Source organism: Lacticaseibacillus huelsenbergensis (assembly GCF_029726355.1).
In the GTDB taxonomy this organism is placed as follows: domain Bacteria; phylum Bacillota; class Bacilli; order Lactobacillales; family Lactobacillaceae; genus Lacticaseibacillus; species Lacticaseibacillus casei.
Window position 1 is genome coordinate 1,038,086 of sequence record NZ_CP120687.1, and the last position, 57,671, is coordinate 1,095,756.

The window sequence follows — 57,671 nt, forward strand, 5'->3', positions numbered from 1 at the left end:
GCTGATTTTTGACTTTCAACGCCTGATTATCCGGTAGCCGGTAATAAGTCGTGAAAAGATAAATCAGGTAACCGCCTGCGACCAGCACGACGGCGCCAACGACAATGGCAATCCATTTCAATAAGCGTTTCACCAATATTCCCCCATTAAGTTTGGTTTCAATCATTATAACAGTTGTCTTTTCACCAGAGACCGGTACGATTAAGTATGTGTACATGCCTGCCATTTTCGCAAGCAGGATACACAACTTTACATAACCTAGCATTGAAAGGAACCTGTTATGTCAGCCGAAATCGAGCGCATTTTAGCCGCTTTTGATCAATTCGATACCATTATTATTCATCGTCATATCAATCCCGATCCAGACGCCATCGGTTCACAAACCGGACTAGCGTTGCTGTTGCGGGCAGCTTATCCGCAAAAGACAGTCTACACTGCCGGCCCGGCCGCGCCCGACTTAGCTTGGATCGGGCCGCAGCAAGATGTGCCAGCAGCTGCTTATAAGGACGCACTGGTGGTGGTGATTGATACCGCCAATCGCTCGCGCATCGCCGGGACGCATTTTGACCAAGGCGCCATGCTGATTAAAATCGATCACCATCTGAATGAAGATCAACTCGGCGCCATCAGTTGGGTCGACACCAACGCGTCAAGTGCTTCGGAAATGGTTTGGGAGTTGGTGCAACACAGCAAGCGCCTGACGCTCAATCAACCGGCTGCGGCGGCGCTTTACGCGGGGATGATCGGTGACACCGGTCGCTTTCTCTACGACTTAACCACGGCCCGCACGCATCTGGCAGCTGCCGACTTGCTTGCGACCGGCATTGACGCACCGGCGATCGGCCGCCGCGAAGACCAGTTTCCGGAAAAAGTCGGGCGACTCATCGGCTGGGCGCTGGAACATGTTAAAATTACGGCAAACGGTGCCGGATCACTGCTCATCACGCAAAAAGTGTTGCAGCAATTCGGTTTAGCTTACGGCGAAGAGCAGCGCGCAGTCGGCAATATTGGCAAACTCGCCAGCATCGACCGCTGGGTAGTATTCACGGAACGTCAAGACGGCAAATATCGCGTCGAACTGCGGGGCAAAACCAAGGAAATCAACACCTTAGCCGTACGCCATGGCGGCGGTGGCCATCCCTTAGCAAGCGGCGCCGTGGCAGATGACCTTGCTGAAGTGCAGGCAATTACGCAAGAGTTAGCGCAACAATGACTTTCATGGGAGACGAGAAAACTCTAAAAGTACTCGTTAACAAAAAGAATAAGGCATTTCTCATCGAGTTGATGAAGCAACCGGTTGTTGAAGCAAATGTCTTAAAAATGTTTCAGCTCGTGTTTGAGGCTAACCCACTTGATAAATAAAGAAGGCTTTAAAATCCGAAACTAGATCGGATTTTAAAGCCTTCTTCACTTATTACTTGCATACTGCGACTGGTGCTAATCGCAAGTCGCCGTTTCTACCTCAGTCTTCATCTTTCTTAGCCACAATGATAAAGCGATCTTCAAAAGTTGTAATGTCACCGACACTTGCAATAATATCCTGTAATTGGTGAAGCTTCGGCATGGCTCGGTTAACGTCAAAGTTAGGAAACTCCCAAGGAATGACCGTCGCATAGTACACAATGGCACCAACATCCGTAAAGCGCATTTTAACAAAAGAAGCATCTGCCTTTAGAATCTGGAAGCCGCTGTTCTGTAATTGCGTTATAACCTGTAACAGATTGTTGTCAGGGAACGCGGGAGCGTACTTCTCATTCAAGAATCGCGATAACGAGTAATTATTAGTTGCCCCCACTTGTTGTGAAATGAAAATACCGCCAGGACGTAAGACACGCGCAATTGCAGCAATTGGCAATCCACCATGACTATTTGTCACCACTTCGAAATGATCACTCGGAACCTGTGCCATTTGGCCTTTCGGATCGGCATACAGCGTTATCCCTTGTGGCACCAGTGCACGCTTCAACAAATCAATATTCGGCTGCCAGCCTTCTGTGACCGAAGTCTTTTCAACGGGATGCTCAAACGAACTCATCAGTTCCCCGCCGCCGGTGTCCATGTCTAGCCATTCATCATCCGGTTTTAGATACTGCCTCACCAAATCACGATAGTTCCACGGCAAAGCGCCAGTCTCACAGCGGTTCTTTAAGTGGCTAAAATCCCATCCATGCATCGCTTGGCGACTTTCTTCAAGCCAGGACTCTTCATTTTGATTCATTACCTTTTTACACCATCGCTTTCAACCAATTCGATTGTATTACCAAACTTTTCCGCAAATGCGTTATATGTCGCAATTAACAACGGCTTGCCACCCCAACCGCTGCTTTCAGCATATCTCAGACAAGAGCCGTACAAGACCTTCGCACGATGCGATTCGGTAACATCTGCACATCACCGCCTTTAATGTGACTTAAGTTTATCATTTCATAAGGTTCATTTGGTGACTAATCGCCACTCGTCACTTTAATACCGACAATTCCGATGACCAACAACGCGATGAAAAGCCAAGTTGCTGGCTGCAGTTGATCCTTAAACAAAACCACACCAACAATGATCGAACCAACCGCACCGATCCCGGTCCAGACCGGATATGCCAGACTTAACGGAAGATGCTTGACCGCCAACGCAAGAAAGCCAAAGCTTAAAATCATCCCTGCCAACGTAGCTAAGGTAAAACCTAATCGGGAAAAACCGTGAGACAACTTCATAAACGTTGCCCAAACGACTTCAAAACCGCCCGCTAAAACTAAATAAAACCACTGCATGTTCTTTTCCTCCTGTGATTAAATGCCAGTCATCAACCATCACAGCCAAACAAAAAGGGTGACAGTACCCGCAACCGCTACATTGACCTAATGCGGTTGCGATACTGTCACCCGGTAGTGACTAGTTATTTAAATTGCTGTTGTTAGTTATCTTTTCACATATTTACGGTGATGTCAAATTAGACAAGTAAAAGATATGTGTCAATTTGGGCAACTGCTGATTAACGCTTTTTACGACGCTTTTTACTTTTTCGCTTGCCCCGTTTATAGTCAGATAGCGAGACAGCTCTGCCTTTTGGTTTTGGCTTGGGTAAAATTGTGCCCCGCGCGCAAACATCGCAAGCAGTTCATCACCATGCTCTTTTTCGATCTTGTCATTGAAAATTAAATACAAAAGTAGATGCATCCAACTGGCAACGAGTGCCTGAGATTTTTCTAATGACTGTGTATGAATGGTGTTGGTGATGTAGTCAAGAAAGTGTTCCGGTCCCCATGTCTGTAAGGTTTCTAAATGTTGGGCATAAAGCGCATCACCCATCTGAACAACCGCATCAATGACCACTGATTGAGGATAAGCATCACGCAGATCCTGACTGTCTTCGGCTGCCCATGCCAATCTTATGTACTTAAGCAATTGATCGTGAACACTTGTTGCCGTGGCCAATTGCCATTGCTGATCACCAATTTTGTCCACATGTTCCTGGTTGAGATAAGACTCATCAGGTTGATAAGCCTCGTCTGGTGGCTGATCGCCTATATCGTCTTCCTCTATGAACGCAGCATCTGCGTCCCGCTCATCGTCTGACACATTAGGTTCGTCAATTCCAAGGAAAGCATCAGCACGATCGGTAAGACCAGTCTTGACGGAATTCATCACTTGCCAAATGTCAAATTCCCGTAAGTGAAGCGCATTAATTGCCGACAGCCAATCCAAAAAAGTTTCGATAATCCGCAAAGTATTTAGTAGCGTCATTATCTCATCAAAGTCATCTGTTTTCTCGTTAGCAAAACGCTCTAGGGATCAACGAATGTCTCCGATGGTCCACTCAGCCGGTTTTAAGCCAGAAATTTCAGCCATATCACTAAGGTACATCTGGACGACACTTGGTGCATTATCATCGAAACCCAGTGCTGAATCTGAATCCCGATACAATTTGCTGTTTTCGAATCTTGGCCAGTACTGTTTAAACTTGGCCACAACTTGAGGTGAAATCGGCTGATCAGACATGATATTTTCCCCTTTCAATGACACTACATAAACTCTGGCATTCCCGGCGCTTGCGCATCATATAGTTCTAACACCAGATTAACATTTCCCGATCATTAATTCTGTCCATCCAAGTACAAATCCTGCCCGAATCGCGACATTCATTGACTGAACATGTGAAAACTGTGTGCCATAGACGGGCAAAATATCCGGCCGCCGACTCTGAATAGTAGCGGTCAGCTGTTTAACCAATTGGACGGCAATGCCGCGATGTCGATATTGCGGATCAAGAATTTCGACGCTGATCTCCCAGCAGGCATCCCCATTCTGGCTCGCACCGGCTATGGCTTTTAATTCACCATCAACTTGATAAGCAACGCCCAATCGATCTGGGTAATGGCGATCATAGCCGAACGCCATTGTGATTGCCTTGTTTGCTCGATAAGCGGGAATTTCATCCGCTTCAATCAGATGTATCTCCGGCATGAGATTTGACACAAACCGCTGACTCGGCACGAAAAAGGGGGCTATATTGCTCACCCTCAGACCAAAACTGCTTAATATCGTTGCTAATTTAGTTAAATTAGCCATCGACAAAAACCACGCGCCATCCTCTTCGCCAAACGCCCGCCTCAAAGCTATTAAGGCTTCTGGATTTGTCACACGCACCAACAAACGATTGCCCCGAATCACTATGTCGCCTTCATCGCGTGCCCAAAAACGTGCCATAGCTTGAGGAGATTTTGCCACAAAAACGTTTTGCGAACCTTCCAACTCTGCTGCTGACAATTGAAAATCGAGTCCTAACTGGGTGTTGATCAATGACATGCTGTTGTCCTCACTAATTGATTCTACCCTTCCCGAATCATCATCAATTCGCGAATCGTGCCAAACCTGGTCACATCTTCTAGCACTGTGTCCGTCTTCTTAAAACCAAACTCCAGGTAAAACTTTTGAGCCGCAAGATTGTTGTTCAGCACCCGCACATAATTGTTCGCATAGGTCTGGTTAAGTTGTTTCAGCGCTTGCTCAATCAGCTGACTCCCGACGTGCTGGCGCTGGAATTGCGGCAAAACATACAACGAATATAATTCACCCCAACCTGCATAATCCGCCATGCGTGCACGACCAAAGCTACAAACCCCGACAATCTCTTCGGATCCAGTGATTGCCAAAAACGTGTTCTGCCACCGTTTTTCGGGATGCCACGATGCTGGCGTGAGCTGTTTTAAAAAACCTGCTGGAATCAGATGACGATAAGCCGACTGCCAAGTGTCGTAATAAACCCGGCTGACGGCAGCAAAATCGGTCTTCAGCGTTGCTTTAACAATACGAATATTCGCCATGTTTAGCTACCTTTTTTCTTCTGCTAACAAAAACATTAACCCTGCAGGTACAACTCCTGAAACTTCTCAATATCATTCGCTGTCAACTGCAAGCCCTGCCGCAAATACTGATCAAAACTGCCAAACTTCGTATCAATCACCTGAAAATAATGCTCCAGATACGCAGCATCCACCCTCAGCGCCAACGCAATGGTCTGCAGTTGCGAGGCCGGAACGCCTTGCTTTTTCAAATCTGCTAGAATCACCTGATTCGCGGTCTTGCGCTCTTGATTGGTCAACAAATAATCCGCCATGATCGTTTCGCCGGGTACTGCCAACAACTTCAGGATGATCGCGGCGCCAACGCCGGTGCGGTCCTTTCCCGCAAAACAGTGAAAAACAGTGGGCTCTGGTGCTGCCAACAAATCGTGGATAAACGCGTGGTAGCCCGCCTGCGCCGAGTCACTCATCGCCAACTGTTCATAAGTCGCCAGCATGTTTTCGCGCACATCGCCTTGTTCGGTTATCATATGACCCAAGCTTGCGTCGTTGGTGGTGGCGTCTTTCAAAATATCCAACACCGTGTACGCCGCACCTGGCAGGGTCGTGTCGGGAAACTGCGCGCGTTCGTCTGCACTACGCATGTCAATGATGTGCTGGATGCCCACCGTCTCGGTCAGATAACGTTTCTGAGCATCATCCAGTTCAAAAAGCTGCCCAGAGAGATACAACAACCCCTTTTTGACCATCTGCTTATTCTTGTTGCGATAACCGCCAAGTTCGCGAAAATTTGTGATTTTTTCCAAGTCCACATCCCCTTGTGCCAAAAACGTCACTGCCTTGAATCAGGATTTCTTGCTGCATTGCGATCGCCTTTTTCAAAATAAGATGACCGGCATCACGCCTGATCCTGCTGCTGTTCAGTCGATGACCCAACCGCTGGCAAGTTCAAGTTGCGCCAATTCACTTGCTCATAATCTTCCATAAATTGTGCTATATACTGACCGGCATGTAAGTCCAAAAGCCGCCGACCGCCTTCAGAAAGATAAACCAGCAGCGATTGCTGATTAGAGAAGCTGCCGATCAAATCCGACGCATAAAGCTTAGCAAGCGCATAATTCAGATCCTCCGGCAGGGCGTTCATCATCACCTGCTGCCGCCTGCCTAAATGGATAAGCTGGTAAAAAATCATAGCCTGCGATTCTTCGGAAAAGGTCGCGTAACTATCATCAATTTGAAACGTTGTCCCATGATGGTGCCCGTATTTAATCAGTGACAGCACAAAGAAATCCTGATAATCAAACGTTAGCCAAGTCGCCGTTTTTAAAAATTCTGTCAGCTCTTCAGTCAGCTGTGCTTGTGAACGCAAGAAAAATGTCGGCACTTTTTGAAACCCACTGAAAGCACGGTGGTTACTGATTCGGATGGCCAAATACTGGCTCATAGGACGACCAAGAATCACATAGATTGACTGACTTTTCCGCGCACAATAGAAGCTGATGATACAGTCTTCAGCGTCTAAAGCGCCAGCGATGGCCGCTTTGACTTGCAATTCGCGTTTTTCATTCATCCGATTCACCTCGATCCGCCTTCAACATCAGGGTTTGCTACTAATTTAACACAATGAAGGCCGTGTTATACCGCATTTTACTTGCTACCACCAAAAAATTGGTGTCTATTGGCACAAGATAAGCAGCCAGCCACGGGCACCGAAAATGGCGATTCAAAAATTCTGTGTTAAAGTCTAGAAAGATGAAAATATCAAGGGAAGGTGATCAGTGTGGCCGATACAACCGTAACTTTTTTGCAGTTTAAAGACGACCAATACAAAAAAATCAAAGAGTTGGCTGATTCCCATGGCGTCTCCGTCACGCGGTATATGCGCGAAGCTATCCTTGAACGTGTGGAAGATGAAGAAGACTATAATGCCGCAACGGCTAACTTAAACGCGAGTCATGGTGAAACTGTTTCCCGTACCGAAATCCGTAAGCGTCTCGAGTTAAGTTAAGGGCATCGACGCTGAATTCAGCCACATCCGTTTAGTTGTGCGCCACTGTTTCCTTGTAGATGCTCAACGATTTGCCATACAGTTCCTTTTGTTGTACTTTAATCGCGGGAGTACTTTTATGGATTTTGTTCGCTCTAAAACCGAATCCATAGAAGTGCTCTTTGTTGTCTCGGGCCAAAACAAACGCGGCGACAGTAAAAACTGCTCGATGCAACGACTCGACCACATTCAATTTTTAAGAATGGAGCGATTATTTTGGAAAAAGATCTAGCGCCGATCACCCTTATCTCTGCCGGCCAGTCCAACATGGATGGGCGGGTGCCCGTGGCGGAACTGCCTGCCGACATTCAGCTGCCGCTGGCGGATTGCCACTATTGCAGCAACTACACCCCTGATCACGATAAAGGCGTCTTTCAACCCAGTTTAAAAACCAGCGATTTATCTCAGGATCGCTGGGGCTTCGACTTGGTGACCTACCACAACATTTTGCAACGGACACCTTATCAAGGTCTGTACGTCATCAAATGTTCCGAAGGCGGGACATCGATTGACCCAACCGGTGACGGTGATCGCCACTGGACCACCCATTTTGACGAACTCGCTTCGCCTGATGACTCCTTGCTGCTGGCATTCACCCACCTCATCAAACAGTGTCTTGCGGCGAGCCAGCAACACCTCGACATCAAGGCGAAGCCGACCGCGGATCCTATTCGCAAGCTGCCGCCGATCATTACTACGACAATCTCAAGGCTGTCTTCACCTACTGCCGCCAGTTAGTCGGCAACGCTACCTTGCCCATCATCTGCGGCACCGTTAGCCATCACTCCGAGCAGTACGACCCGCAAGTCGAAAAGAGCATGATCCAACTAGCTTCGGAAGACCCCAACATCCACATGATCGACATGCAAAATGGTACCTTGCTGGACGCCTATCATTTTGACGCCAAAAGCGCCGAGTTCTTTGGTAACCAAGTCTTCAACTGCTTAATTGACCAGAAGATCATCGAGGGCAAAAAGTTAGATCTGCCCGCAGTTAAGATTTATTGACTTCCGAATATTTACTTACAGAAAAAGCCTCCAATATCGGAGACTTTTTTGATGATGTCAAAATGTTGTTGCGTACTAATCGTCAAACCGGATACACAACATGAAACGATTCGAGAACGATCCGCGCTTTCGCTGGATCAAACTGTTTACCCTCTTCCGCATACTCGGCTTTAAAAAATGCTTCATGAACCTGTCGCCAATAGGCTAAACTGCGATCTCCCTCACCTTCACGAAACGCATGGTCGGCCGTCACCGCTAAAAATGGCTGGACTTCGACAGCATCCGTGTAAGTCACACAAACAGGTTCGTTGGATGAATTTAAAATCACATCATACGCGCCTGCTTGTGGCAATGGTTCATCGACAGCATATAGATCTCGTGCACTTGCTGTTGCCGTCTTTTTGCCAGCAAGCACGAGCGCTGCCAATTTATCTGCTTCAGCGCCAAATTGATACGCGCTTTGTAACTGTGTGGATCCCGGCAGACCCAACGCCTGCTTTACCTGGGTGAAATAGGTTTCTGGTGTCATTATCTTGCTCCTTGCTTAGATGGTTCAATCGAACGAATACCTGCCTATTTTGGCCAATATATCTCGAAGATTTGAAGAAACAGCCGCCTTTAAAAATATATCTCTTAGAAATAGCCAAAATGAAGAGATATATTTTTAAGTGGGGTAAGCATTGTGATTCTTTTCACTTTCAATGCCCACGCTCACTTGTGATACGGGCTACCAATATTAATCATAAAAGCGCGGTAGATCTGCTCCATCAACACCAAGCGCATCAGCTGGTGCGGCATGGTCAATTTACCGAAGCTCAAGGTGTCGTTGGCGCGCTTCATGACGGCCGGCGACAGACCAAGCGAGCCGCCGATCACAAAGGTAATATCCGAGTGGCCATATGTACCAAGATCGGCAATCTCCTTCGCAAAGACTTCGGAGGGGCGCTGCTTGCCTTCAATCGCTAGGGCAATGACCCATTCCTTGTCCTTGATTTTGGCCAAAATGCGCTTACCTTCCTTGTCCTTGACTTCCGCCATTTCGGCTTCGGACAGATTCTCCGGTGCTTTTTCATCCGCCACCTCGACAATCTTGACTTTGGCGAACTTGTCCATTCGTTTTAAGTACTCCGCAATGCCTTCGCGAAAGTACTTTTCTTTCAACTTACCGACACCAATGATTTTAATATTCACGCTATTTGCTGCCCCCGTCATCATGCTCATGCCACAATCTTGTCTTAATTCAAGTATACCAGACGTTCTGTCGGGTTTAGCTATTGTCATTGTTCGGTTTTTAGCGCAAAATGTACAGGTTGAGTTTTTTTCAAATGAGGTAAATTGATGATTGTTATTCGGCGTCTGATCAGAGATCGGGTCCTGCAGATCACCGGCTTGTTGGTCGTCATAAGCCTATTCATAGGCCGGCCTAAAATAAGCGACATAAGTTTTGCCACATTATGGTCCATTCTTGCCATGATGACGGTGATTCAAATCTTCGAACACCTACATATTCTTGATTACTGGGCATATCGGTTAACGTCCCGGGCGAACAACACGCGCCAGTTAACGTGGTGGTTTATTTTCCTTGCCATTTTTGCCAGCATGTTTCTTTCCAACGATGTCACGGTTTTAACGCTGATACCGTTATATCTGCGCGTGGCCAAGAAATATCAACTGCCAGAAATTCTCCCAGTAACCTTGATCGGAATGGCTGCCAACTTTGGTAGCGCCTTCACCCCATTCGGTAACACCCACAATATTTTCCTGATGCATCAATTCCAGATTAATCTAAAAGAGTTTTTCAGCTGGTCAATCCCGTTGCTGGCTTGCAGTTTCCTGGTGTTGGTGCTGCTAAGTCTATTTTTGCGCAACGTCCCCGTACCCAACGTGCCCACTGAACATATTCATATCCAAATCCGGCCGACGATTTTTGCCGTCATTGTTGCGTGCGTCGTTTTCGCCGGAGTCATTGGCATTGTGCCTGCTTGGGTCGGCGCGGTATTAGCGATTCTCCTTTCAGTCGCCCTCGATCCAAAAGACATGAAAGATGTGGATTATGCGGTTGTTTTGACTTTCGCCGGTTTTTTCGTGATTGTCAGCGTGGTCGGACAGATTCCATGGGTCACCCATTTTATTGCCAGTCTTGAAAATTCAGAGGATTCGGTTTACTTAAGTGGGGTTCTGACCAGTCAGGTTATTTCCAACGTTCCGTCCACCGTTCTGTTGGCCCGATTTACCGGCTATGTTGAAGCGCTGTTTTATGGTTCCAATATCGGCGGTGTGGGTACGTTGGTCGGATCGATGGCTAACTTATTGGTTTTCAAGCAGTATTTGGTTTACGGCAGTCGCCCACACGCACGCTTTTTTGTCGGGTTCACCGTGTTCAACTTAGTGGCGCTGATCATTTTGGGGTGCGCCGGTTACTGGTTAACCGTCCGCTAATCGTCGTACAATAAAAAGCAAACGGAGGTGGCGCGATTGAAACTCACCATTACAGATGTGGCGCAGAAAGCCGGCGTATCTAAAGCGACGATTTCCCGCTATTTGAATGGGCGTTTTGAACATATGTCGGACGCCACCAAGGCACACATTGCTGCGGTGATTGCGGAGCTCAACTATACCCCCAGCCGCCAAGCCAGCTCGCTGAAAACCCACCGCAGCCACTTAATCGGTGTGGTGGTAGCCGATATCTCCAACATTTATTCGACTTTACTCATCAGCGGCATCAATAAAGTCACGCAGCATTCGATGGATCAGATTCTGATCAATGACGCGGCCAATGACCTGAAACGCGAAGAAAAAGCGTTGAAAATGTTACTGAGTATGAATGTTGACGGGATTATCATGCAGCCGTTAAGCGCCGTGGCCCATCACTACGACCTGATTCGTGATAGTCAGACGCCTATGGTTCTGGTTGACCGATTAACTCGACCGCTCGCTTGGCCAACTGTCACTGCCGACGACTACCGCTCGACCACTAAACTGGCACAAGCGATTCTTAAAAGTCATTACCGGGATATCCTGATCCTCATCAATCCGGTCGCCCAGATTTCCACGCGCCAATCCCGTTACCAAGCGTTTTTGGACACGTTTAAAAATACGACGACCACAGTAACCTTATTGGAAACCGAAAACGATAGTGTCGCACCGCTGGCTACCTGGCTCGAAGCACATCCCCAGACACACCCACTGGTCTTTGCCGCAAATGGCCGATTGTTAATGGCAACGCTGCGTTGGATGCATGCAAAAGGCCTGCGCATCCCTCAAGATATTGCCATCAGCGGCTATGATGACTGGGATTGGGCCGAGTTGGTCACGCCGGGCATCTCCGCGATATCACAACATCCCGACGTCATCGGCACAACGGCAGCTCAATTACTGGCACAACAAATTGCCGGTGAACCGGTTGCGGTCCAGCGTCTGGAAATTCCCGCGGATGTGCGCATTCGCTCATCATTTTGATTCTGAAAATGAACACCAAAGTAAATCGCTTCTAGAGATGAATGGAATCTCTAGAGGCGATTTTTGCGTTCCTAGGCTGTGCTACCTCGGCCGCACATTTTAATCAAAACAAAACGGGCGTTTTACTTGACCGTGATTGTAAGCGCTTGTATAGTAACGATGTGCTCTTTAAGGAAACCGGTTTCCCATTTGGATCAAGTTAACTTTTTGTTCGACGTAACACGCTTCCCCTTAGCGCAGAGGGGCGGCTCGCGCTCACTTTTAGGAGGTTGTAATCATGCCAGCACCAATCGTTGCCAATCTGTTATTGCTCGCTTCCGAATGGCAGGCGGGCAAATCACAAGCTGACCTCGTGTCAGAGTTGGTCAACTTGGGTTTTTCGACCATTGAAGTCAGACGGGAATATTTTCGTGATATTGCCAAGGAACTGCCGCAAGTGGCTGAACTTGCCAAGGATCACCAGCTGACGCTTTTCTACAGTGTTCCTGACGAAGTTTTCGTTGCTGAGGGTCAGGTCAATCCAAAGCTTCAAGGTTACTTGGATGAAGCAAAAGCCATGGGCGTGACCAAGATCAAGTGGAACATCGGCGCTTTTGCCGAGTTTTCCGGTGATCTAGCCAGCGCCTTGCTTTCGCTGACCCAACAAGGGATCGAAATCAATATTGAAAATGATCAAACCACTACGAGCGGTCGCTTACAGCCGGTTTTGACATTTCTTCAGGCCGTTACGGCGGCGAATATTCCGATCGGCTATGTTTACGATTTAGGTAATTGGCCGTTCGTTGGCGAAGATCCGCTGAAGGCAGCGACTGCGCTGCGTCAGTATACGCGGTACATCCACGTGAAAGACGACCTGACCGGCGGCGAAAAGCCAGTCACCGTTCCGTTAGATCAAGGCGATCTGCCGTGGCGTGATATTTTGGCGATCTTGCCAGACACAGTGCCCATCGCCTTGGAATATCCGACCGCACATCACGGCATTATCTTGGAAGGCAAAAAACTGCTGCAAGATGAGCAAGCTAGGGGGTCACGTACATGAATAACCAACGTTTGCAAATTGATCCGGAACAATTCGCCCTGAATTTTATCAAGTCTTTGAATATTCAGGTGTCACCGGAAAAAGTGGATATTGAGGCAGCCAGTAAAGAAGCTTTAGCTGCGTATTTGTCGGCATTTTATCTCGCTGAGCGGTTTAACTCGACTGAGAACAAGTTCTTTGAGGATCCTGATCAAAGCGGCATCCGTTCTAGTTACCAACGCATTTTAAGCGAGTTGAACAAGTATTAAGGGGGCGCTTCAGATGGGGAGTCTAATAACCGGTATTTTACTTGTTTTGACTTTCGTTTTATTCATTACGTTTGCGATGCGCGGTGGCAACTTAACGGTCGGGTTCTTCGTCATGGCGATTGTGTGGACCATCATCGGATTGGTGCCAATTAATGTCGCGATTAAAGAGATTTTCACTGATCCTGTGCTGAATTACGGCAAAACCGCTTTGTATATCATTCTCGGTTCCTGGTTTGGCCGCGTGCTAGTGGACACCGGCATTGCCGGGTCAATCAGCCGGCGCACCCAAAGCGTCGGCAGCAAGGCACCGGTGATTGCCACCATTTTAATTGCCATTATCACCGCCTTGATCTTCTCAAGTGCCTATGGCGTGGGCTCGGCGATCGCGGTCGGGGTCATTCTTTTCCCGATTATGTTTTCAATGGGTGTCCCAAAAAATATTGCGGTCTCGATTTTCACGTTGTCGATCGGCGCCGCCATGTATATTAATCCGGTTTTGTTTAACCAATTCACCGTCTTCTTCAAAGGCGTTGTCTGGGGTGATCATTATCTGCGGTTCGGCTTTGTCGCCATGGCTATTCAGATGCTGGTCGTCATCGCTATGATCCTTTTTTATGCCAGGAAAATTAGAAACGGCAAACCATTCGTTGTCGAGTCAGAGACGCCAGAAACAAGCGTGCCACCTGATGTGAATCCGATCACGTACCTGCTGCCGGTGTTGCCCGTGGCCATGAGCATTTTCTTCAAATGGGATGCGATTCCGGCATTGTTGCTGGCCACGCTCCTGGCATTTGCGATGACCGGCAATATGAAATCTTACGTGCATTTTGTCCAGATGATGAACACGACAACCAAAACGGCCATTGGCGATATTGCCGGCTTGCTGATCATGTTGCTGGTCTTGACCATGTTTCAAAGCGCGGCAGTCCACACCATGGGCCAATTCACCGCGGTTTTCAAACGCATCATCCCTGATAGCCGCTTATTGATGGTGTTCATCATGATCGTCATCGCACCACTGTCCTACTTCCGCGGCCCGTTGATGCTTTATGGAGCAGGCGCAGCAACGGCGGCGATTTTTACCGCCACCGGCTTATTCCCGCCTTACTTCTTATACGGGTTGCTCGTTGTCCCGACCATGATGGCGGTGTCGGCCGACATCACCCAGTCCTGGAATCTCTGGTCGGTTGAATATGCCAAGCTTGATACCAAAACATTTCTGTTAACCGGATTGCCTTGGGCTTGGATTGCGACGATCTTGAATTTGTTGGCGGCTTATGTGTTGTTGTAATATCTGCGTTCATTTAAAGAAGGGGAACATACCATGTCAGAATTTCTTACCATCGGAGAACCAATTGCGCTTTTTGCTTCACAGGATACAGATCAATCACTTAAGGATGCCTTGAACTTCCGGAAGTATCTGGCTGGAGCCGAGGTTAATGTGGCTGTCGGGGTTTCGCGTTTAGGCCACTCGGCGCAATATATCACGCGGCTAGGCGAAGATCCGTTTGGCGATTTCATCAAGGACCAGTTGCGTGAAAATCATGTCCAAACCGATTATATTGATAGTACGTCAGATTATTGGACCGCGTTCCAGCTTAAAAATAAGGTTTCAACCGGCGATCCGGATATTTTCTATTTCCGGCGGGGTTCTGCGGCCGCCCACTTCGATGCCAAAACGCTTGATCGCATTGACTTTTCGGAGGTGAAATTCGCCCACCTTTCCGGCATTTTCCCGGCGATTTCAGAACAGGCGCTGGCCGCTTTTCGCCACTTGATTGACCTGCTGCACGAACACAATATTCGGACGACCTTCGACCCGAACTTGCGCCCGCAGTTATGGTCCAGCCCGCAAGAAATGGCGGCAACACTCAATGAGCTGGCAAAAGAAGCCGAGATTATTTTGCCCGGCGACAACGAAGGGGAACTTTTGGTAGGCTCGCGCGATCCGGAAACAATTGCCGACTTTTACCTCAATCAAAGCGAGCGCACGCAAACGGTGGTCGTCAAAGTCGGTCCTAAAGGCGCGTATGTTAAGAATAAGGGTGAAGCCGGTTATTGGGTGAAGGGCTTTAAGGTAGCGCAGGTGGTCGATACGGTTGGCGCCGGTGATGGTTTTGCCTTGGGGCTGATTACCGCCTTGATGGAAGGCAAGTCCCAACGTGATGCAGTCGTCCGCGCAAATGCAATTGGCGCTTTTGCGGTTCAGGCGCCTGGCGATAATGACGGCTATCCGACGCCTGAGCAACTGCAAGCCTTTTTGGACAAAAATCTGGCTGTGATGGGAGACGATTTTTAATGAAATTACAGGTGGCCATTGATCGGGTACCATTAGCCGATGCGGTTGCATTGGCGCAACAATTGGATGGTAAAGTAGCGATTATCGAAATGGGCACTAGCCTAGTGAAGGACGAGGGGCTCGCCGGTTTTCGCGCAATGCGGGCGGCGATTCGTACATCACAGTTGCTCATTGATCTAAAAACGATTGACGAGGGTGGTTACGAATTCAAACAAGGCTTTGCAGCTGGTGCCGACATTTTAACCGTGATGGGTGCGGCGTCACTGGCAACTCTGAAAACAACGGCAGCGGCGACGGATGCGGCGAAGAAGGAAATGATGATCGACTTGATGGAGGTTAATGCGACCAAACAGCAAGCCATCAGTATTTTCCCAAATGCGATTTATGCGCTGCACCACAGCACTGACCGCCAAGATCACCTGGATCCAACCGCAACGGTGGCCGATTTTCACGCCGCCTTTCCGCAACTCAAGCGACTGGCGATTGCCGGCGGGATTGATTTGGCGGGTGCAACGGCGCTGGCCGCACAAGGGTTAACCGAAATCGCGATTGTCGGCAGCGCCATCACCAAGGCAGCCGATCCAGTCGCAACGGCACAACAATTTATGGAGGCAATCAACGCATGAAAGTCATTCCGGATATTATGACAGAAATCAACCAAGTCATGGCACTCGTCGATGAAGATCAATTAGACGCGACCATGCCCTACCTGACCAAGGACAAACGCATCTTCGTCATCGGCGCCGGTCGCAGCGGTTTTCAGGCAAAAGGTTTTGCCATGCGCCTCATGCACATTGGCTATACCGACTATGTGATGGGCGAAACCATTACGCCGTCCATTCAAAAAGGCGATACATGGGTGGCAGTTTCCGGCTCGGGCACCACAAAAAGCATCGTTGCCGATACTGAAGCAGCCAAGAAACTTGGCCTCAACATTGTGGCCTTTACCAGTGCCGTTGACTCGCCGCTAGCCAAACTCGCTGATGCGGTCGTGATTGTTCCTGGCGCAACCAAAACCGGTGCCGGCGTTAAATCAATCCAGCTGCTCTCGACTTTGTTCGACCAAACCGTCCACATCACCTTGGATGCCCTCACATTGAAATTAGCTAAACGTGATGACACCAGTAATGCCGACGCCTTGCACGAACACGTTAATGTTGAATAAATCATGATTGTTCTAGATTTCAAGCTTTGTTTTTCCTAGCTTTCTAAAAAGTGCCCTTAAATTGCGCAGTTCATTTGGCAATTTGAGGGCATTTTTGGGCTTGTGAATCCCGCCATGGCAATTATGTATCCGTTTTCATTGCTTTTCTTCCGGAACGTGCTAGAATTAAGCTTTGCTAAAGAGATTACGTATTTTTAAACAAAACTTTTGTAACTGGACAGCTGTTGTTCGATGATACTTGGGTTTCATGATCATGTGTCTAGAACGCAGCGGCTGTCAGTTGAACTTTTTTTATTATCTCGCACATTAAGGCGTTCGCAGTCGTAGAAATCTCCGTGTAAGGACCTTGGTCGCAATGGCCTAAGTCCGGGTCCACGCCCAAGGCCACTTACAATTCGATTTCTAAGCGCTCCTGCTCACGCTCATCAGGAGGAAACCGTTTATGAAGCGCAGGACGTTGTTTTCGATCATCGTCGTCACGCTAGTCGCAGGTTGTTTCACACTTTTTTATGGCGTGCACAGCACCTGGACCGACACCCAATCAGCACACGCCGTTCAAGCGGCTACCAATCAAGTTGATACCTTGTTCAAAGACTCATCGCATCAACTGCCTGCCGCGGAACTTAGTCAGGAAAAAATTGCTGCTGCCGAGGCCAGTTTACAAGCCGCACGCCGCAAACTCACCGAGCCGGAGCAGGCTAACCAACTCGCCAGCGCCCAAGCAGACGTCGATGCCGCCAAGCAAATGCTAACTGTCAAAAATGCAGTGGCACAAAAACCAACCAAATTGACTGAGTTGAAGACGTTAACGAGCGAATCGCAGCAAGCATTAGCCAAACTGGCCAAACAAAAGCCAACGTTCGTTCAGACTTATCAAAAACAGGTTGCCCAGCTGTCCGATCAAGAAGCGGCTGTGGCTAAAGTCGCCAGCTTATTTACTGACGCCGATTTTAAAGAACCCAAGTCCGGCTTAAGTACCAGCGAGATTCAGGCTGCCTTGGCAGCACTCAAACATATTGACAACCAGCAACTGACTGACCAAATGCTGCCGGCGATCGCCACTGCCCAACAAGCAGCTTCGGATGATACTTCCAGCGCTGAAGCAAGTGTATCGTCCTCGACGGTGCCAAGTTCCTCAGCAAGCGGCTCCGAGTCATCTGCCACGAACAGTCAGTCGACATCTTCTGCTTCAAGTACCAGCAATGAGTCTAACCAAAGCCAGCAGGAGTCTAGCAACTCATCGTCAGCAAGTTCTGCTAGTTCTTCGAGTTCGCAAGATTAAGCTGCCCAAAAAGAAAGAGGCTACGCGTAAAATAGCGTGCGGCCTCTTTGTTTTTGCTTTGCGTTTGGAATTGCTGAACCTCTTAAACTATTAAGCATAATGAAAAATAAGAAGAATACCCACAACAAACAAAACAATTTCGAGAATTATGGAAAACCTAACAATCATATCAGCATCATGATTGTTTTTGTCTATCATAATCTTCTTTTGAAAGGATGAATCTCCTTTTATCAATTCATCTAAGGTTAGTCCCAATTCATCACTAATCATGATGAGCTGTTTTATGTTGGGATATTTACGGCCAGATTCCCAGATTGCAACTTGAGTCACCGTCGTATGAACTGATTTCGCTAACTGATATCTGCTTAACGCCATTGCTTCACGTTTTTGTTTAATTGAATTCCCAAAAGACATATCATTTCCACCTCTTTTGCCGAGATTATTTTACATTGTCTTCGTCATACGGTGTTGAGAGCTTATCGTAAGGTAAGAAGCCTTGAATGATGGAATTTTTGTCGAAAAAAAAAGCGATTAATCCCAGGTAGATAACTTTGGCCATCATGTCTCTCCTTCATCTAAAGAACATATTCTTCTTGTGATATTGTATGTATACCAGATGTGGTAACAGTGTACAGGACCAAAAGTTTTCCAGTCAACCCTTTTTCGAAACGTTCGTTATAGAATAACGGTGACCATCAAAAAAATCTTTTCCAACATTTGGAAAAGATTTTAAGCGTTTGTGTTCAGGTGTACATGCTGTATTGCCGTTACAAACTAATATATCAGAGTTTTGAGCTTTAATATTTCAAAATCGCTCTGGGTATCCAGCTATGTTTTTCACTTTAGAGTAAGACTTTTTATAACTTCTATTTTTTTAGCAAGATTGTCCCAGAGCTTGAGCCTCCTTTTTAGGCCAAGTAGGGGGGTTCGTTAGTTTCTCTGCTTTATACCGCCAACTTACCCACCAGTTGCGTCAAATAATCGATAAACCGCAAATAATCCGCAATCGCCACATTCTCATTTGGCCCGTGCGCTGCCGAGTTGGCATTGCCGATGCCGCAGGAAATAATCGGGGCGTGATTGATGTCGTAAAAATACTTCATCGGGCCGCTGCCTGGTGAATTTAATTCGATTTGAACCTCGTCATCCCCATAAGTCGCCTTGGCCAGCGCCACTGCTTCTTGCACACGCGGGTCGTCTGGATCGGTTCGGAAAGGCGGCTCGCCGAGAAAATCCGATACAATGACGTCATCATAACCGCCGGCTGTCAGTGCCGCTTTGATTAAGCGCACGGTCTCGGCTGGCGTTTGGTTCGGAACCAGCCGCAAATCGATTTTGGCCAGCGCCGTATGCGGCAAAATCGTTTTACCGATTCCCGGGCCTTCATACCCGCTCGAAAAACCGTTGATCGTCATGCTCGGCCGATTATACAAAGCTTCTTTAATATCATCAGCCGGCACGGTCGCCGGACGCGTGATGCCATAGTTCTTAGCAAAAGCCGCATAATCAAAGACCGCACTGTCGATGAGTTGCTTTTGGGTGGTGGTCAAGGGCTTCACGGCATCGAGAAAATGCGGAATCGTGATCTCGTCTTTGGCATTCTTCAAGGTCGCCAGCGCCTGCACCAAGCGCCATGCCGGATTCTCGGTAATCGCGCCCAAGCTGGAATGAAGATCAAAATCAGCCGTCTTGACGCTAAGCTGAAACGCTACGCCACCTTTGACGCCAAGCGAAATCTGAAACTTGCCTTGCTCATTGCGGCCGCCGGATTCCCACAAACAAAAGTCCGCCGCCAACAAATCAGCATATTGCTTCAACAAGTCTTCCAAGTGCGGACTGCCTTGTTCTTCCCCACCTTCAACAAGAAACTTAATCGTACAAGGCAAGCCACCTTGCGCTTGTAACCGTTGGATGGCAGCCAACCGCGCGGCTAATTCGCCTTTGTCGTCATTAATCCCGCGAGCATACAGGTGTGTATCCGTCATTTTTAACTGGAATGGATCACTTTTCCATAAATCCAAGGGTTCCGCCGGCTGAACATCATAGTGATTATAGAAAAGTAACGTCGGCGCATCCGCGGATTGACCCGGGAAAACCGCGTAAACCGCTGGATTCGCCGCTTCGGTGGTTAAGATCCGACTGGTGGTCGCGCCAAATTTGGTAAATTGTTGCTTTAAAAAGGCAGCTGTTTCATCAATCTCATTGTCGGTCGCTAACGAAACCGAACGCAACCGCAAATACTGAGTTAAAAATGCTTGCATCGGAAGAGTCATTTTCAAGCCTACTCTCTTATAACCTTATTTGAAATACGCATAGCGATATTCGGCCGGTTGCAACATGCTGTAGTGCAGGCCGCCGACTTTGGTATTGATCAGGCGACTGTTGGCACTTTGAAAGACCGGAATGTAGCCAGCCACATCAATTACGCGAGCATTAGCGGCCAGTTCTTGCTGATAGCGGGCCGTTGAACTTTGACCGGTGGTGGTGTTGACTTTTTTCATCAACGCGGTGAATTGCTCATCGCTAAACTTCGAAAAGTTCGAAATGTTATCCGCCGTTGCCGTGTTTAGATAATCTGACGGATCCTGAATCGTTGAGTTCCAACTCATCAAGACCGCGTCAAACTTGCCGTCAAGCGATCGTTGAATGCGCGTCATTTTTGGCAGGCTGCTGACCGTGACTTTCAGCTGTGGCAGCACCTTGGTTAGCTGACTCTGGATGTATTCGCCGACTTGCTTGTCAGTATCAACATCGGACGTGAGAATCGAAAAACTGATGCTATCAGTGTTGAGCTCTTTCAACGCCGCCTTGAGATACGCTTTGGCCTTGGTCGGCGAATATGTCAGCGGCGTCTTGGCATCTTCAGTAAAGTCTTTGCCGGTCGTTGGATTGGTTTTAAGGCCCTTAGGTACAAATGCTTTAGCCGGTTGGGAGCCATCCTGCAGAACTTTACTGGTGAGTGCCTGCCGATCGAGTGCAGCCGAAATGGCACGGCGCAAGTTGACGTTATTAAGCTGCGGATTCTTGGTATTGAGTTGCAGATAGTTCATATTGGCGGCCGGTGTCTTCGTCAAGGCCGGGTTTTGCGCTTCTTTTTGAATCAAGTTGCCAGATAGCGGCGCATCGTCTAACTTGCCAGTCGCAAAAAGGTTATCGACCGTGCTGGAATCTTTCAAAACGTTGACGTGAACGTGATTGATCTTGACGGTTTTAGCCGCGTAGAAGTTCGGATCTTTCACATAGTCCCCGCTATCACTAGTGGTGCTGAAATTTTTAATTTTATACGCGCCGTTCGTCACAATCTTGTCGGCGCTTGAACCGAATTTCTTACCATAACGTTTAACCGCCGCTTCATTGGTCGGGTAATAACCGGTCATCTGACTGGAAAAATAGGGTGTTGGCTGACTGAGTTGGATTTTGAGCACATATTTGCTTGGGGCGGAAACGCCAAGGGTATCGGGTGACTTTTTGCCGTCGACGATATCCTGATAATTGGCAATGGCATCATATTGGTACGCGAATTCGGTTTTGGTTTTCGGATCCACAATCCGCTTGAGTGAATAGACAAAATCCTTGGCTGTTACCGGGGTGCCATCACTCCATTTTACATCTTTGCGCAACGTGAGGGTGTAGGTTTTGCCATTGTTGGTTGGCTTCACGACCTTAGTGGCCATGGCCGGAATGATTTTGCCGGATTTGTCATGGTCGTACAATGGCGTCATGATTTGCTGCAGAATGGCGCCGCTGGTCGCATCGACTGCGTGGGCCGGATCAAGGGAGCTGGCTTCGGTGCTGACAGCAACGTTTAGGGCGCGTTGGTTGGTCGCTGCTTTGGTTGATTGGCCGCATGCGGCTAGAAGCAAGGTTAGGGTGATGCAGGTTAGTCCCAGGGCGTTATACTTTTTCATTTTGTGCCACCTCGTGAAAGTTTTTTGGTTGGCGTGCTTGGCGTTGGAGGGGGGGTAAAGTTCTCCGATGCTGTTGCGCGCCATAACGCGTTCACTGGCGCAGGAGCCAGTTCACACTCAACAAAAAAAGAAACCGTCCATAACAAACTCACTTGTTAAGGACGGTTTCCCGCGGTGCCACCTTAGTTTGATCATGAGACTGCACCTAGGGTTTTTGCCCTTGGCAGTTAATGATCACGCTTAGCCCGGGGCCAACACCCCGGCGACAACTGACGTATGCCAACACGTTTCCCCGTACTCGATGATCTTTCGGGGGAACCCTCAGTGGTCCATTTACTGACTTGCGTTCGGCCGGACTCTCAGCAGCGCCGGCTCTCTGTGCGTGCACCATCAGCTTGATCTCCACTTCAAAGGTTTGCATGAACGGTTTATTTGATTGACACCAACGTTAACCGACTGCCTGGTTAATTGTCAAGCATCTGGCCATTAAATAACCAAATAGACTAAAAATAATTTTAATGGGCGCTCATTCTTGCCGTTATAGTCACCACGGCTCCTTTTCAATTTGGCAGGGGTTGCATTCATTTAGTAAACCCCTTATATTACGAATATATTAATGTGTAACAAAAAAGATTCAATTCGTGACCTGTTTGCAATGGTTCTGTTAAGTCCAGCCCGTACCATTAGGTTATTGGAGGTGGCATCAATGAAACAGAAACATATTTTCCAAATCCTGGTCGGCACTTTGATCGCTGGGTACCTGACCGTTTTCTACGGGATGCGGAGCACGATCGATACCTCATTTGCGCAACACGCGGTTCAAGCGGCAACGCAACAAACCAATCAACTATACACATCCGCAAAGCGAACTTTCCCAGCTAAACATTTGTCTAGGTCCGCGGTAACTTCAACTCAGGAAAAGTTGAAGCAACTAGCCAACAATGTTGATGATCGCAAGCAAAAGAAAACGATTCTGAAAGATAAACAAGACGCTGATGCAGCCAGTTACATGTTGACGATTGAAGAAACCACGAAGGCTCAGAGCAGCAATCTGGCTCAACTTGCCGAAGATGGTTCACAGGCCAATAAAGCTTACAAGGCCATTGCGTCGACTAAGCCTGAATTTGCCGCTGATTACCAACAATCAGTCAGTCAGCTTTACAGAAAATCGCTGGCAATTTCCCAGATTCAGAAACTCTATAAGGATCAAAACCTGCAGCATCCCAAATCCGATCTCAGCAGCAGCAGTGTCGACTTAGCCGTTAACGCTGTTGAAAATGTCGAGAACCAGGACTTTGCCAAAAATGTTTTACCACTGGTTCAAGTTGCCCGTAAGTCCCAGGAAAGCAGCGACTCAAACGTTGCGATGGGTAACACGACATCAAGCGGTCAAAGCACGCAAAAGCAAGACGCGACTGCCACCAGTTCGGAACCGGCCAGTGGCGTTGGCAAGAAGGATAACACATCTAGTCAGGCACCGACCAGCAGCGCCAGTCAGTCCAACCAAACCGATCAGTCCTCCTCCGCGGCGACAAGTAGCAGTTCCTCAAGCAAGTCAGACAATCAGACGCAACCTTCATCCGACCCGACTGCTTCAAGTAGTTTGGAACCGATGACGACGGTTCTCAGTGGCGGCCTGTACAAGACTTATGATGACGCTGTCGCAGCCATCAAAGTTCAAGGCAAGTCTGTTGATGATATGACCGTGAAATCAGTGACGATGAGTGATGGTTCTTATCAGTGGACATGGGGCCCAACTGGTGACAGTGGAAGCAGCAGCAAAACGAGCGCTTCCTCAAGCACCAGCAGCTCTGCACCGACCACAAGTTCTGATAATGCCCAATCATCTAGCCAAAACAATTAATCTTAATGTCTTTTTGAGCGAACTGGAGTCCCAAAACGCGGACTTCAGTTTTTTTGTGCGCATCATCCACTGCCAACATCTTGGCTGACAAACCGTCATGTTCTTCCGCGAATTTTCCCACAAGCGGCGTAGCATATCATTCATGACGTCTGTTATGATTGGTGCAGTGAGGCTTCATCAAGACAAGGAGGTTGCGCCCATGCCAACCATTTTCAATGGAGTTCCCTGGTACGATCAACACCAGCAAGTCGTTAATGCTGTTGGCGGTTGCTTGATTCAGGAAAGTGGCAAGTTTTATTTATTCGGTGAGTATCGGCAAGCAGAATCGACGGAATTCGCCGGATTCTCGCGCTATGTATCAACCGATTTAGAAAACTGGACCTTCACGGGACTTGCTTTACCGGTTCAGCCGTCTGGTCTATTAGGGCCGCATCGAGTCGGCGATCGGGTCAAGGTTCTCCGCGCCCAAACCGGCCAGTATATCATGCTCATGCACACCGATGATGAACGCACTTTCGATCCGGTTGTCGCTTACGCCATGGCTGATCGGCTAACCGACACGTTCACTTTTAAGGGTCCACTGCTTTTCAACAACCAATCCATTCGTATGTGGCATATTGGCAGTTTCACCGACGATGATGGTACGAGTTATTTGCTAACACATGAAGGCGATATCTATCGGTTAGCGGCTGACGGCACAACCGCTGAGGCTAAAATCATCAGCAACATCGCACCCGGAACCGAAGCACCGGCGATGTTTCGCTTTCATGATCATTATTTCTTGTTGGCATCCCAAAAGACCAGCTGGGGGCACAACGATAACGTTTATTTTTCCGCTGACCAATTAACCGGCCCATGGACAGCACATGGCCCATTTTGTCCGCCGGGAACGCTGACGTATAACTCCCAAACTGCCGATGTCGCGCTAATACCCACGGCCAAAGGCATCGTTCCTTTATACTTAGGCGATCGGCACACTTACCCACATCTAGAAAATAGTACTCACGTTTGGCTGCCTTTAAGTGTTCATGAAACCACATTATCCATTCCCCACTACTGGCCTATATGGGACTGGTACCAACAACGCGAGCAGCCCATGACGTTTACCCCCTTGGCTTGGACCGGACAGACCAATGATGCCCGGCTGATGCTCAAGTTTCATGGCACGGGTATTACGATAACCGGACAATCCGGCACACATGGCGGTTTTGCCAAAATGACGCTGCGTGATGAAGCCGGTCACATCAAATCCCAGGTATATACAGACTTTTACAGTCTTCTGCACGAGGACGCGCCGTGCTATCGTTCACCGACTGAGCCGCTTGGCCATTATGAATTAACGATCGAAGCGCTCGGTGTGCACGGTGATTGGTATGATAAATCGCGCCGCCGTTATGGTAGCAATGGTAATCGTGTGACGATCACCGGCTATCATATTGATCACCCCACAAACAAGCGCCCAAAAGCCGTCATTACATATCATGCTTCCAAGCAACCATTTACGCTTAATAAAATCGGATTTAACTGGGCTCAGTCAGCGATAGCCCGACCTGAAGGCAGCGGCGATTATCAATGGTTACAGAGTGATATTGGTGAAGGCGAACTGACTATCGGCGATCAGCAAATTAATTTGCGCCCGGGGCAGGGTATTTTGATTAACCTGAATACGAGTTACGCTTATCATCCAGTGACATCGCTTTGGCAGACGAGCTATCTCAGTTTCAATGGTACGATTCTCGATGATCTCATCCCTGGACTGAAAACCGCAAGCTCGCTTTTCTTTCCAGTGCTGGGAACAGAAGTACTAGGCTTCATTCATGAACATACACGTTATCAACAGGCGCATCGCTATGAAGACGATCAGGATGCGGCGATTGTCCAAGACTTTTTAACCAAATTAAAACCTTATACTGCACGCTTCAAAGCAGACCCGACCAAGCAAGCATTGGCCGAGCAGACATTGAGCCTATTGCAGGAACATTTTCAAGAAGACCTGACAAACGAGCATCTAGCCGAAATGACCAACTACAGTGTGCAATACATGCTGCAAACGTTTCATGATTTATACCAAACCACGCCCCGCCGGCTTTTGACGATCTATCGGGTGATTCAGGCCAAACAGCTACTCATTGAACAACCTGATTTACCGCTTTCCCAAATTGCCCGCCAATCAGGGTTTCATTCCGAAACTTACATGATTCGGGCGTTTAAACGGCAGGAACATTTGACGCCGGGTGAGTTTCGGACGATTGCCCATCAGTTGCGGTCTTAATTCAAAACAATTATTGGACAACGCAAAAAAGCCCCGCTGCGGGCTTTTTTTGCGTGAATATAATTTTGCATCGTTAAAACGAACGTATTTTTAACACATCGCTTTAAGTGCCGCAGTAATCTGCGGCTCGTAAAACAATCGATACCCATCAGCATTAGGGTGCGTTCCCGTTCCACCGACGGCATTGAGGTTATGCCCGTCAGCATCAAGCTTGTCATAGGAATAATCATGTTGATAAGCAGGGATGAAGGCGTTAAACCCGCTTTGTGTGTACAGGTCCACGACAGGGATGCTCCATTTGCGACAAATCGCAAGCGAAACGTCATGCAGCTTTTCTTGGGTCGCTAAAGTACGCGCTGGGGTTTTGTGGGTGGTGATGTAAAGTGGATGCGCGCCTTGATACTTAGTTAACAACGTGCGGCATACTGTCTCGAACGCACCGCAATAAGTAGCCGTGTCCAGCTCATCGGCAAATCCGGTACTGATGCTGCCAAGAACTTTCGGATCATCAGTCACACTGGCATAGGCGTCATTGGCGATACCGTCAAACACGATCAAGTCCGGTACTATTTTGGGTGCCTGCGTGACTTGATGAACGATGTTGATGACTGGATCTTCATTGGGCACCACGCGCATCGTAGCACCATTAATGGCGTACTTGTGATAGACCATGTGGTGGGCTCTGGCGATGTCGTCGACAAAACTTTCGTGGGCAGCATGGCCTTCTACGATACTGGTTCCGAAAGCGTATAACATTTTTTTATTGAGGGGATCTTGCATGTTGGGTTTCCTTTCTGTTTGGTTGTTGTACCCGTAATATTAGTGTTAATAAAAAATGCCTAACAACTCTGGGAGTAGAAGTTGTTAGGCATCTATAACGATCTAAGCGAATTCAGTGAGCTTGAAAAATGGCTTCTGCTGGACAACATCACCTCCTTAAAAGATGCAATTTAGAATCCATTAAGCTTTCGTTGATGGATCATTAGGTGTTGCCGGCTGTTGATCGTTGCGACGCCAGAATTCAATTGAATCATATGGCACACCGGTCAACTGTTCGCAAACCCGTTTGGTATCCGGCTTAACGTCTTTCATGCTGCCGCCTTTTTGCAGACGGGTTAATTCAGCAGCCAACACATTGAATGTCTTCTTGCTGAGATGGAACCGGCTAGCAAAGAACATCGCGATTAAGATCATGATGCCCACGCCGCCAGAAACAATGAACAAGATCATATTTGTCGCACTTGCAGGCTGCGAAACCGCACCGCTTGTGGACTGACGGAAACCGGCAACATCAAGCAGATAGCCAGCAACCACTGAAGCCAAGCCCTGACTGATTTGGTTGATGAAGACCATGACCGAAGCGAATAATCCGGCACGATTTTTACCAGTGACCAAGGTGTCCACATCAGGAATGAATGGGAAGACATTCCACGGAACAAAGTATAGAATGTACAAACCAATTTCATAAAGCAAAGTACCAACAATCAGCCAGACCATGACGCCTGCAGGTTTGGTTAACCCGATAAACGCCCAATCAATGACACTGATCAAGATCAATGAATAACCAAACAGATACAGTGCGCGCGGTGAAATTTTCGTGACGATATAACCGGCTAAAATCGTAACCGGAACTGAGACGATACTCAACGATTGCAACATTCCGGAAACACTTGTTGTTTTACCAACAACAAAGACAATGTAGTAAACAAACGTTGTGGACCACAGAATAGAAGCAAAGTAAGAACTCAGATAAATGCCCATGTGTGTCCGGAAACTCTTAATTTTGAATGTGGAGAAGTAGTTCCGAATTTCGGACTTGAACGAACTCTTCTTGCCGCCATTATCTTCAAGCGCTTGAGCCTGCAGCTTCTTCGCTTCGTTTTTAGTAACGAAGTGTTCCCAAGTGGTCTTATAAGTAACCAAGATCAAGAAGAAGGTAACAATTGAGAACATGATCTGCATAATCAAATATGGTGTCGGTGACGTCTTTGGATAGAACCGGAACAATTGGGCAGGAACGAATTGTGCTAACATGTTACCCAAACCGGCAATGACCATCCGGACGGTTGACATCGTGGTCCGCTGATTGTAATCCTTGGTCATTTCGTTTGGCAGTGTTTCCCAAGGGATCTGGAGCACTGACATTAAAACAGTGGTAATCACATAAGTAATCAGATAGTACCAGTAACTCATTCCAGCAACCCAGAGCGTAATCGCGAATAATACGGATGGCGCTGCGGCTAGAATAAAGATATGACGCCGACCAAACCGGCGGCCAATCTTGTACTTGTAAATGTTATCGGAAATATTACCCATAACCAGCGAGGCAATCGCATCAGCGACACGACCAATTAGGAAAATGGTCGCACCTTGACCTGCTGACAAACCGCAAAACGTGGTATAGAAGAACAGTAGCCATGCACCAACTAACCCCTGCATGGAAATACTGAACATCGAAAAAACACCGAATCCTAGTGACCGGCCGATACCGATCTTTTTGCCACGCGAATGGTAAATTTTCTTCGAGGCGAATTCGTCCCAACCATCGTGGACAACGGCTTTTTTATTTTCCATTGTTTTTTCCTCTTTCACACTTTCAATTTATTATTTTTCATCAATCAATTGTTCGCGCAATTTCTTGGCAATTTGATCATCTGAAAGCGCCAGATGGGTATTCGACAAAAGCATAACCCGTGCATCTGCCGGTTCCATCAAGTACTTGCGTTCCCATTGATCTTCATCCGGACCGTCACCCAAAACCCGTAGATACGAGCGCAGGCGCCGTAACTTAATCGCATTCAGCTCAATGTTTGAGTATGCATCGTTGTGGAAGAAATCAACCCACTTAGGGGACGGATTATCGCGCCGCAACCGCATGATCGCATCGTTGGCTCGAACCGCTTCATCGGCACCCAGGAAAGCATGCACGATTTCGGCATTTTGGTAGTGGCGATAAGCTTCAATGCTGGCACGCAAGGCATGCAACGAGCAGGCGTGAACGGCAATGCCCATCAGCATATCGTTGTAGAAAAGCCGTTGCGGTTGCTGGCCCATGATATCGGCGTAAACTTGGGAAGCACGTCGATACAAATGATCCCATGCGGCGTATTTGGTATCAATTAATTGCGTGATTTTGGTAAGTTGCTCATCAAGAGACACATCGCCGGTTAACCAGTTCATCTGCTCAAGCTGCGGATAATGACCCATCCATGCTTTAACGACTTTCCGGATGAGATACGGGGCAAATTCATCGCCGGCTTTTTGATCATCATGCGGACCATATTGGATAGGCGACTTGAAATAATCTTCATAAATGTCAGTAATCTCTTTTTGCGCCTCAGAATAATAATGATTGACATAGTCTTTGATAATCTCGTCTTCGCTGCGAACTTGGAAATCACGGCGCCACGAGCGGGCAACTTCGCGAATGAATAAAATGTGCGGCTTGACATTGCCGACGTTGATTAATTCCAAAGTGTCCATGTCGGCTTTCCTGACTTTTTCAAGCTCTGCCGCGACAAAATGTGGGCTATTCGGCAATAATGTCAAAAAGCTGGATGCCTGCAAATCATGGAAAGTCACATGATAATAAATGCCGCGGGCACGATGCGCCTTGTTAGGAATCGTCAGAACCGGTGACCGCGGATCATCATCCCATTGCCGGCGTGATACCATTTTGCCATAGCCGTTGTCGGCCCAGATCTCAATGACATCTTGCGGCAGCTTCAGTAAACCTTGATTGAACAAACCGGTTAACTCGCCATAAATGCTGACTGAACATTGTGCGCCAGGATCGAGTTCCTGCACCATGTCGTATTGAAGCTTGATGGTGTCATTGATGACCTTTGCCTTTTCCTCATCCGTCCATTTGTGCGTCGTATCGTCTGCCCAGAATGGCCGGTCGCCTTGGCCGCGGAACCCTAAGCCGTAAACGACTTCATGGCCGCGTTGTTCCAAAATACTGTCGTTCCAGAGCTTCTTAAAGAGTTCCGGATACTTAAGATACGAAGCTTCAAGATTCGGATAAACCCGGGCAAACATCTCCGCGCCAAGTGGTTCAGCATGATGATGCGCAATAATCAAGCCCATATCCCGCGCACCGGCACGATGGAACCGACTCTCTTTGTCGGTACCGGGTACGATCAGGTTGCCACCAACCCGCAGCAACGTTTCGTAAATCCGATCCCACACATATTCTTTTGAATCATGATCCTGCCAGTCTGCGATCAGGAGTTCATCATTAACAAACCAGCCGCGGTATTTAGTCTGAAAATCAGGCAACTGTTGGCTGAAATCAGACCAGGTGACGCTTGCCTGCTTCTTAATCGGCGTATCCATGAAATACCAGAAGTCATCAATGCCTAGGACTTCACGGGAAACAGCCAGCGCGCCATACATCAACCCGCGAGTAGTAGCCGCGGTAATTTCAACTTTCTGTGGATCAACATAATGCATTGCAAATGCATCAGGTACTTTCTGATCGGCCTTTGGTTGCAACACCAAGTCAATCTGATTGGTATCGGCTTGTGAAGTCGTTACCTTTTGAATATCCCGCTGTAAAATATTGACGGCATTCTTCAAAACCGGATCCGCCATATTGTCAGTCGAGACACTTGTATTTCTGGAAATTACAAATGTTTGATTTGCCATACACAACTCCTTCTCTCGATGAAACCAGCTAAAAAACTTAACACTGCAAGCACCCGTTGTCATAAGGCACTCGCCAACTTCTGTGATCTGATATATTAAAACCTTAATTACAAGATGATTGTAGCGCTTGCAGTAACCGCTTCCAATAAACTACTTTCTGCAACCATTGAACTGGTTACTGTTGTGTGAGCGTGAGCATGAGCGCTTAGACGCCGGAGTGTAAGTGGCCTTGGGCGTGATGGCTGGGTTTTGGCCATTGCGACCAAGGTCCTTACACGCAGGCTTCTGCGAATGCGAACGCGTTATAGAAAGCGGCAGTTCAACACCCAATTGCCAACAATAGAAAAAGCGCTGAGCGTGAGCCGGCGCGCTTAGAAGTCGGAGTGTAAGTGGCCTTGGGCGTGATGGCCCGGGCTTAGGCCATTGCGAACAAGGTCCTTACACGCAGATTTCTGCGCCGGCGAACGCGTTATAGAACACGACAGTCCAACAACACCCCAATTGCCAACAATAGAAAAAGCTGCCTCCATACTTCCCCCACCGCAAAACCTCTCGCCCACCCAACACAAAAACCTAACCCAAAACAAAAACCTAACCCAAAACAAAAAAGCCAACCGCCTCCGCGAATAATCGCGAAACCGATTGGCCTTTCAACATATATATACTGCTAAAATCTATAATTTCCTATCAAACAACTCTTAAGCCCGAGCTTCTGCCCGAACCGGATCGACCAAAGCCTGACGATGCAAGCCATTCCGAGCACGCAGCGCGTACAAAATGGTAACCGTATCAACGACTTCCTGCAACATCGCGCCAATGATCGTTGGGATAACTCCGAAACTGGCGATGACCATCAACCCGGTACAAATCGCAATCCCGATGAGCACGGACTGCTTGGCGATGACCATAGTTTCCTTGGCAATCAAGGTTGCCGCAGCGACCTTAGCCAAATCGTCACGTAACACAACGGCATCGGCAGATTCACTGGCCGCCGTTGCGCCATGTGCCCCCATGGCAATTCCGACATCGGCAATCGCCAATGATGGGGCATCGTTAACGCCATCGCCAACCATGACAACCGGCCGGCCACTTTTAGGCAGTTTATCCAACACTTCGATTTTCTGTTGTGGCAACTGCTCAGCATAAACCTGGTCAATACCGACTTCTTCAGCAACTTTATCAGCAATCGACTGCTGGTCACCGGAAATCATGATCAAGTTAGCATCATTCAGTTCGTGCAGCTTGGACATCGTTTCTTTTGCTTCCGGCCGAATCTGGTCAGAGAAGGTAATGGCGCCGGCGTATTTACCGTCAACGTTGACATAAACCGCCGTCGTATTGATGGTATCCGTTGTCCCGGCAAACTCTGCTTTACCGACCTTAACCTTGTGGCCGTCAACCGTCGCATTCACCCCGAAACTGGTGGCTTCGGAAACATCGGTCGCTGGCAGACGGTCAGCAACCGGCACAGCATCGGTCAGGGACCGCGCCAAAATGTGGGTTGACTGACCTTCTGCGCTCGCCGCCAAGTTCAACAATTCATCTTGTGAGAAACCTGCTTGTGGCAAGATCGCCGCCACTTTTAAAATACCGCGCGTCACCGTACCGGTTTTATCAAACGCAAACGTCCGGGCATCACTAAGTTTTTCAAGTGTGGTGCCTGACTTGACGATAATCCCGTTACGACTGTTGCGGCTCATGCCGGAGACCATCGCAATCGGTGCCGCCAAAATCAGCGGACATGGCGAAGCAACAACGAGCACTTGGGCAAACCGAACCGGATCGCCTGACAAGTACCAGCCTAGACCGGCAATCACATAAGCGATCAAAGTGAACGGTACCGCATAGCGATCGGCCATCCGGACAAAATGCGCCGGCCGTGCTTCTGATTCCTTAACTAATTTGATAATCCCTTGATACTGACTATCTTCGGCACGCTGGGTAACTTTAACGGTTAACGCAGCATCACCGTTAATTGTCCCGGACATGATATCCGTACCTGCGTTTTTGGCAACTGGTTTAGACTCACCGGTTAAACTGGCTTCATCGACCAAACTCTCGCCTGCCAAAACCGTACCATCGACTGGAACAACTTCCCGCGGCTTAACCAAGATCGTTTCACCGACTTGGACCGCATCAACATCAACATCTTCAACGTGACCATCAACCATCCGATGAGCCGTTGTCGGTGCATTTTCCAACAACTGTTTCAATTCGCTGCTGGCTTTTGTCGCAGCAAAATCTTCCAGCGCATCGCCACCGGTTAACATGAGCAACACAATCATCGATGCCCAGTACTGACCGACTGCCAACGTTGCGACAACCGCCGTAATGGCTAATAAGTCCACCCCAAAGTTACCGGACCGAATTGTTTTCACCATGCCCCCGAACATAATCAAGGCGATAATCGACCCCATCACCGTGATTAGCCCCTGAGCAATCAATGGCTGTTTTAATACGAACGCAAAGACCAGCGCAACGGCACTTACAGCGAGCACCATCATTAACTGCCAGTTCTTCTTCATTGTTGCCACTCCCTTTTCCTAAGTACCTTAATTATAACCATTACAATCTGAAAAAGCAATCCTTTTTAGAACGAATATAATCTGGCTTGGAAAATGTTTTTCACGCAACGCCCAATTCAGCTTGGACTAACTTACTGGGAAAGATCCCGTTAACACCGCGCCCTTTTGCCGCTTTAACGGTAATGATGTACCCGGTTTATTTTTTGGCATCCCTAATATTTACCTTCCATTATACGCCTTTGCAGGTAAAAGATTCGCGGATTGAAGCTTATTTGTGCGTCAATTTCACATGGGATTGGGAATGGTTCGAAAGAATCCGCTGCCAAGATGGTCTCTGAATCTTATACGTGACACTTCTGCTTTCGATAACGCGCTCCCCGGCGCAGGGGTCGGCTCACGCTCACACGAAAAAAAGATTCCCACCGGTTTCCCGATGAGAATCTTTGTCGTGACTTGTGTTGCTAGGCAAACAGATTCGAATTAGTCAATCGTGATCTGATGGCTTCCTTCTTGATCGCCTGTCAACTTAGGCAGATCAATCGTCAAGACACCATCAGTGACTTTAGCGCTGATCTTACCCTCATCAACATTTGGCAACCGATAGCTGCGGCTCATCCGACCATAGCTGCGTTCAGACATCAGCATATTGCCTTCGTTGTCTGAATGATCGGCTTGCTCTTCATGCTTAACCGCAACACTCAGAATGCCATGATCGTAACTCAGATTAATGTTTGGCTTCTCGATACCGGGAACATCTACCTTCACAACATATGACTTGTCATTTTCCTGAATATCCGTTTTCAGCAGGCGACTGCTATCACCGCCACGACTCGGCGTGAAGCTGTCAAAAATATGCCGTCCTAAATCATTGAAGAATGGATCATCCAACCAATCATTGCGCCGCATAAGATCATTAGCCATCATCGAAAACTTCCTTTCAATATAGTGAGCGTGAGCAGGAGCGCTTAGAAATCGGAGTGTAAGCGGCTTCAGACGTGAATGGCTGAACTTTGGCCATTTACGTCTGAAGTCCTTACACGGAGATTTCTGCGACTGCGAACGCGTTATGGACATTGACGTCATTGCTGTTCCCTTAGAACACATAAAGTATAACACAAAAATTAGCACTCGTCATGCACGAGTGCTAATTTTTGTTCTTCTAACCTTTGCTAACTCACAGTTTCTGCTCTTGGAACTCGCAACAACGATCCGCTATTTAGCAAATCTTGCCGCCCAAGGATTTCATTTCTTCACGCCGCTTGTCATCGGATTGCGGTTTTGCCGTCACGTGGTTCAGTGTCACCGCGCCGTCCAAAATGCCGCTATCATCGCGCAAAGCTAACGAAGCATTCTTGAAATCAAGCGTTAGCCCGCTGCCGAAATAATCTGTCTCCGGATCACCGGTCGTCAAGTTGAAACCGGCGTCGTTTTCTAGCGGCAGTGCATAATCCTGATCGTCCGTATCCGTCACGACAATTTGGTACTTATTGCCAATGGCACAGGAACCGCCTAATTTGGAATACTTACTCGAACCATCATCCAATGCCAGGAACAAATGTTGATCCTTGGCAACATGGTTGTTCAAATAAGTCACCGCAGCTGGTTTGATCGTGATCTTCATGTTGGACCATCCTTTCAAATACATTGTGCACAACTTATTTACCATCTTTATGGTATCCAGTTTGTCCCCAGAAGTCAAATTCCGAGTTTTTCGCAATCAACAACAGGTTGTCCACACGGGTTATCCACATGTGCGTAACTTGACACCCAAAATATAGTATGAAGAACTGGAATTGACACCAAATAGACGATTCGAAAAATTCAAGTAAAAAATTTTTCGAACGCAGTCATCCACAGTTTTTAATCGTTCGATTTCACAAACTTCAGCGCACCAATCCCGCTCCCATGGCTGGGAACAAACGTTTTGTCACAAGTAAAAAAAGTTTATCCACAAGTTATCCCCAGATCGGTGGACAACTTAATCACACCCGAAAATCTTAGTTATGAACAGTATCCACAGAGTTATCCACAGGTCAATGAGCACTTTTACCAAAAAGTTACCCACTCTTGACAAAACTTTTTCTTGAACTTTTCCACAGGTTATTCGCTAAACTTTCGTTAAAATTTGGGAAACCGCTTCCGACTAACTACGCAAATGAATCTAAAAAATCCCCGACCAAGAACCGAACATTCTCAATCGGGGATTTTCTAATTTAATTCTTTAAATCGCTGGTCGTCTGGGTCAGTTTAAACGAAACGGTTTGTTGCTGACCTTCGCGATACACGGTGAGCTTAATCGTATCGCCAACCTTGTGCTTATACAGTTGTGTGTGTAACTCAGCTGTGTTGGTAACATTGACACCATCCAGTGCGGTAATGACATCATACTTCTTCATCCCCGCGTTTTTGGCGCTGCTGCCACTGGTAAAACCGGCAACCACGACGCCACCGGTGATGCTAGATGGCAATTTCAGGACTGACTTTTGCTGTGTGGCAGAAACGGTGGATAAGTCGCGAACCTCAACGCCAAGCGCTGGCCGAACGACTTTGCCGTTTTGTACAAGCTGGTTGATGATCGAAACCACTTCGTCACTTGGAATTGCGAAGCCCATGCCTTCGATCGTGGCACTATCAGAACTGCTGCTGGAACTGCCGGATAGCTTCATTGAGTTAATCCCGACGACCTGCCCGGCTAAGTTAATCAGCGGGCCACCGGAATTCCCTGAGTTAATCGCGGCATCGGTCTGAATAACCGTTGCCTGGCCGGTTGTATTGCCGTTACTGTCCGTGACATCAATCGTTCGGCTCTTGGCACTAACAATCCCCTGGGTCACACTGGTCGCGTATTGTGAACCCAGCGGCGAGCCAATCGCTAAGACAGTCTGTCCAGCTGCAATCTTACTTGAATCGCCAAAACTTGCGACGGTGGTGACCTTGCTGCCATCAATCGTCAGAACCGCTAAGTCAGACGTCGAATCGGTTCCGACTAAGCTAGCCGTCAACTTGGTGCCATCGCTTAAAATGACTTCAAGTTTATCCGAACCGCTAACCACGTGATTATTCGTGACAATATAGGCTTTGCCGTCTTTCTTTTGGTAAATCACACCAGAACCTTCGCTGGCTTCTTCAAGGCTTGAAGAGCTGTTACTCGAACTGCTGCTACTTTGTTGGTTACCTTGACCAAAAATACCTTCAAGGCCGCCAAAAGTGTCAAGGCCATCGCTGTTACTTTCGGCTTTTTGCATATTCACAACGGAAACAACGGCACCTTTGACTTTAGCAAAAGCCTGCTCCGATGCGCTGCTTTGGTTAACCGAGACATTAGAGATTTTCGTCGTCCCTGCCTTGCCGGAAGTATCGGTCACGCCAAGACTGGCATTGTGGTTCATCGCCCAGTAGGCGGTTCCGCCACCAACACCGCCACCGATCAAAGCAGCAACCACCGCCACAATCGCAATCAGTTTCCAGCCGCTATTCTTCGGCTTCTTCGACCCCCGTTGCGGTTGCTGATCTTGTGGTGTCTCTTGAAAGTTATGACTTCCATTATCCATAACTTGATCCTCCTTGTGGGCAATTCTAACTCACCCTGTTTACAATCATTATTGTAAGTGGCGATTTTGACGAAATTATGAACAACATAGGGCTTTTTTAAATCAACGCAGACCGGTAATAAAAAAGCGGCCAACCCTATGCACAAGTCGTCTGCTTTTTCCTACCAACTGCTATCCGAAACACTGCACCAATCATCTCACACAACAAACAATGGATCGGCAATGGCCGGATCAGTATCATAAAGATGAAAATCGTGATCGACCGCGAGCCCTTGTTGTGCCAATAACGAGGCAACGGTTAAATGAGCCAGCGGTTTATTATTATTATGTGGCGATAGATGTCCGAGATAAATTCGCTTGGTGCGCAAGCCAATCACATCCATCAACGCATCGGCACCGTCCTCATTGGACAAATGCCCTTGATCGCTCAAAATTCGTTGCTTCAACGGCCATGGATACGGACCGGTCCGCAACATCTCAAGGTCATGATTACATTCCATCACATAAGCATCAGCATCGCGAATCGTCCCGGCCACCCGATCCGACACATAACCGGTATCAGTCAGGATCGTGAAGGTTTTGCCATCATGGTGAAATTGATAAAACTGTGGCGCCGCAGCATCATGCGAAACGCCAAAGCTTTCAACATCCAGATCGCCTAAAGTCAGCGTGGCCCCCATATCAAAAAGCCGCAACTGATCTTCTGGAATCTTACCGACACTTTTCGGTAACGCCGCAAACGTTTTGGCGTTGGCGTACACACTAATTTGCGGATAACGTCGCGCCAAAACGCCGACACCGCGCACATGATCGCTATGTTCATGCGTGATGAAAACACTGTCCACATCGGTCAGATCCCGCCCGATGCTTTGCATGAGCTTTTCAATTTTCTTGCCGGACAAGCCAGCATCAACCAGCACCTTGTGACCAGGCGTTTCAATGTAGGTTGCGTTACCGGAACTGCTACTGGCAAGGACACTGACACGCATCCCAAAATCTTCGCCCACGATCAACATCTCCCAACTTTACCATTCGGCTGACTACCTAATTTGGCACCCAGCCGTTATCGCTTTACATTCTAACACTAATTGTCACTGCGATTCTTCATAACCGTTCGCGTAATCGCATTGACACGTTTGACCGTCACATTTCCGGTTGCCCGATTTTTAACGCCAATGTACCAGGCGGGCACATAAACCGTGCTGCCTTTTGCATCGAGTAGATAACTATAAGCTAACTTGGTCGAAACAATCGCCGAATTGTTTGGAATGTCGTTGTCCCGATACAGGGCGATTACGGCGTCCTGCTCACTCATTAAATTCAAGCGATCTCGTAACACGCTCAACTTGGACAGGTAGGTCTGTGTGTAGCTTACCAGGCGATTATCGTTAACATGTAAAGTGACCGCTGCACGCCGATCATAAATTAACCCGGCTTTAGGATGCTGAGCAAAGACGATTCGCTCATCGTTAGAAAGCGCCGGCGCATATTCGTACTCTTTGCCGTGATAGACGTTGTTTTTAACAAATGTTGCCAGCTGCTGTTGTTCCTGGTTTTTCTTCAGGGTAATCGGCTCATCCAAACTCGCCTGTAGCTCTTGATAGTCGCCTTCGCTAATTGTCACCTGCTGCTTCACCAGCAGACTGCGCGCCGCTGACAAGGCGGTGTTGGCTTGGCTGGCAAGGTAATCGCCTTGAGGTGTCTTTTTGCTTAAATGCGGCAACTTAATCTGATCGCGGGTAATATCGGTAATCGTCGCCGCATCCCCGCTCTTAATCGTCGCCAGATCGACTTGCTGCGCCTGAAAATAGCTGATGCCCAGAAAAATATTCAAGCCAACGAAGACAACCAGAAAGATCCATTCAATTCGTCGAAAATCCACAGTACTCGCCTCCTAAGCTGAGCGTGAACCAGCCCGGTTAGAAACCGGAGTGTAGGCCTTCAGTCACTGCGACGCCCCCGAATCACTCGAACTGCCAGCTGCCGCATTATTACTTGGGGTTGCCGTTTGGCTGCTAGCAGCACTGGCAGAAGAAGCACTGCTATGATTCAGCCAACTTTGATAGTCGCGATACTCGCCCTTCATCTCGACATAATAAGTCGGCTGCAGATCAACCACCTGCTGATCATTACTGCTGCCGGTCCACTGATAGCCAATCAGAATATCCGTAATCTGACTCGCCCGGTAACCTGCCGCCACCAACTGATTCACGATAGTAGCAGTTGCCGGCAAGGTTTGCGCAGGCTGGTTCGTCGGAATCGGCACCGTCAAATTGGTATTGGAAAAGTTAATCTCCTCAGATGTCTGTGTATACCGAACCGTCACATCGCCTTTTTGATCGGCATTAAAAATCGGGAACCCTTGCGCATACGTTTTATAAATGACAGAACCGCGACTCGCATCATACTGGAAATACCGCATGCTGGACAGATTCGTCATCTGCAAGGCACTAAGCCCTTTGAATGTTGCATGGAAGAAATTAGCTAGGCCATTATTGGGAAAGGCTGCCGCATAATTTTCAAACTCAATGGCCCCGGTCGTCGAATCAGCGGTCATCCGGCGGGTTGATCCGGCCGTATACAGCGTACTATCACCGATTTCACGGGCATCCACATTGCTGGCTGTCTTAGACGGCATCAACAAGGAAACATAATAATTGGCACTTTGTTGATCCATCAAATACGCATACGGCTGCAACTTAATCGGCTGGGTGAAAAAGGCAACCTCATTACCGCTCAACCGTTTTTCTTCAATTGGGAAAGCCTTGGTGGAACGCTTTTTAACAAGATTTTCTAACTGCCCGGTCGTCACATTCGTTAGCTTCGCTTCATAAACCGTGCGCGTTGCGTCATTAATGAACGTCAGACGATTAGCACCGGTCTCCAGATTCAACAGGATGCGATTAAAATGAAAGTCTGATGACTTGAGGTTTGGCTGTTTGTTGAAATACCACTGTTCAAACTGCTTAAAGCTCATCACATCTTGGTAAATCAGCTGTAAACTGTCGTCCTGCTGCAAATAATTGTCATAGTTAGTCGAAGAAACCTTGCCAATCGTTTTGATTTTCGTCATGTGCCAATCAGCCATGGTTTGGCGTACTTGCCGACCCATATTCGCGTTGGCTTCCATCAGCAACTGCTTCTGCCCGCCATGCGTGTAGTAAACCTGATTCGGCAGATAAATAGTGCCTTCCAGTTTTTTAACGTTCGGATCGTTCTCAGTCGTCACCTGCACATTCGATGTGTTCCGTCGCTCCTGCCGTGAAGGGTTTCGCCAAATTAGCGACGTGAAGACGAAGCTCAAGATGACCATGGCAATCAGGCTGACCCGTAAAATCCAATTACTAAGCTTCATCCCAGTCATCCCCTCCGTCTGTGATCGGTTCGTAAGGCAATGAAATATAGAAGGTACTGCCGCGACCCTCTTGGGAATCAACCCAGATGCGGCCATGCAAGGCTTCGACAACTTCCTTGGAAATTGCCAAGCCTAAGCCGGTGCCGCCTTGTTTGCGTGAGCGCGCCTTGTCGACCCGATAGAAGCGGTCGAAAATTTTGCCCAGATCCTGGCGCGGAATACCCAGACCCTGGTCGCTGATGGACAAAATCACGTGGTCATGCGTCTGGAACAGCCGAGCCGTGATCACACCGCCATCCGGACTGTACTTAATCGCGTTATTCATAATGTTATCGATCACTTGCATGAACTTATCGGTATCAATTTCAACCCAAAGATCTTCATTGGTAATTTCCCGTTTAATCGAATAGCGTTTCTTATGGCCATCAGGCTGCGGCAACGGCTGGGCCGTTCGCGCCTCACCAGTGTGTTCGTTGTCGGTCTTGAGCATCATGTCAAAGCGATCCAGTACATAATTGAAGAATTCGTTGAGATTAACGGTTTCCAGATTAAACTTACTGGTGCCGGAGTCCAGTCGGGACAGACTCAGCAGGTCATTAATCATTCGAATCATGCGATCCGTTTCCTCTTGGGTCACGTTCAGAAAACGCGGTGCCAACTTCGGATCTTTCCAGGCACCATCACTCAAAGCTTCGATATAACTGCGTACCGATGTCAGTGGCGTCCGCAACTCATGCGAGACATTCGAGACAAATTCCTTACGATCACGATCAATCTTTTGCTGCTCGGTAACATCATGCAAAACCGCAACCAAGCCAGAAATAAAACCGGTTTCGCGTTGAATCAGGCTAAAGTCGACCCGCAGAATCAGGTCATGATCCATTTTTTCCGAAAAATCGAGTAACAACTCGGTTTGGTGTTCCAGCAAATCACGTAAGGTGTAATCCTTGGCAATGTTGAGCAGTTTCAAAATCGAGACGCCGATGACATCCTCATTTTTGGTGTTGAGGAAGTTCAAGGCTGTCTGGTTGATGATAATGACGTTACCACGGCGATCCGTCGCAATCACGCCATCGGTCATATGCGCCAGCACACTGTCCAAGCGCCGGCGCTCCGCCTCAGATGCTTCCTGGGCTTCTTCAACCCGGACACTCAGATTATTGACCGCAACCGCCAATTGGCCGAGTTCATCCTGACCATAAATCCGTACTTGCCCGGAATAGTCACCGCGGGCCATGCGAATCGCCTGCTTCTTCATTTCGTCAATTGGCCGGGTAATTGCCCGGCTAATGACAATCGAAAGCAGTGTACCCAGTAAACCGGCAACCAAACTGGAAATCAGGAAAATGCCGACAATCTTATTGATGCTGTCATAGGCCTGTTCCATGGATGCCGAAATCGCAATCGCGCCGATGACCGAGTTGTTGTCACCGGTGGCATTCGGATTCTTAATTGGAATCACTTTGTAATAAGTCGAACCGGTTCGATCGCGATACTCATAACCTTCATACTGTTGGCCTGAGTACAGCGTATTTTTAATGTTGGAATTAGCCGACTTCTGGCCTACATTGGTCTGGGCATTAATGTCACTGTCGCCGCGAATCGTCCCTTTTGAATCCACCACTTGTAAATCAGCTGAGTTGGCAATATCTGCTTGGCTCAGCGTGCTTTTGATATCATCATTGGCATTATCCGTATCAGTGCGCAACAAATCCGCGGCCAGTTTATCCTGAATATAGCTGTCCACGTTCACACTGGTTTTAAACTGCTCGATGTTTTGTTGCTCCAGGGTCTTCACAAAATAGGCCCCGATCATTTCCAGCGTCACGACCAGCAAAAGAATAAAGACGATCGCGATTTTAAAATGAATCGACTGAAAGAAGCGAATCTTTTTATTCAACAGTGCTGCTCCTAATTATTCAGCATCAGGATTCCGCAAATAATAGCCAACGCCGCGCCGGGTCACCAGCCATTCCGGATGGGACGGATTATCCTCGATTTTTTCGCGCAACCGCCGAACGGTCACGTCAACTGTCCGGACATCACCAAAATAATCATAGCCCCAGACGGTTTGTAGTAAGTGTTCCCGGGTCATAACTTGGCCCAAGTGGCGCGCCAAATAATGCAGCAATTCAAATTCGCGATGCGTCAGTTCGATATTCTCACCACGTTTCGAAACCGTGTACGCATCTGGATGAATCGTCAGATCACCGACTTGCAGTTCGCGATTGGCCTCATCCTCTTCGTTATTGGCGGCGCTTGATGCTGAGGTTCGCCGCAAATTGGCTTTCACGCGCGCGACTAACTCACGATTGGAAAATGGTTTGGTGACATAATCATCCGCGCCGAGTTCCAATCCCAAAACCTTGTCAATTTCGGAATCTTTTGCGGTCAGCATAATAATCGGTGTGTCATGTTCTTTACGAATTTGTCGGGCGACTTCAAGCCCATCGATTTTCGGTAACATCAGGTCAAGTAAAATCAAATCGGGTGATTCTGATTCAACTTTCTTTAAGGCTTCTTCGCCATCATAAGCGGTTACGACATCGTAACCTTCTTTATCCAAATTAAACTTGACGATATCTGAGATTGGCTTCTCATCGTCAACGACCAAGATTTTTTTCGCCATCATCGGCCCTCCTTGGTTTAAGATACTCTTCTATAGTATAACGGTTTTGTAAGACGAGTGCGACCCGCCTGCTGTGTGGCAGCGGCAACTCGCGTCAAAGCCGCTTCTGTCGCTTGTTTTGCCCTATCTTTAAATTTCGCAAAAGTTGACGTCTAGCCCTTGTTTTGGGAGGAATGCGCCGGCTCACGCTCACTTTCTCTGGAGGTTATTATATGTTCTTCTATCACAACGATCTAAAACTCTACTATCACAAAAGCGGGCACGGGCCGGCGATTATTTTGCTGCATGGCAACGGCGAGGATCATACGATTTTTAGCGACTTGATCACTTACCTAGCGCCGCATTATACCGTGATTGCGCTTGATAGTCGTGACCACGGCCAGAGCACCCGCACGGATCAGCTTAGTTATGATGCCATGACGGAAGATGTCGCCGCGTTGATCAGCGAGTTGTCGCTGCAACGGCCGATCATTCTTGGGTTTTCGGATGGTGGCATTATCGCTTTGCTGTTGGCGATTCGCCATCCGAAGTTAGTGGGTGCCTTGATTGTAGCCGGTGCCAACCTGACGCCTCAAGGGTTGCGGTGGTATTCCCGGATTCTTTTTCGGATTGCTGCCGGGCATCGACCTTCGCCTAAGCTGGCCATGATGCTCCACGAACCGCAAATTACGCCAGCCATGTTGCACACCATTTCCGTGCCGACGCTGGTGCTGGCCGGTAGTCGCGACCTGATTGCCCGCAAAGAGACTTTCACGATTGCGACGCATATTCAAAATGCCGAACTGCATATCCTCCCCGGCGAAACCCACAACTCCTACATTCGCGATAATACCAAGCTTTGGCACCTCATCTCCCCGTTCTTGGCTGGACTTCGGGCAACTGGCTAAAAATGAATTAATTTTGCATATTTAACATTTTCCTTGCATATTCATTGAAATGAGTATATATTCAGTCCATAATCATTAGCGAGACTTGTGGTCTGAAGTCAAGGGAGTGATTCAAATTATCTAGACTTGTTTCATTTTTCAGAGGGTATACTTCCCCCAGCCCAGGGATTTAGTAATTTCTCTAGGTGAATCTAAAGCCCTAACTTGACGCTTGGCGCGCTAGACCGCTTTGGCTGGTTTATACAACTCGTGGTTTTTAAGTAATGCATAGATCACGCGTACCAGCTTTCTTGCAGTCATGACACAAGCACGTCGGTGTTGATATTTTGGCACCTCCCGGTATTTCTTGTCGTAAAATCTGGCAAATGTGGGATCATGCGCTCTTACCGAGTTGGCAGCTTCAATTAGGTAATAGCGTAAGTACTGATCGCCGTTATGCGTGCGCGGCGTTAGTTGCCGCTCACCGTTTCCGGATTGACTTCTGCGCCAAACCAGTCCGGCATAGCTTGCCAAACTAGCTTCACTCGGAAACCGTTCAATCTGACCAATTTCAGCCAGTAGTCCAGCCGAGTAGACTGGGCCAACGCCTGGAATACTTTGCGTTGACTGTGAGCCATCAATGACGGCACACAGGTCGGTGATGCTCTTGTCTAGGGCTTTTAGTTGCTTTTGTAACATCCGGATCTGGTTGATGTAAATCGCCATGACCTGGTCAACAGAATCGGCAACCGTCTTGCTCAAGCGATAAGAGCTACGGATGGCTTTTTGTAAGGCCTTAGCGATCGCCTCTGGGTCACCAAAGCGACCGTGGGACAATTGGTTAAGATCTTGAGTAAGCGTCTGTAAGGGCATCTGAGCGATTTCGTCCAGTGTGTACTTTTCACCGCTAAGCACCGTCATCATCGTGTTTCCGAACACAGAAGTCGGTAGCTCAGCTTCCAGTGTGTTCAATCGGAAGTACAGATTGTTGAGGAAGTGGTTTTTGCCATCTGTAATTTGTTTGACGACGTGATACCGTTCGCGGGTGAGCCGCTGTAAGGCAATGTGTTTCTCGTCGCGGGTCACTGGCACTTGATACCGGCCAATGCGCAGAAAGTCTGCGATGTGGAAGGCATCAATGGTATCAGTCTTGTCGTCATCGAACAATTGGCTGTAACGATGAGTCATCTTGGGGTTCAACGTGACGACAGTGGCATCCAACGCACTGAGCGCTGAGCTTTGTTCAAAGTAAAGTGTGGGGTGGATGTTGTACACCGAGGTGGCTTCCATGCCAATCACGATCTTTAGTGAATCATCTTGGCGTTTAGCCCATTCCAGGATTAATTTCTCAATTTGGCCGGCCCCGTCAGGGGTATTCGTGGTCTTGTCCTGGAAAATAACCTTCTTGGCAGAATCCAAGCCACAGTAATCAAGCTTTGCTTTTGAAACATCAATACCAACATTCAAGTTCATCGAATTGGACCTCCTTTCTGTTCTGATTTATGGATAGGCTTGGGCGCTGCGCGATATTCCCTAATTATGAACCTACAGTACTTCCTCGCAGTATGAGCAGTCTGTCTGAGGATCAGTAGCTGCTCGGTGAAACGCGAGTCACCGAACTGATCTCCAGCCCCCGCAGCTTGTGGTTTGTGCTTGTTCGATTCATCTGGGCGGCAGTCTCGGGGTGAAGTCTAGCAATAGCTAGCAACAGGAGGGAAAAGCCTATACCAGTTGGACCCAAATCCAATGAACAACTAGAGAATATCACGCAACATCCAAGTACGGAGCTATCCAAGAACTTGGTTGTAATTTAAATATACGAGGAGTGAATTATATGCGGGGAATCAAACATTGGGCAGTTGCCATCGTTGCACTTTTAGCCATGTTCATCGGCTTCACCGTTCAGCAACCGACACCAACGGCAGCTGCCGGCGATGATCTGGCAGCGATCCAAAAGCGCGGCTATCTGATCGTTGGCTTGTCTGCCGATTATGCCCCCTTAGAGTTCCATGCAACATTGAATGGGGCTGATACCATCGTCGGCGCTGATATTTCCATGTCCAAACAGATCGCCAAGGATATGGGCGTGAAACTGCAAATCAAAGAAATGAATTTCACCGCCCTGATCGGCGCACTGAAGACCGGCAAAATCGATTTGATTGTCTCCGGTATGTCCAAAACGCCGGAACGGGAAAAAGAAGTTAATTTCTCGCAACCATACCTGTACGAAACTCAGGTCATGGTGATTCGCAAAGCCGATAAAGCCAAGTATAAATCAATCGCCGACTTTTCCGGTAAGCGGGTTGGCGCGCAGAAACAAACCACCCAGGAGCAATTAGCCAAAACCCAACTGCCTGGCGCAAAGGTCACAAGTCTCGACAAGGCCAATGATGTCATCGCCCAGATTTCTTACAACAAATTGGACGCCGGCGTCATGGCGAGCACCATTGCTGATTCATATGTGGCCCGTACGCCGAGCCTGATGGTGTTGGATCCGCATTTTGCCACCGACAAAGCGCCGACTGCCATTGCGGTTAACAAGCAGTCGCCGGCACTCCTTGCACAAGTCAACAAGACCATCAGCAAGGTCAAAGGCGCCAAGTATAAGCAGTATTTGCAAGCGGCTTACAAGCTGCAGGATCAGAATCAGGGTTTCTGGGCTAAATACGGAAACTACTTCATCCGCGGCGCGATTTATACCTTGATTTTCGCGGCGTTAACCGTCTTCTTCGGCACCATCATCGGTACCTTGCTGGCGTTGATGAAGCTCAGCCGCAATTGGCTCGCCAAGGCCATCGCCAATGTCTACATCGAATTCATTCGCGGCACGCCATTACTGGTCCAAGCGTTCATCGTTTTCTTCGGCACGCAGATTCTCGGATTGGATCTCAGCGCCTTCATTGCCGGTGCGATCGCGATGGCCATCAACTCCGGTGCCTATGTTGCCGAAATCATCCGGGGCGGGATCAACTCTGTCCCGGTTGGGCAAACCGAAGCGGCCCGTTCGCTGGGGCTGCACCAACGCCAGGCGATGCGCTACGTGATTTTACCGCAAGCCATGAAGAACATCTGGCCGGCGCTCGGGAACGAATTTGTCACCGATATCAAGGAAAGCTCAGTGCTATCCGTCATTGGCGCCACCGAATTAATGTTTGAAGGCACGGTCGTTCAAGGCGCTTCGTTCAAGCCGTTCCTACCGCTGGTGGTCGTCGCCATCTTCTACTTCATCATGACCTTCACCTTGTCGCGTTTGTTACGTTTAATCGAAAAACGGTTTAACTAAAATAAAAAAGGAGATATTCACACATGACAGAAAAAATTGTATTAGCTTACTCAGGCGGTCTTGACACATCCGTTGCGATTCCTTGGTTGATGGATAAAGGATACGAGGTCATCGCCGTGGTTTTAAACGTCGGCCAGCCGGATGCCGATTTTGACGCGATTCAGCAAAAGGCGCTTAAAGTCGGGGCGATTGATTCAATCGTCGTTGATGCGCAAGACGAATTTGCCGATCACTATGTCGCGCCGGTCATCAAGGCTAATGCATTATATGAAGGCGACTATCCCCTTGTCTCAGCGTTATCCCGTCCTTTGATCATTGAACATCTGGTCAAAATTGCCCACCAGCAAAACGCCACGGCCATCGCCCACGGTTCAACCGGCAAAGGCAATGATCAGGTCCGTTTTGAAGCGGCAATTCACGCCTTGGATCCCGATATGAAAATCGAAGCACCGATTCGCGATTTTCACTGGTCACGCGAAGAAGAAATCGACTACGCAAAAGAGCACAACGTTCCGGTACCGATCGGCAAAGCATCCCCCTATTCCATTGATGCCAATCTCTGGGGTCGCGCCAATGAAGCCGGTATTCTCGAGAATCCTTGGAATCAAGCGCCTGATGATGCTTGGGGCATGACCGTTGCTCCAGAAGAAGCCCCTGACGAACCGACTTTTCTTGATCTGACCTTCGAACAGGGTGTGCCGGTCGCCTTAAATGACGAGCACATGCCGCTGGCCGCTATGATCAAAAAGCTCAATCAAATTGCCGGCGCAAACGGCATCGGTCGAATTGACAAAATCGAAAACCGGCTTGTCGGTATCAAGTCCCGCGAAGTTTACGAAGCCCCAGCCGCTGCCGTCATCATGGCCGCCCACCACGACTTAGAAAATCTGACGCTCGAACGCGACGTGCAACACTTCAAGCCAACGATCGAAAACAAACTCACGAACATGATTTACGAAGCTCAGTGGATTTCACCTTTGTTCGACGCCTTAATGGCCTTCATCGATCAGACGCAAGCGGTTGTCAACGGGACGGTCAAAATGAAGCTTTACAAAGGCAATGCTGTCGCTGTTGCCCGCAAGTCCGCGCATAACTCACTCTACGACGAAGATCTGGCCACCTACACCAGCGCCGACTCCTTCGATCAGGAAGCAGCAGCCGGCTTCATCAAACTCTGGACTCTGCCGACCACCGTTTTCGAGCAGGTCAACCACGTTCACTCCGAGGAAAAGCAACATGACTGATAAACTATGGGGCGGGCGCTTCACCGAAAAAGCCGCGCACTGGGTCGATGCTTTCGGCGCCTCCATCGGTTTTGACCAACAAATGGCTAAAGAGGATCTGGAAGGTTCCTTAGCCCACGTCAAAATGTTAGGGAAAACCGGCATCATCCCACAAAGTGATGCAGACAAAATTACTGCCGGCCTGCACCATCTGCAAAAAGAACTGGCCGCCGGGAAATTGCATTTTACCGTGGAGAATGAAGACATCCACCTCAACATGGAGGCTTTGCTCACTGCCGAAATCGGCCCGGTTGCCGGCAAGCTGCACACAGCACGCTCCCGCAATGACCAGGTTGCCACCGATTTACACCTCTGGCTCAAGCATCGTCTGCCGGAAATCAAAGAAGCCTTGACCAATTTACAAACGGTTTTGGTCGGTCAAGCCAAAGTCCACGCCGCCACGATCATGCCTGGCTACACCCACATGCAGCACGCTCAGCCGATCACCTATGGCCATTATTTGTTGGCGTATTTCGAAATGTTCCAGCGTGACTGGGAACGTTTCGACTTTACCCAAAAGCACACCGACATCTTGCCATTAGGTGCGGCTGCGTTGGCTGGCACCACCTTCCCGATTGATCGCACATTGGTCGCGAAAGAACTTGGCTTTGATCAGCTGTACCATAACAGCTTGGACGCCGTATCCGACCGGGACTTCGCACTTGAATTTCTCAGCAACAGTGCCATTTTGATGCAACATCTAAGTAGGATGGCCGAAGAACTGATCTTGTGGTCCACATTTGAGTTCAACTACATCGAGCTCGGCGATGATTTTTCCACTGGCAGTTCGATTATGCCGCAAAAGAAAAACCCGGACTTCGCCGAACTCATTCGCGGTAAAACCGGACGGGTGTATGGTGCTCTAATGGGACTGCTCACCACCATGAAGGCGATCCCGCTGGCCTATAACAAGGACATGCAGGAAGACAAGGAGCCGATTTTTGACACCTACAACACCATTCTCGGTTCGCTGCATATTTTCACCGGCATGCTAAGCGATCTCACCGTGCACGAAAAGCGCATGGCCCAAGCCACCACCCACGACTTCAGCAACGCAACCGAACTCGCCGACTACCTGGCCACAAAAGGCGTTCCTTTCCGCCAGGCACACGCCATCGTCGGTGAACTCGTGCTAAAAGGCATCAAATCCGGCACCGCCCTGCAGGAAATGCCACTAAGCGAGCTCCAACAGGCCGCTCCGCAAATCGAAAACGACGTCTACGCCGAACTCACCTCCAAAGTCGCCGTCAATCGCCGCACGTCACTAGGCGGCACCGCCGTCAGCAACGTCTTGAAAGAGGTGGCCCGGGATGAAAAAATCATTGCGGCACATGAGAAGAAGCAAGCACAATAACTTGATACGTCAGGTTATTATCAAGACTTTTGCTGGTGTCTTGCATTAAGTGGAACATAATTAACGGTCAAAATAAAAAGCGAAGGTGCTTCCCAAAAAATCGGAAGTGCCTTCGCTTTTGTTTACGGGAAAATAATCTGTGGGGAACATTAAGACCCTAGTGCCAAAGCGGAGCAATCGTAGGCCAGATGGGGCTCAGCAGTGGAATTGTTGTTGGTGGGGCGCTTTTTGCCCCGCCTACAACAAGGCCGAGCTTCGAAACCGCGGTCTTTGCGGGTTCGAAGTCGTGCCCACCACTCTAGCTTCGCGGTCGCCATCCCACATCTGGCCGGAGATTGCGGAGTTTGGCACGACTCGGAACAAATTGCCTAAGTTTTTACCTCAATTACTCAACTTCTCCAACACAAACGTCGACCAAGGTTTAACCAAATCCAAAAAGCCAAGGTCGTCCGCACAGATGCGGCCGATCCGATTCCGCTGGCCGTCATCCTTAAATGGAGCCAAAACGACTTGCAGCTCGCCTTTGTACCGGCCATATGCCGAGTTCACAACTAAGATGTCCCCCCGCTCAAATGATTGGCCGTTGTCATGAGCGGGGACATCTGCCGCACTGTACGTGATGCGCGGCTGGGTATCCCGCAGCAGATAGGCTGAAGCATCCCCGCGATAAAGATGCGGCGCGGCAAAGGCAATTTTTTCCTCAGTCGGCGTCATGTTGGCTGACATCTCGGCATGCAGCACAGGATATGGCGTCAAAAAAGTTGCGGCGACTGCCTTAAGTTCCGCTTCACTAGCAAACGCGTTACCGATGATCACGTCATCAATCTGACCCGTCAGCACCAAATGGCTGGTTTGACTGACAATATCCCGATGCCGATCACTTTCCATCGTCGGCAGGCCGTCATGAATCGGCCAGGGACCGATTTTTCCGTTAGCCGACGACACAAACGCCGCTGTGTGTAACCCATAATGGCGGTATTGCTGCGAGTATTCGGTAAAAATGGCATCACTCAACCCGGTAAAGGCTTGCGGATAAAAGTTATGGCAGCCGATTAGGTTATCGCGATCGGGATCATAGGACATGATACTCGCCAGATAATTGGTCCCCCGGCTCATATTCAGTTCGATTTTTAAGCCATAAGGATTGTGCGTCATCCGTGCTTCTTCTGCCCCAGTGAAGCCTTCATCCAGCCGCAGTCCCCAAACATGGAGGTTCTCGAAAAAACTTAGATCATCATAACTGATCTTCAATTCCTTGAACAACGCCGGATTGATATCCACGATCGTCTTAAACCCAAGCTGGTTAGCATAATCAATCGTTTGGCTAAACTTTGCCAACAAATCCTCCCCGTCTTTGCCCGAAAGCTGCAAAAGCGAGGTGAATATACGGCTATAACCATAATGATGGGCCAGATCGAGATAGGCTTTGTTCACCTCGAAACTGCTTTGATCCGGATAAAGCGAGATGCCTAATCGTTTCATTTCACAAAAATCCCTTCTTAGCTAAAATATTGTGCAGCCATTTGACGCGACATCTTTTTAAAGCGATGCTTACGTTGCCAGTTTAATAAAAACCCGGCTGTGCGATTATTAGCTTTGCCTTTAGCGGTTTTACCCTCAATTGTTTCAGTATAGTGCAGCATCGTCTTGTGGTCACCGAGATCGCGTAATTGATAATCCACCTGATAATGATCGCGGGCGGTGTCAAGCTCATACGCGTAACGCTCATTGGCGATGGCATGCGTGATCGTCAGCTTTCCGGTCATGCCATTGGCCCACTTTTTCTGATATGTGAAGCCATCCAGACTGCCCGGCAACACTTCCCGGCCGGTATGCGTCTTGATGTCGGCCTGCACAGACCGAATCAGTTGGCCGTACATGAACGCTGCCGGCACTTTGAACATCATTTGAATTTCCAATTAAAAATCACCTCTCTAGAATCAATGGCGTTTGCCGCTGGTGGATCTTTTAATCAAACGTCAAGTTGTGCTGGTTTGATGCGGTTGGCAGCTTTGACAAATGGCACGTAGATTAAGAAGCCGATCACCATGTTAACCAGCTGCAAGACTGCCGCTCGCCAGTCCATGGTCGCAACTAACGCATTCAAAAATGGCGGCATGGACCAAACAATCTGGTTTTTAATCGGTGAGACCAACCCCATCGTCACGGCGCCGTATGCAATGGAAACCATGACAACTGGCGCCATAATAAACGGAATGAAGTAAATCGGATCCAACACAATCGGCATCCCGAACATCACCGGCTCATTCACGTTGAAGAACCCAGGTGCAATAGACAACTTGGCCACTGCCCGTTGATCATCCCGCTTGGAGAACATCAAAATCGCAATCAGCAGCAATAACGTTGAGCCTGCGCCGCCGATCCATGCATACAAGTCGAATGAATTACGGGTCCACAGATATGGTAAGGACTGACCCTTATGGAAAGCATTGATATTGGCCAATTGCGCCGTCAACCAAATACTATCAAGCACCGGCCCCAACACATTGGTCCCGTGAATCCCGAAGAACCAGAAAACCTGAACCAAAATGGTCATCAGCAACACGGCGCCATAGCCTTGGCTCAACCCCAACAGCGGTTCCTGCAAGACTTTAGCAATAAATTCGATCACCGTGGTACCAAACTGGGTGAAAAGATAATTGATAATACCAACGCCGTAAAGTGCGACTGCGGCAGGTACAATACCGGTGAAAGCATTAGCAACAGCCGGGGGAACTGAATCCGGCATTTTAATCGTAATGTGCTTTTTCATCAACCAGATATAAATCGTCGCAGCAATGGCACCCATCAGCATGACGGTGAAGAAACCGTACGCGCCAAAGAATTTACCAAAGTTAAAGAAGCCCCACATACTGACGTCTTTACCGGAAACAACGGCGCCGGCATCGGTCAGAGTTTTGACGGCCCCTTTTGCCAATCCGGCCTTCAACGTCAGGGTAAAGTTTTGCGGCAAGCTCATAATGAACGTGCCCAACGTGACGATCCCTGCCGTCACCGGTTCGACCTTATATTGAACCGCCAGTTGGTAACCGAACGTAAACGAGAAAATCAACCCGAGAATGGCCAACGTTCCTGTCCAAACAACCGCGTTAATCCCGATCAGCCACTGCATCGAATTCACGAATCCGGTCCAGCCGAATTGCGTTGGAATATCCCGAATTAACGCATTCAACACAGTCGAAATCGCCCCGGCCATCATCGCCGGCATGATGGCAATAAAAGCATCACGCAACGCGACCAACCAACGAATCGACCCGATCCGCGCCGCGATTGGGACAACATGTTTATTGAGCCAATTGATAAGCTTATTCATTATTTACACCCCTTGTAATTGTTGAGCGTGAACCAGCCTGGTTAGAAACCGGAGTGTAAGTGGCCTTGGGCGTGATGGCCCGGTCTTAGGCCATTGCGACCAAGGTTCTTACACGCAGGTTTCTGGGCTGGTGAACGCGTTATGTTGAGCGTGAGCCAGCCCGGCCCTACCGCTCCAAATCGATATTTGTCGTGTGGTAATACAGCGTTAGACCCTGATAAACAAAATAAGTTCGTGAAAAGTTGAAAACTTTGCCGCTTGCCAAATAGTTAATCCCATCAAGACAAAGATGATTGGTTTCTACCGGCAACCCCATCAAGTCAGCATAGTCAGCTGGCAGTGGCAATGTTTGAATGTAGTTCTCGGTCGTACTGCCAACCATGTGATACGTGTTGCGCAAGTATGCGAAGATCGATCCCTGCGCAATTTCAGCCGAAAGATGCGGCACAATCGCTTGCGGGAAATACGATTCTTCCAAGTCATACAGCTGCTTTTTTAAGTACCGCAGTCGCACGACTTGGTAAACCGGAGCGCCGCGGGTGACATTACCGCGCTGAGCCAACGCAGCTGTTGCGGGGATCAGCGCAAACTTAACGACTTTAGATGTCAGCGGGCCACCTTTTACCATGGCCGTTTGATCAAAACCGATCGACATATTAAGCACCGCATCCGACTGCGCCGAATGATCAATGACGTAATAGCCACTGCCCTGAACCCGGCGCACCAGTCCGTGGGCAAACACCACGTCCAATGCTTTACGGATCGTGTTGCGACTGGCTTGATAACGATCCATCAACACCTGTTCGGTTGGCAGCTTGACCGGATACTGTCCTGCCAGAATATCTTGAATCAGTTGCTCTGCAATATCGTGATACATCGACAACCTCCCCCAATTTCAAATCCTGAAAACGCTTGTAAAATTTGTACCTACGAATTATAATAGCACAAGAAACAGAAAACGGTTACACTTTTTAAAAAAGGGGTCAGAAAAATGACAGAGAAAAAAATTATGTTGGTCTGCGCCGCCGGTATGTCAACAAGTATGCTGGTTGCACGCATGCAAAAAGCCGCCGAAAAAGACGGCATCACCGTTAATATTTTTGCCACTTCGGCTTCCGATGCCGACAACAAACTTGCGGCAGAAAACCCAGACGTTTTAATGCTCGGCCCGCAAGTTCGCTACCTTGAAGGCCAGTTCAAGAAAGATTTAGACATCCCCGTCAGCGTCATTAATATGCAGGACTACGGTTTAATGAACGGCGAAAAAGTATTGAAGGCCTCGTTAAAGGCGATTGATGACGGCAAAGGAGCAGCCTCATGAGCGAAGAAGATCAGAGCCTCGAAACCGTCATGGGATTGATTATCAATGGCGGGAATGCAAAAAGTTCGGCCTTTGAAGCCATTCACGCAGCTAAGGATGGCGATTTCAAACTGGCTGATGAGAAACTTAAAGAAGCCGATCAGTTCTTAACCCAAGCCCACAATGTCCAAAGCGGCATGCTGACGGCGGAAGCGCAAGGCGATCACGCCAAGGTCACCTTATTGATGGTGCATAGTCAGGATCACTTGATGAACGCCATCACCTTTCGCGATCTAGCTGGCGAAATAGTGGCACTTTATAAGCGATTAAGTACCCAAGAAGCCAAATAAATAAACCCTTGCCAGTCATGTGAACCGGCAAAGGCGTATTTGTGGCGAAAAATGCGACTCCTTATGCTGCAATGACGCTTTCTTTATCTCACTCTCGCTGCACCGCAGTCGCATTCAAAGCCCAAAAAGACCAGCAAAAAAGCGACTTGACTAAGCCGCCTCTTTTGCTGGTCTTTAACTTATTGCTGTTGTCGCAGCGCTTGCCATTCCTCACGTAAGATGCCGTATTTAATGGAATCCCAGTAGCGATCCTGGTAATACCGAACTTGACGCACACGGGCTTCTTGCTTCATCCCCACTGCCTCGGCCAAACCGATCATCCGCTCGTTCCCGGACCAAGTCGTGATGCCCAGATGCGGCAAGTCAATTAGGCCGAAGATCCGATCAATCCACTGATCCAGCGCCTGCTTGCCAATGCCTTTACCCCAGTAGCTCTCATCGTAAATCACGATGCCCAAGTCCAGCCACCGTTGCAAATCCCCGTCTTCATAATGCGCGGAGACGTCGCCGATTAAGATACCATCATCCCAAATGCCGTTAACAAAAGGATTAGCAACCCATTGATAGCCGGTCTGATTGGCCTGATCATCCTGCATTTCTTTCAGTGTGGGAATTTCGTCATTAAAGTAAGGCCCATTCCACTTGTGCCATTCTGCATTGGGATCGGAAAAGGCAACCTTCCACAATGTCTCAAGATCTTCCGTTTGAAAATGTTTTAACGTTACTGTCATGTTTGGGCACGCTCTCTTTCTTCATTTGGTTACACGATTTGAGGAGCTTTAAGTAAAAGGTCTCATTATATTTCCTGAACGCGGTTACTGGCCACTGATTCACCAATTTCTAAACGCTCCTGCTTGCATTTTATGTTTGTCTAAAACATACCACAATTATTACCCAGGAAATAATCCAAGTCGCAACTATGTTAACCTAAATCATAGCATGACTCCGCACTTGTTTGTTGGAGTAGACTCAATTTTCGGGAGGGATTTTTTTGGCAGACTATATTAAGCAGGTTCGCGCAAAAGTCGGACATATGCCGCTGATTATGGCGGGGACGATTGGCATTTTAACGGATGACGCTGGCCGCGTTTTACTTCAGCAGCGCAGCGATTTTACCGGTGAATGGGGGCTCATCAGCGGTACGATTGAATATGGGGAAACGCCTGCGCAGACAATGGTTCGCGAGTTCAAAGAAGAAACTAACTTAACGGTCGCGGTTGTCTCCTTGCTCGGCGTCAATGGCAATCTGACCCTTACCTATCCAAACGGCGATGTCGCCCAGTGGCTGTGCCCAGTGTTTCTCGTGAAACAATTAGGCGGCGAACTGAATAGCGATAATGATGAGACCGAGGCACTAAAGTTCTTCGATCCCGCAGCTGCTCCACGTTTGTTTAACCAGCAACACCGTGAGGCCCTCGCCCATTTCATCGCTGGGGAAAGAGGGTATTTCGACTAATGCATCAACTCGTCATTCTTCGCGGCAATTCAGGCGGTGGCAAAACAACCACGGCTAAAGTCTTGCGCGAACACCTCACTGACACACTTCTGATCTCCCAGGATGTCATCCGCCGCGACATGTTAGCGGAAAAAGATAAACCTGACAGTCCGAATATTGCCTTAATTGAACTCATCGCCCGCTTCGGCCTGCAACATGAAAAAGTGGTCATCGTTGAAGGCAAACTGAATGCGGCACGTTACGGCCAGATGTTGCAAGGATTAATTGCCGCAGCCGATCGTAGTTTTAGCTACTATTATGATCTGTCATTTGAAGAAACCCTTCATCGTCATGCCGGTCGCGCTAAAGCTAACGAGTTTGGTGCCGACAGCATGCGCCGCTGGTTCCAGCCCCATGATTTATTGGGTGTTCCGGGTGAGCAGACCATTCCTGCAAGTTGGTCACAGGATGAGGTGGTTGGGCGTATTTTGGCTGATCTCAATAGTTGAAAGTGTTTGAGGCCACTTACGCTCTGGTTTCTAACCGGCCACGCTCACGCTCTGGGCAAATTATTACTGCTTTTATCAAGATCGGATTAGAATGAGCTGGTAGGGATACTTTCGGTTTCGTCATTCACTAAAACTAGGAGAGTGGTTTTTAATGACAAGTTATCCACGGCGTGATCCTGTAACAGATCAGCTATTAACACCAGAAAATTCAGCGTTGATTTTGATTGACTATCAGCCAACGCAGGTCGAATCTATCGGCTCCATGAATCATCATGCGCTTATTCAGAACGTGGTGATGACCGCTAAATTGGCCAAAATTTATCAAGTCCCGATCGTGCTTTCAACGGTTAATGTCAAAAGTGGCCGGAATAAGGACACGATTCCTGATTTGAAAAAAGTTCTCGGCGACCAACCCAGCATTGACCGAACTTCAATTAATGCCTGGCAGGATCAGGATTTTGTTGAAGCAGTCAAAGCTACCGGACGGAAAAAGCTCATCATGGCCGCATTATGGACCGAAGCCTGTCTCACCTTCCCGACGCTTGATGCGTTAGCGGAAGGCTTCCAGGTTTATCCGGTCGTCGATGCCGTTGGCGGCACCTCAAAGATTGCCCACGAAACGGCCCTGCGACGGGTTGAACAGGCTGGTGCGCAGCTGATTACCAATGCGCAGTTAGCTTGCGAGTGGCAGCGCGACTGGAACCGGACCGATACTGTGCCGGATTTCGTTAAAATTTTGCTCGAAAACGGTGACTTCATCAACTTAGGCGCTTAATCCTTTTTCGACGATGCGGTTAACGCCGACAGCAGTTGATACCTTTTAAAATCGAATATTAATGTCCTTAGGGGCAATGGCCAAGCGCGCCATTGCCCCTAAGATTTTCACAGAGCGCAAACAGGAGCGCTTAGAAATCGGAGTGTAAGTGGCCTCACGCCTAAATGGCTGGTCTTTAGCCATTTAGGCGTGAGGTCCTTACACGTAGATTTCTGCGACTGTGAGCGCATTTTGGGGGAATTTATATGCAGCGTTTTGCAACTGGATCCAAGCGTTGGTGGTTACTGATAGCATTAGGTTTTTTCGCTTTCATGACGAATCTTGATGGGTCAATCGTCAATATTGCGATTCCGATTATGGCGAAGAACCTTGACGTTTCGGCGAGTCGTATGGAGTGGACGGTCTCTCTATACCTGATCGTTCTAAGTGCCCTACTGCTGCCGTTTGGTAAACTTGGAGACCGCATTGGCAAACGCCGAATTTTCAAGTGGGGCACCGGTACCTTCGTGGTTGGGTCATTGATGGCTGGCATTAATCTTGGCTTTAATTTTCTGATGGTGGGCCGCATGGTGCAAGCCATCGGGG

57 protein-coding genes (2 of these 57 running past the window's edge) are annotated in these 57,671 nt (G+C 48.4%); 25 read left to right on the forward strand and 32 right to left on the reverse strand.

The genetic code is table 11. The features are described from left to right. On the reverse strand, positions 1-133 hold the start of the coding sequence (locus LHUE1_RS04630; RefSeq protein ID WP_049169528.1) for an endonuclease/exonuclease/phosphatase family protein. Its footprint begins 935 nt before the window's first position; the window shows 133 of its 1,068 coding nt (coding positions 1-133); its start codon is at positions 131-133; its stop codon lies beyond the left edge, outside the window. Positions 134-280: 147 nt separating this feature from the next. Here LHUE1_RS04630 and LHUE1_RS04635 point away from each other — a divergent pair, with 147 nt between their 5' ends. Next, positions 281-1,213, forward strand: coding sequence for a DHH family phosphoesterase (locus LHUE1_RS04635; RefSeq protein WP_049169529.1), 933 nt, complete (start codon positions 281-283; stop codon positions 1,211-1,213). Beyond that, positions 1,210-1,362 carry a hypothetical protein gene (locus tag LHUE1_RS04640; protein WP_279280280.1) on the forward strand — a complete coding sequence of 51 codons (153 nt, stop codon included), beginning with the start codon at positions 1,210-1,212 and terminating at the stop codon, positions 1,360-1,362. The genes LHUE1_RS04635 and LHUE1_RS04640 overlap by 4 nt, the downstream gene beginning before the upstream one ends. Positions 1,363-1,462: 100 nt before the next feature. On the opposite strand, the gene LHUE1_RS04645 is transcribed toward LHUE1_RS04640, so the two are convergent. From LHUE1_RS04645 to LHUE1_RS04680, 8 genes are all read right to left on the reverse strand, one after another. Then, positions 1,463-2,218, reverse strand: coding sequence for a class I SAM-dependent methyltransferase (locus LHUE1_RS04645; RefSeq protein WP_049169530.1), 756 nt, complete (start codon positions 2,216-2,218; stop codon positions 1,463-1,465). Positions 2,219-2,444: 226 nt separating this feature from the next. Further along, positions 2,445-2,765, reverse strand: a complete 321-nt coding sequence (locus LHUE1_RS04650; RefSeq protein ID WP_010490584.1) for a DMT family transporter — start codon at positions 2,763-2,765, stop codon at positions 2,445-2,447. Between the two features lie 163 nt (positions 2,766-2,928). Beyond that, entirely contained in the window at positions 2,929-3,738 is an 810-nt protein-coding gene (locus LHUE1_RS04655) for a hypothetical protein (RefSeq protein WP_049169531.1), read from the reverse strand. 48 nt (positions 3,739-3,786) lie between these two features. Beyond that, the gene (locus tag LHUE1_RS04660; RefSeq protein WP_049169532.1) at positions 3,787-3,993 is read right to left on the reverse strand and encodes a hypothetical protein; all 207 of its coding nucleotides are present in this window, start codon (positions 3,991-3,993) and stop codon (positions 3,787-3,789) included. Between the two features lie 78 nt (positions 3,994-4,071). Then, positions 4,072-4,800: a GNAT family N-acetyltransferase gene (locus tag LHUE1_RS04665; protein WP_049169533.1), complete on the reverse strand. Its 729-nt coding sequence runs from the start codon at positions 4,798-4,800 to the stop codon at positions 4,072-4,074. Between the two features lie 23 nt (positions 4,801-4,823). Next, a complete protein-coding gene (locus LHUE1_RS04670; protein ID WP_049169534.1) occupies positions 4,824-5,318 on the reverse strand; it encodes a GNAT family N-acetyltransferase in 495 nt (164 codons plus the stop codon). Between the two features lie 35 nt (positions 5,319-5,353). Then, positions 5,354-6,109, reverse strand: a complete 756-nt coding sequence (locus LHUE1_RS04675) for a tyrosine-protein phosphatase (protein ID WP_191978402.1) — start codon at positions 6,107-6,109, stop codon at positions 5,354-5,356. Between the two features lie 86 nt (positions 6,110-6,195). Then, positions 6,196-6,867: a hypothetical protein gene (locus LHUE1_RS04680; protein ID WP_049169536.1), complete on the reverse strand. Its 672-nt coding sequence runs from the start codon at positions 6,865-6,867 to the stop codon at positions 6,196-6,198. A 210-nt stretch (positions 6,868-7,077) separates the two neighbouring features. Between LHUE1_RS04680 and relB the strand changes: the two genes are divergently transcribed. Further along, positions 7,078-7,305 (forward strand): type II toxin-antitoxin system RelB family antitoxin, encoded by a 228-nt coding sequence (gene relB / locus LHUE1_RS04685; RefSeq protein WP_049169537.1) that lies wholly within the window; start codon positions 7,078-7,080, stop codon positions 7,303-7,305. A 650-nt stretch (positions 7,306-7,955) separates the two neighbouring features. Next, positions 7,956-8,351 carry a sialate O-acetylesterase gene (locus tag LHUE1_RS04690; RefSeq protein WP_241484807.1) on the forward strand — a complete coding sequence of 132 codons (396 nt, stop codon included), beginning with the start codon at positions 7,956-7,958 and terminating at the stop codon, positions 8,349-8,351. An 82-nt stretch (positions 8,352-8,433) separates the two neighbouring features. Here the strand turns inward: LHUE1_RS04690 and LHUE1_RS04695 are convergent, their stop codons facing one another. Both LHUE1_RS04695 and rlmH read right to left on the reverse strand, forming a co-directional pair. Continuing rightward, positions 8,434-8,880, reverse strand: coding sequence for an ASCH domain-containing protein (locus LHUE1_RS04695; RefSeq protein WP_049169538.1), 447 nt, complete (start codon positions 8,878-8,880; stop codon positions 8,434-8,436). Between the two features lie 182 nt (positions 8,881-9,062). Next, positions 9,063-9,542: a 23S rRNA (pseudouridine(1915)-N(3))-methyltransferase RlmH gene (gene rlmH, locus LHUE1_RS04700; protein ID WP_049169576.1), complete on the reverse strand. Its 480-nt coding sequence runs from the start codon at positions 9,540-9,542 to the stop codon at positions 9,063-9,065. A 147-nt stretch (positions 9,543-9,689) separates the two neighbouring features. Between rlmH and LHUE1_RS04705 the strand changes: the two genes are divergently transcribed. The 9 genes from LHUE1_RS04705 to LHUE1_RS04745 all read left to right on the forward strand — a co-directional run bounded on the left by LHUE1_RS04705 (position 9,690) and on the right by LHUE1_RS04745 (position 17,843). Further along, the gene (locus tag LHUE1_RS04705) at positions 9,690-10,790 is read left to right on the forward strand and encodes an SLC13 family permease (protein ID WP_049169539.1); all 1,101 of its coding nucleotides are present in this window, start codon (positions 9,690-9,692) and stop codon (positions 10,788-10,790) included. Between the two features lie 36 nt (positions 10,791-10,826). After that, a complete protein-coding gene (locus tag LHUE1_RS04710) occupies positions 10,827-11,810 on the forward strand; it encodes a LacI family DNA-binding transcriptional regulator (protein WP_049169540.1) in 984 nt (327 codons plus the stop codon). A 277-nt stretch (positions 11,811-12,087) separates the two neighbouring features. Further along, positions 12,088-12,849 carry a sugar phosphate isomerase/epimerase family protein gene (locus tag LHUE1_RS04715; protein ID WP_049169541.1) on the forward strand — a complete coding sequence of 254 codons (762 nt, stop codon included), beginning with the start codon at positions 12,088-12,090 and terminating at the stop codon, positions 12,847-12,849. Continuing rightward, on the forward strand, positions 12,846-13,097 hold the full coding sequence (locus tag LHUE1_RS04720) for a hypothetical protein (RefSeq protein ID WP_010490551.1): 252 nt from the start codon (positions 12,846-12,848) through the stop codon (positions 13,095-13,097). The genes LHUE1_RS04715 and LHUE1_RS04720 overlap by 4 nt, the downstream gene beginning before the upstream one ends. A 13-nt stretch (positions 13,098-13,110) precedes the next feature. Continuing rightward, positions 13,111-14,388 (forward strand): hypothetical protein, encoded by a 1,278-nt coding sequence (locus LHUE1_RS04725; RefSeq protein WP_049169542.1) that lies wholly within the window; start codon positions 13,111-13,113, stop codon positions 14,386-14,388. 33 nt (positions 14,389-14,421) lie between these two features. Beyond that, positions 14,422-15,396 carry a sugar kinase gene (locus LHUE1_RS04730; RefSeq protein WP_049169543.1) on the forward strand — a complete coding sequence of 325 codons (975 nt, stop codon included), beginning with the start codon at positions 14,422-14,424 and terminating at the stop codon, positions 15,394-15,396. Further along, complete coding sequence (locus LHUE1_RS04735; protein WP_277848307.1) at positions 15,396-16,022, forward strand: orotidine 5'-phosphate decarboxylase / HUMPS family protein; 627 nt, start codon at positions 15,396-15,398, stop codon at positions 16,020-16,022. The genes LHUE1_RS04730 and LHUE1_RS04735 overlap by 1 nt, the downstream gene beginning before the upstream one ends. Further along, positions 16,019-16,561 (forward strand): 6-phospho-3-hexuloisomerase, encoded by a 543-nt coding sequence (gene hxlB / locus LHUE1_RS04740; protein WP_049169545.1) that lies wholly within the window; start codon positions 16,019-16,021, stop codon positions 16,559-16,561. Before LHUE1_RS04735 ends, hxlB begins: the two co-directional genes overlap by 4 nt. 442 nt (positions 16,562-17,003) lie before the next feature. Continuing rightward, positions 17,004-17,843 carry a hypothetical protein gene (locus LHUE1_RS04745; protein WP_049169546.1) on the forward strand — a complete coding sequence of 280 codons (840 nt, stop codon included), beginning with the start codon at positions 17,004-17,006 and terminating at the stop codon, positions 17,841-17,843. 90 nt (positions 17,844-17,933) lie between these two features. Here the strand turns inward: LHUE1_RS04745 and LHUE1_RS04750 are convergent, their stop codons facing one another. The 3 genes from LHUE1_RS04750 to LHUE1_RS04760 all read right to left on the reverse strand — a co-directional run bounded on the left by LHUE1_RS04750 (position 17,934) and on the right by LHUE1_RS04760 (position 21,751). Beyond that, entirely contained in the window at positions 17,934-18,257 is a 324-nt protein-coding gene (locus LHUE1_RS04750) for a helix-turn-helix domain-containing protein (protein WP_049169547.1), read from the reverse strand. Positions 18,258-18,787: 530 nt separating this feature from the next. Continuing rightward, complete coding sequence (locus tag LHUE1_RS04755) at positions 18,788-20,116, reverse strand: M20 family metallopeptidase (RefSeq protein ID WP_049169577.1); 1,329 nt, start codon at positions 20,114-20,116, stop codon at positions 18,788-18,790. 24 nt (positions 20,117-20,140) lie between these two features. Next, entirely contained in the window at positions 20,141-21,751 is a 1,611-nt protein-coding gene (locus LHUE1_RS04760; RefSeq protein WP_277848306.1) for a peptide ABC transporter substrate-binding protein, read from the reverse strand. Between the two features lie 706 nt (positions 21,752-22,457). On the opposite strand from LHUE1_RS04760, the gene LHUE1_RS04765 reads away from it, so the two are divergent. Next, positions 22,458-23,615 carry a hypothetical protein gene (locus LHUE1_RS04765; RefSeq protein ID WP_049169549.1) on the forward strand — a complete coding sequence of 386 codons (1,158 nt, stop codon included), beginning with the start codon at positions 22,458-22,460 and terminating at the stop codon, positions 23,613-23,615. Positions 23,616-23,814: 199 nt separating this feature from the next. Beyond that, positions 23,815-25,887, forward strand: a complete 2,073-nt coding sequence (locus LHUE1_RS04770) for a helix-turn-helix domain-containing protein (RefSeq protein WP_049169550.1) — start codon at positions 23,815-23,817, stop codon at positions 25,885-25,887. Between the two features lie 90 nt (positions 25,888-25,977). Here the strand turns inward: LHUE1_RS04770 and LHUE1_RS04775 are convergent, their stop codons facing one another. From LHUE1_RS04775 to yycF, 12 genes are all read right to left on the reverse strand, one after another. Then, positions 25,978-26,667 (reverse strand): SGNH/GDSL hydrolase family protein, encoded by a 690-nt coding sequence (locus tag LHUE1_RS04775; RefSeq protein ID WP_049169551.1) that lies wholly within the window; start codon positions 26,665-26,667, stop codon positions 25,978-25,980. 180 nt (positions 26,668-26,847) lie between these two features. Next, entirely contained in the window at positions 26,848-28,461 is a 1,614-nt protein-coding gene (locus LHUE1_RS04780) for an MFS transporter (RefSeq protein ID WP_049169552.1), read from the reverse strand. 30 nt (positions 28,462-28,491) lie between these two features. Continuing rightward, positions 28,492-30,537: a glycosyl hydrolase 115 family protein gene (locus tag LHUE1_RS04785; protein ID WP_049169553.1), complete on the reverse strand. Its 2,046-nt coding sequence runs from the start codon at positions 30,535-30,537 to the stop codon at positions 28,492-28,494. A gap of 698 nt (positions 30,538-31,235) precedes the next feature. Continuing rightward, positions 31,236-33,062, reverse strand: a complete 1,827-nt coding sequence (locus LHUE1_RS04790) for a heavy metal translocating P-type ATPase (RefSeq protein ID WP_049169554.1) — start codon at positions 33,060-33,062, stop codon at positions 31,236-31,238. 480 nt (positions 33,063-33,542) lie between these two features. After that, a complete protein-coding gene (locus LHUE1_RS04795) occupies positions 33,543-33,983 on the reverse strand; it encodes an Hsp20/alpha crystallin family protein (protein WP_049169578.1) in 441 nt (146 codons plus the stop codon). Between the two features lie 295 nt (positions 33,984-34,278). Further along, on the reverse strand, positions 34,279-34,683 hold the full coding sequence (locus LHUE1_RS04800) for an iron-sulfur cluster biosynthesis family protein (protein ID WP_010490526.1): 405 nt from the start codon (positions 34,681-34,683) through the stop codon (positions 34,279-34,281). A 592-nt stretch (positions 34,684-35,275) separates the two neighbouring features. Continuing rightward, positions 35,276-36,613 carry a S1C family serine protease gene (locus LHUE1_RS04805; protein WP_049169555.1) on the reverse strand — a complete coding sequence of 446 codons (1,338 nt, stop codon included), beginning with the start codon at positions 36,611-36,613 and terminating at the stop codon, positions 35,276-35,278. Positions 36,614-36,810: 197 nt separating this feature from the next. Further along, entirely contained in the window at positions 36,811-37,629 is an 819-nt protein-coding gene (locus LHUE1_RS04810) for an MBL fold metallo-hydrolase (RefSeq protein ID WP_049169556.1), read from the reverse strand. 68 nt (positions 37,630-37,697) lie between these two features. After that, the gene (locus LHUE1_RS04815; protein ID WP_217774464.1) at positions 37,698-38,495 is read right to left on the reverse strand and encodes a two-component system regulatory protein YycI; all 798 of its coding nucleotides are present in this window, start codon (positions 38,493-38,495) and stop codon (positions 37,698-37,700) included. Positions 38,496-38,558: 63 nt separating this feature from the next. Next, entirely contained in the window at positions 38,559-39,968 is a 1,410-nt protein-coding gene (locus LHUE1_RS04820) for a YycH family regulatory protein (protein ID WP_049169558.1), read from the reverse strand. Then, a complete protein-coding gene (walK, locus tag LHUE1_RS04825; protein ID WP_010490516.1) occupies positions 39,958-41,868 on the reverse strand; it encodes a cell wall metabolism sensor histidine kinase WalK in 1,911 nt (636 codons plus the stop codon). Before walK ends, LHUE1_RS04820 begins: the two co-directional genes overlap by 11 nt. A gap of 15 nt (positions 41,869-41,883) precedes the next feature. Next, positions 41,884-42,597: a response regulator YycF gene (gene yycF / locus LHUE1_RS04830; RefSeq protein WP_049169559.1), complete on the reverse strand. Its 714-nt coding sequence runs from the start codon at positions 42,595-42,597 to the stop codon at positions 41,884-41,886. A 212-nt stretch (positions 42,598-42,809) separates the two neighbouring features. On the opposite strand from yycF, the gene LHUE1_RS04835 reads away from it, so the two are divergent. Beyond that, positions 42,810-43,484 (forward strand): alpha/beta fold hydrolase, encoded by a 675-nt coding sequence (locus LHUE1_RS04835; RefSeq protein ID WP_049169560.1) that lies wholly within the window; start codon positions 42,810-42,812, stop codon positions 43,482-43,484. 219 nt (positions 43,485-43,703) lie between these two features. Here LHUE1_RS04835 and LHUE1_RS04840 read toward each other — a convergent pair whose 3' ends face one another. Continuing rightward, the gene (locus LHUE1_RS04840; RefSeq protein ID WP_039639065.1) at positions 43,704-44,936 is read right to left on the reverse strand and encodes an IS110 family RNA-guided transposase; all 1,233 of its coding nucleotides are present in this window, start codon (positions 44,934-44,936) and stop codon (positions 43,704-43,706) included. Between the two features lie 361 nt (positions 44,937-45,297). Here LHUE1_RS04840 and LHUE1_RS04845 point away from each other — a divergent pair, with 361 nt between their 5' ends. The 3 genes from LHUE1_RS04845 to argH are packed head-to-tail and all read left to right on the forward strand — an operon-like array spanning position 45,298 to position 49,383. Then, positions 45,298-46,746, forward strand: coding sequence for an ABC transporter substrate-binding protein/permease (locus tag LHUE1_RS04845; RefSeq protein ID WP_049169561.1), 1,449 nt, complete (start codon positions 45,298-45,300; stop codon positions 46,744-46,746). 23 nt (positions 46,747-46,769) lie between these two features. Continuing rightward, complete coding sequence (locus LHUE1_RS04850) at positions 46,770-47,990, forward strand: argininosuccinate synthase (protein WP_010490507.1); 1,221 nt, start codon at positions 46,770-46,772, stop codon at positions 47,988-47,990. Then, complete coding sequence (argH, locus tag LHUE1_RS04855) at positions 47,983-49,383, forward strand: argininosuccinate lyase (protein ID WP_049169562.1); 1,401 nt, start codon at positions 47,983-47,985, stop codon at positions 49,381-49,383. The genes LHUE1_RS04850 and argH overlap by 8 nt, the downstream gene beginning before the upstream one ends. Before the next feature lie 381 nt (positions 49,384-49,764). Here the strand turns inward: argH and LHUE1_RS04860 are convergent, their stop codons facing one another. The 4 genes from LHUE1_RS04860 to LHUE1_RS04875 all read right to left on the reverse strand — a co-directional run bounded on the left by LHUE1_RS04860 (position 49,765) and on the right by LHUE1_RS04875 (position 53,594). Next, positions 49,765-50,865, reverse strand: coding sequence for a DUF871 domain-containing protein (locus tag LHUE1_RS04860; RefSeq protein WP_049169563.1), 1,101 nt, complete (start codon positions 50,863-50,865; stop codon positions 49,765-49,767). A 17-nt stretch (positions 50,866-50,882) separates the two neighbouring features. Beyond that, the gene (locus LHUE1_RS04865) at positions 50,883-51,302 is read right to left on the reverse strand and encodes a DUF3284 domain-containing protein (protein WP_049169564.1); all 420 of its coding nucleotides are present in this window, start codon (positions 51,300-51,302) and stop codon (positions 50,883-50,885) included. A gap of 53 nt (positions 51,303-51,355) precedes the next feature. Next, a complete protein-coding gene (locus LHUE1_RS04870) occupies positions 51,356-52,717 on the reverse strand; it encodes a PTS sugar transporter subunit IIC (protein ID WP_049169565.1) in 1,362 nt (453 codons plus the stop codon). A gap of 166 nt (positions 52,718-52,883) precedes the next feature. Then, positions 52,884-53,594 carry a GntR family transcriptional regulator gene (locus LHUE1_RS04875; protein ID WP_049169566.1) on the reverse strand — a complete coding sequence of 237 codons (711 nt, stop codon included), beginning with the start codon at positions 53,592-53,594 and terminating at the stop codon, positions 52,884-52,886. Positions 53,595-53,708: 114 nt separating this feature from the next. Here LHUE1_RS04875 and LHUE1_RS04880 point away from each other — a divergent pair, with 114 nt between their 5' ends. After that, on the forward strand, positions 53,709-54,038 hold the full coding sequence (locus tag LHUE1_RS04880) for a PTS sugar transporter subunit IIB (protein ID WP_049169567.1): 330 nt from the start codon (positions 53,709-53,711) through the stop codon (positions 54,036-54,038). Then, positions 54,035-54,367 carry a PTS lactose/cellobiose transporter subunit IIA gene (locus tag LHUE1_RS04885; RefSeq protein WP_049169568.1) on the forward strand — a complete coding sequence of 111 codons (333 nt, stop codon included), beginning with the start codon at positions 54,035-54,037 and terminating at the stop codon, positions 54,365-54,367. Before LHUE1_RS04880 ends, LHUE1_RS04885 begins: the two co-directional genes overlap by 4 nt. A 179-nt stretch (positions 54,368-54,546) precedes the next feature. Here the strand turns inward: LHUE1_RS04885 and LHUE1_RS04890 are convergent, their stop codons facing one another. After that, entirely contained in the window at positions 54,547-55,098 is a 552-nt protein-coding gene (locus tag LHUE1_RS04890; RefSeq protein ID WP_049169569.1) for a GNAT family N-acetyltransferase, read from the reverse strand. Between the two features lie 260 nt (positions 55,099-55,358). On the opposite strand from LHUE1_RS04890, the gene LHUE1_RS04895 reads away from it, so the two are divergent. The 4 genes from LHUE1_RS04895 to LHUE1_RS04910 all read left to right on the forward strand — a co-directional run. After that, positions 55,359-55,823, forward strand: a complete 465-nt coding sequence (locus LHUE1_RS04895) for an NUDIX hydrolase (RefSeq protein WP_049169570.1) — start codon at positions 55,359-55,361, stop codon at positions 55,821-55,823. Further along, positions 55,823-56,311: an AAA family ATPase gene (locus LHUE1_RS04900; RefSeq protein ID WP_049169571.1), complete on the forward strand. Its 489-nt coding sequence runs from the start codon at positions 55,823-55,825 to the stop codon at positions 56,309-56,311. Before LHUE1_RS04895 ends, LHUE1_RS04900 begins: the two co-directional genes overlap by 1 nt. A gap of 151 nt (positions 56,312-56,462) precedes the next feature. Continuing rightward, on the forward strand, positions 56,463-57,086 hold the full coding sequence (locus tag LHUE1_RS04905; RefSeq protein WP_049169572.1) for a hydrolase: 624 nt from the start codon (positions 56,463-56,465) through the stop codon (positions 57,084-57,086). A gap of 245 nt (positions 57,087-57,331) precedes the next feature. Continuing rightward, on the forward strand, positions 57,332-57,671 hold the beginning of the coding sequence (locus LHUE1_RS04910; protein WP_277848305.1) for an MFS transporter. The gene runs 1,082 nt beyond the window's last position; the window shows 340 of its 1,422 coding nt (coding positions 1-340); the start codon lies at positions 57,332-57,334; the stop codon falls past the right edge of the window.

Excerpts from the sequence above, each read along its gene's own strand:
- LHUE1_RS04635 (WP_049169529.1), top strand. The coding sequence starts at position 281 with ATGTCAGCCGAAATCGAGCGCATTTTAGCCGCTTTTGATCAATTCGAT.
- LHUE1_RS04640 (WP_279280280.1), top strand. The coding sequence starts at position 1,210 with ATGACTTTCATGGGAGACGAGAAAACTCTAAAAGTACTCGTTAACAAA.
- LHUE1_RS04645 (WP_049169530.1), bottom strand. The coding sequence starts at position 2,218 with ATGAATCAAAATGAAGAGTCCTGGCTTGAAGAAAGTCGCCAAGCGATG.
- LHUE1_RS04650 (WP_010490584.1), bottom strand. The coding sequence starts at position 2,765 with ATGCAGTGGTTTTATTTAGTTTTAGCGGGCGGTTTTGAAGTCGTTTGG.
- LHUE1_RS04655 (WP_049169531.1), bottom strand. The coding sequence starts at position 3,738 with ATGACGCTACTAAATACTTTGCGGATTATCGAAACTTTTTTGGATTGG.
- LHUE1_RS04660 (WP_049169532.1), bottom strand. The coding sequence starts at position 3,993 with ATGTCTGATCAGCCGATTTCACCTCAAGTTGTGGCCAAGTTTAAACAG.
- LHUE1_RS04665 (WP_049169533.1), bottom strand. The coding sequence starts at position 4,800 with ATGTCATTGATCAACACCCAGTTAGGACTCGATTTTCAATTGTCAGCA.
- LHUE1_RS04670 (WP_049169534.1), bottom strand. The coding sequence starts at position 5,318 with ATGGCGAATATTCGTATTGTTAAAGCAACGCTGAAGACCGATTTTGCT.
- LHUE1_RS04680 (WP_049169536.1), bottom strand. The coding sequence starts at position 6,867 with ATGAATGAAAAACGCGAATTGCAAGTCAAAGCGGCCATCGCTGGCGCT.
- LHUE1_RS04695 (WP_049169538.1), bottom strand. The coding sequence starts at position 8,880 with ATGACACCAGAAACCTATTTCACCCAGGTAAAGCAGGCGTTGGGTCTG.
- LHUE1_RS04705 (WP_049169539.1), top strand. The coding sequence starts at position 9,690 with ATGATTGTTATTCGGCGTCTGATCAGAGATCGGGTCCTGCAGATCACC.
- LHUE1_RS04715 (WP_049169541.1), top strand. The coding sequence starts at position 12,088 with ATGCCAGCACCAATCGTTGCCAATCTGTTATTGCTCGCTTCCGAATGG.
- LHUE1_RS04720 (WP_010490551.1), top strand. The coding sequence starts at position 12,846 with ATGAATAACCAACGTTTGCAAATTGATCCGGAACAATTCGCCCTGAAT.
- LHUE1_RS04725 (WP_049169542.1), top strand. The coding sequence starts at position 13,111 with ATGGGGAGTCTAATAACCGGTATTTTACTTGTTTTGACTTTCGTTTTA.
- LHUE1_RS04730 (WP_049169543.1), top strand. The coding sequence starts at position 14,422 with ATGTCAGAATTTCTTACCATCGGAGAACCAATTGCGCTTTTTGCTTCA.
- LHUE1_RS04735 (WP_277848307.1), top strand. The coding sequence starts at position 15,396 with ATGAAATTACAGGTGGCCATTGATCGGGTACCATTAGCCGATGCGGTT.
- hxlB (WP_049169545.1), top strand. The coding sequence starts at position 16,019 with ATGAAAGTCATTCCGGATATTATGACAGAAATCAACCAAGTCATGGCA.
- LHUE1_RS04745 (WP_049169546.1), top strand. The coding sequence starts at position 17,004 with ATGAAGCGCAGGACGTTGTTTTCGATCATCGTCGTCACGCTAGTCGCA.
- LHUE1_RS04750 (WP_049169547.1), bottom strand. The coding sequence starts at position 18,257 with ATGTCTTTTGGGAATTCAATTAAACAAAAACGTGAAGCAATGGCGTTA.
- LHUE1_RS04755 (WP_049169577.1), bottom strand. The coding sequence starts at position 20,116 with ATGACTCTTCCGATGCAAGCATTTTTAACTCAGTATTTGCGGTTGCGT.
- LHUE1_RS04760 (WP_277848306.1), bottom strand. The coding sequence starts at position 21,751 with ATGAAAAAGTATAACGCCCTGGGACTAACCTGCATCACCCTAACCTTG.
- LHUE1_RS04765 (WP_049169549.1), top strand. The coding sequence starts at position 22,458 with ATGAAACAGAAACATATTTTCCAAATCCTGGTCGGCACTTTGATCGCT.
- LHUE1_RS04770 (WP_049169550.1), top strand. The coding sequence starts at position 23,815 with ATGCCAACCATTTTCAATGGAGTTCCCTGGTACGATCAACACCAGCAA.
- LHUE1_RS04775 (WP_049169551.1), bottom strand. The coding sequence starts at position 26,667 with ATGCAAGATCCCCTCAATAAAAAAATGTTATACGCTTTCGGAACCAGT.
- LHUE1_RS04780 (WP_049169552.1), bottom strand. The coding sequence starts at position 28,461 with ATGGAAAATAAAAAAGCCGTTGTCCACGATGGTTGGGACGAATTCGCC.
- LHUE1_RS04785 (WP_049169553.1), bottom strand. The coding sequence starts at position 30,537 with ATGGCAAATCAAACATTTGTAATTTCCAGAAATACAAGTGTCTCGACT.
- LHUE1_RS04790 (WP_049169554.1), bottom strand. The coding sequence starts at position 33,062 with ATGAAGAAGAACTGGCAGTTAATGATGGTGCTCGCTGTAAGTGCCGTT.
- LHUE1_RS04795 (WP_049169578.1), bottom strand. The coding sequence starts at position 33,983 with ATGGCTAATGATCTTATGCGGCGCAATGATTGGTTGGATGATCCATTC.
- LHUE1_RS04800 (WP_010490526.1), bottom strand. The coding sequence starts at position 34,683 with ATGAAGATCACGATCAAACCAGCTGCGGTGACTTATTTGAACAACCAT.
- LHUE1_RS04805 (WP_049169555.1), bottom strand. The coding sequence starts at position 36,613 with ATGGATAATGGAAGTCATAACTTTCAAGAGACACCACAAGATCAGCAA.
- LHUE1_RS04810 (WP_049169556.1), bottom strand. The coding sequence starts at position 37,629 with ATGTTGATCGTGGGCGAAGATTTTGGGATGCGTGTCAGTGTCCTTGCC.
- LHUE1_RS04820 (WP_049169558.1), bottom strand. The coding sequence starts at position 39,968 with ATGAAGCTTAGTAATTGGATTTTACGGGTCAGCCTGATTGCCATGGTC.
- yycF (WP_049169559.1), bottom strand. The coding sequence starts at position 42,597 with ATGGCGAAAAAAATCTTGGTCGTTGACGATGAGAAGCCAATCTCAGAT.
- LHUE1_RS04835 (WP_049169560.1), top strand. The coding sequence starts at position 42,810 with ATGTTCTTCTATCACAACGATCTAAAACTCTACTATCACAAAAGCGGG.
- LHUE1_RS04840 (WP_039639065.1), bottom strand. The coding sequence starts at position 44,936 with ATGAACTTGAATGTTGGTATTGATGTTTCAAAAGCAAAGCTTGATTAC.
- LHUE1_RS04845 (WP_049169561.1), top strand. The coding sequence starts at position 45,298 with ATGCGGGGAATCAAACATTGGGCAGTTGCCATCGTTGCACTTTTAGCC.
- LHUE1_RS04850 (WP_010490507.1), top strand. The coding sequence starts at position 46,770 with ATGACAGAAAAAATTGTATTAGCTTACTCAGGCGGTCTTGACACATCC.
- argH (WP_049169562.1), top strand. The coding sequence starts at position 47,983 with ATGACTGATAAACTATGGGGCGGGCGCTTCACCGAAAAAGCCGCGCAC.
- LHUE1_RS04860 (WP_049169563.1), bottom strand. The coding sequence starts at position 50,865 with ATGAAACGATTAGGCATCTCGCTTTATCCGGATCAAAGCAGTTTCGAG.
- LHUE1_RS04870 (WP_049169565.1), bottom strand. The coding sequence starts at position 52,717 with ATGAATAAGCTTATCAATTGGCTCAATAAACATGTTGTCCCAATCGCG.
- LHUE1_RS04875 (WP_049169566.1), bottom strand. The coding sequence starts at position 53,594 with ATGTATCACGATATTGCAGAGCAACTGATTCAAGATATTCTGGCAGGA.
- LHUE1_RS04880 (WP_049169567.1), top strand. The coding sequence starts at position 53,709 with ATGACAGAGAAAAAAATTATGTTGGTCTGCGCCGCCGGTATGTCAACA.
- LHUE1_RS04885 (WP_049169568.1), top strand. The coding sequence starts at position 54,035 with ATGAGCGAAGAAGATCAGAGCCTCGAAACCGTCATGGGATTGATTATC.
- LHUE1_RS04890 (WP_049169569.1), bottom strand. The coding sequence starts at position 55,098 with ATGACAGTAACGTTAAAACATTTTCAAACGGAAGATCTTGAGACATTG.
- LHUE1_RS04900 (WP_049169571.1), top strand. The coding sequence starts at position 55,823 with ATGCATCAACTCGTCATTCTTCGCGGCAATTCAGGCGGTGGCAAAACA.
- LHUE1_RS04905 (WP_049169572.1), top strand. The coding sequence starts at position 56,463 with ATGACAAGTTATCCACGGCGTGATCCTGTAACAGATCAGCTATTAACA.